Here is a 55,651-nt window from a genome sequence, read left to right on the forward strand (position 1 = left end):
CCCGACCTCCCGGGCCTTCGCCACCGCGTCCGCCCGGCGCGGATGGCGCAGATAGGCGCCGACGGCGATATTCTCGGCGACGGTGAGCCCGGCGAAGGGCTGGACGATCTGGAAGGTGCGGGCGATGCCGCGGCGCGCCCGCAGGTGCGGCGCCTCCTCCGTCACGTCCTCGCCCTCGAACAGCACCCGGCCCTCGCTGGGGGCGAGGAAGCCGGAAATCATCCCGAACAGGGTGGTCTTGCCGGCGCCGTTGGGCCCGATGAGCCCGGTGATCGAGCCTGCCGGCACGGTGAGCGACGCGTGGTCGACCGCGACGAGGCCCTGGAAGCGCTTGGTGAGGGAATCGACGGCGAGCATCGGATCAGGCTCCCACCGGGACGGCGCGCGCCTTGCGCTTGCGGCGGCGCAGGCCGAGCAGCCCTTGCGGCGCGAAGGCGATGACGGCGATCAGGCAGGCGCCGAACACCACCAGATCGACCCCCGGAATGCCGCCGGCGAGGTGCTTGGTGAGTTCGCCGAGGCCTTGCAGCGCGAGAGCGCCCACGAGCGGCCCGAAGGCGGTGCCGATGCCGCCGACGATCGGCGCCAGCAGCGCCTCGACGGAGATCCAGGTGCCGTAGGCCACCCCGGCATCGAGGTAGAGGAAGTATTGCACGTAGAGCCCGCCGGCCGAAGCGGTGATCGCCGCCGAGAGCGCGATGGCGCGCAGCTTCACCGCGAGGGCATCGACGCCGAGCGCGCGCGCCGCCTCCTCGTTCTCGCGCACGGCGATCAGGTGGGCGCCGAAGCGCGAGCGCTCCAGCCAGCGCGAGGCGAGCAGCGCCAGGCCGACGACGGCGACGACTAGGAGGACGAAGAAGCGCCGATCGGTGAATTGCAGGGTCGCGAGGCCCGGCCGCAGGGGCAGGAGCAGCCCGGCCGCACCCCCGGTGAAGTCGGCGGCATTGGCCAGGATGCGGAACACCTCCGCGAAGGCAAGCGTCACGAGGGCGAAGTAGGAGCCGCGCAGGCCCGCCCGGAAGCTCAAATAGCCGATGGCGAGGCCGGTGAGCGCCCCGAGGCCGATGCCCGCCCCGAGCGCGGCCCAGGCGTTCCAGCCGAGCTTCATCTGGAGGATCGCGGTGGCGTAGGCACCGGTACCGAAGAAGGCGGCGTGGCCGAAGGAATATTGCCCGCCGAAGCCGCCGAGCACGTTCCAGCCCAATCCCGCGAGCGCGATGATGAGCGTGGTGACGAGGAAGTTGAGCAGGCTGCCCGACAGCCCGAGGAAGGGCAGGGCGGCGAGCACCACGAGGACGAGGAGGACGGGCAGGAGGTCGCGGGCGCTCATGCGCGGGCTCCGAACAGGCCGGTCGGGCGCACCAGCAGCACCAGGATGAAGATCAGGAAGATGCCGATCTGACCCAAGCTGTCGCCGAGCAGCAGGCCGGAAAAGCTCTCGACCACCCCGATGATCAGGCCGCCGACGAGCGCTCCGGCGATCGACCCCATGCCGCCGAGCACCACGATGGTGAAGGCGACCAGCACGAAGGCGGCACCCGAGCGCGGGTTGACGTAATAGGTCGGCATCAACAGGCAGGCGGCGACGGCGAGGCACGCGCAGCCGAGGCCGAAGGTGACGGCGTAGACGTGGTCGACCTCGATGCCGACGAGGCGGGCGCCGAGCTTTTCCCGCGCCACCGCCCGGATCGCCCGTCCGGTGTCGGTGCGGTTCAACAGCAGCCAGAGCAGGCCGGTCACCGCGAGCGAGGCGGCGAGTCCGATCACCCGCGGCGTCGAGAGCAGGAGCGGGCCGATCTCGATCACCTGGAGGGCGGCGTCGGAGTCGAGCGCGCGCGTGTCGGAGCGGAACAGGGCGAGCAGCCCGTTCTCCAGCACGATCGACAGGCCGAGCGTGACGAGGAGCACGTTGTTGTCGTTGCCGTGGCTCGCCGGGCCGATGACGAAACGCTGCAGGCCGTAGCCGAGGCCGAACATCAGCGGCACGATCGCGATCATCGCGACGTAGGGATCGACGTGGACCAGCGCGAAGGCGCCCCAGACCGCGAACATCGCGACGGTGAGGAGCGCCCCGTGCGCGAAGTTGATGATGTGCAGGACCCCGTAGACCAGGGTCAGCCCGAGGGCGATGAGGGCGTAGACCGCCCCCGTCATCAGGCCGTTGAGGGCTGCCTCGATCAGGATCTGGGGCGCGTACATCGTCACGCCTTGAAGGGGAAGTTCGCCTTCGCCTCGGCGAAGTCCGGCGGCGCGATGACCTTGACGTCGCCGCCCTGCACCTGCGTGTTGAGCGGGAGCGCCGAGGTGTTCTGGCCGCCCGCGAACTTCGACTGGCCGTAGGGCATCACGCCGCTGCCGAAGCTCTGGGTGGAGAGCGCCTCGATGATCTTGAGCCGGTCGGGCGCGCCGGCCTTCTCGATCGCCTCGGCCATCAGCCGCACGGCGGAATAGTTCATCGGGATGTTGTAGGCGAAGGCGCGGCCCGCGGCTTCCGTGCGCTTGCGCAACTCAGGCGTCAGCGGGTTCTTCGGATCGGGCCAGTGGTTGCAATCCATCACGCCCTCGGCCGCCTGCGGGAACTCCTTGACGAAGCGCAAGGACGAGGCACCGCCGCCGAGGATCGCGTAGATGCCCTTCGGCCGGACCCGCTGCTGGAGCATCGTGCGGGCGAGCAGCACGAACTCCCCATAGTAGTTCGACGGGATGACGAGATCGGGCTGGAGCGAGCGGATGCGCAGGACCACGTTGGCCATGTCGCGGGCCGGGGTCGGGTGCGACACGGTCTCCAGGATCTCGAAGCCGAGCTTCGGCAGCTCCGCCTGGAGGAGCTTGGCGAGGCCGGAGCCGAACAGCCCGTCCTCGTGCACGATCACGACGGTGCGGGCCGGCTTGCCGGCGGCGTCGTTGAGGGCGACGAGGCGTTCCAGGGCGCTCTTCGTCACCATGCCGAAGCTCGGCGAGAACCGGAAGGTGTTCTTCAGGCCGCGCTGGGTCAGCTGGTCGGCGACGCCGACATCGATCAGGTAGGGCAGGTCGTAGCGCGAGGCGGCCTGGCTCGCCGTGGCGCAGAGGCCACTGCCGAAGCCGCCGACGATTGCCGCGACGCCCTCGCCGTTCAGGCGCTCGGTCTCCTGCGCCGCCACTTCGGGGCTCGACCGGCTGTCGGCGAAGACGATCTCGAGCTTGGCTCCGCCGAGCGCTTTCAATCCGCCGGCGGCGTTGATGTCCTGCACCGCGAATTCGGCGCCGAGCTTGCCGAGGTCGCCGTCATTGGCGAGCGCGCCGGTCACCGGCTGGATGATGCCGAGCTTCACGGACGCGCCTTGCGCCCGCAGGATCGCCGGCATCGCCACGAGCGAGGTCGCAGCGAGGCCGGTGCGCAGGACGGCGCGGCGGGACGGAACGAGGATCGAGGTCACGGGGCGGGCCTCCTGGGGTAGGAACGACGGGTCTCGGGCTTGACCGGGCGGGTCGCGGCGGGCGTCCAGCGCCGCTCGCCGGCGTCACCCGTGCGCAGCAGGTCCATCTGGAAGGCGTAGCGGTCGGGCCGGTAGAGCGCGTGCAGGTGCTCGACGCCGCGGCCGGCCGGATCGAACACCACCCGGGTGAGGTCGATGAGTGCCGAGCCGACTTCGAGGTCGAGGGCGGCCGCCACTTCGGGGCCGGCGAGCGTCGCGCCGATCGCCTGCGTCGCCCGGTCGGCGGTGACCCCGGAGCGCTCCATCAGTTCGAGGAGCGGCGTCGCGGCGAGATCCGCCTCCGAATAGGACAGGCCGACCCGCTCGGGGACGTGGGTGGTGAGGAAGGAGAAGGGCTGACCGTCGATCAGGCGGACGCGCACCGAGCGCTGCACCCGCTCTGCCGGCTCCAGCAGCAAAGCCTCGGCGATGGCGGCGGGCGCCGCGACGTACTCGAAGGACAGGAGCCGCACGCCGGTGGCCCGCCCCATGGCGATCAGGCCCGAGAGCAGGTTCGGCAGGTCGCCGACCACCGGCCGGGGACCTGCCGGCCCCTGCACGAAGGTGCCGGAGCCGGGCCTGCGCCGCACCAGCCCCTCGCCGGCGAGCAGGTCGAGGGCGCGCCGCACGGTGACCCGCGCCAGGCCGTGCTCGGCGGCGAGCGCCGGCTCGCCCGGCAGCCGCGCGCCGGGAGGCAGCCGGCCGCTGGTGATCTGGTCGCGCAGCAGCAGGTAGAGCCGGCGCGCCTTGTGCGGTTCGATCGCGGAGGTCACGGGGCCATCCCTGGCTCGCGGCTTGCACCATCGCTGCCTGGAGCCGCCCGCGGTCATCCGCCGACGCTCACCTGTCCGATTATGCAGACAGGTAGCTGTCCGTCAATTGGGACAGGTTGATTGCGCTAACAAGAATTTTCGGCCGCCCGAGAGGAGGAGAGGCGCTGGGCTCCCCCTTCCCCCCTCTGCGGCGGAGGGTGCCCGGCTGCGAGTGCGAAGCATTCGTGCGCCGGGCGGGAGAGGGACAGCGCGACGCCGCTCCAGGGAGCGCCCTTCATCAAGGCCGCGACCTCTCCGGAGCCGGCGTCCGCTCTCCCGGCTCGCTTGCGCTCGCCACCCTCCCCCGCAGAGAGCAGGACTGTCCGGGGAAAGACGAGGCGCTGGAAATCCCCTCTCCCCGTGGGCGGGGAGAGGAGAGAACCAGTGCCATTCTTTTCCCCGGACATCCCTGCGCAGAGGGGAAGGGGGAAACCCCCGTCTTTCCCTTCGCCGAGCAGATTTGCAAGAAAAAACAGACGATAATAATTGCGAATTGATTGATATTCATATATATTATGTTATTTCAATAACGAATAATTGCGGTTTCGAAGAAATATAAACCAATTTCTGCGTCAGTAAAAATCTTCATTGCAACACGATTTTCCGACGAAAATGCTTTACCGCGACGGCACCCATTGCCGCGACAGCGCGTAGAGCCGATGCCCGAACGACCACGTCCGCAGGAAGCGCTTGGCGTAGCGCACCGGGTCGTCGGCGAGGCGGCAATGCCGTCGCAGGATGTCGCGCGCGGCCTCGGGATCGCCGACATCGAGCAGCTGGCGGGCGTATTCCAGCATCAGGAAGTTGCGGTAGCGGCCGGCGGAGCGGACGAGGTGGGCCGGCACCGCGCCGTGGCGCAGGAGGGCGGTGAGCGTCCGGTCGAAGGGCGGCGGCAGCGGGCGACGGCGCAACTGGTGCGCGAGCACGCTGGTCGGGTGACCGTCGCGGTAGACGGCAGTCGGCTCGGAGACGTAGCGGAACGGTCCCTCGAAGGCGAGGCGGCACCAGGTGTCGGTGTCCTCGCCCATCACGGCGCCGACGGGGAAGAGGCCGGCACGGATCAGGGCGGAGCGCGCCACCAGCACGCTGCTGGAATGCACCGCGTAGGGATAGGTCGCGAGCAGGAAGGCGAACGGGTCGTCGACCCGCTGGTCGGGGAGGTCGGCCTTCATCACGGGTGCCGAGCGGCTGGCCAGCAGGTGGTTGGCGAAGACCACGACCGCATCCCCCTTCGAGGCCGCCGCCAGGAGGTTCTCGAGGTGCCGGCCGGCCCAGAGGTCGTCGGCGTCGAGGAAGGCGATCCAGTCGGTCCGCGCCGCGGCGATGCCCCGGTTGCGCGCTGCCGCGCTGCCTGCATTGGCCTGGCGGATCAGGCGGATGCGGGGATCCGTGAAGGCCGCGACGACGTCGCCGCCGCCATCTTTCGAGCCGTCGTCGACGACGATCAGCTCGAACGATTCGAAGGTCTGCCGGAGGACAGCCTCGACGGTCTGCCCGATCACGTCCGCCTTCTGGTAGAGCGGGACGACGATGGAGACGGCGGGGTCACGGGCGAGGAGAGAGGCCATGGCGGGGATCCCGGGCTTCGAGGGCGCCGCTTCGAGACCGCGCCGCGTCCGGTTCCCTGAGTAGCAGGCGCCCTGCCGACGGAGAGCCGCGCCTTCCGGCGACAGGCCACCGGCCGGATGGCGCAAGGGGTACGACGAAGGGTGGTGGTGGGGCGCGCGGCGCGCCCGACCGCGTCACCGTACCGCGTCACCGTTCGGGGGCGGCCCGTCGAGATCGGGCCGCCACGCCGGACTTCAAGGCCGGCGCCGCCGCGTTGGGATTCCGGGACAAGAGATTGGGACGCAGCGGCGTTTCCCGGGTGCTGCTTCCATGTTTGAACTAACGCCGTCGCCCACCTGCACCGGCTTATGGACCATGTCGACGAGACGCTTCTCCCCGATCCCCGCCTGGCTGCGCCGCCGCGGCTTTTCCCCGCGCGTGAAGCTGGCGATCGCCGCCGCCGTCGAGCGCTCGGCCCTCCGCCGCGACGCCCCGGAGCCGGAGAGCCGCTGCCAGATCATTCCGTTTCCCGTCCGCCCGCTGCCGGTCCGCGCGGACGCTCTCGGCAACGCCCGGATCCTCCAGGCCGGCGCCTGAGAGACCAGGCGGCTAGGCTTCGGCACGCGTCAGCGCGCGTCCTGCACCGCGTCCGGGCGCTCGATCGGGGCGACGAAACGGCCGAGCGACAGGCCGAGACCTTTCGTGACGACCGGGCGCACGGCCTGCCAGGCGCGCGGGCCCATCGCCAGCTTGGCGCGCTGGAGCCACCACAGGCGCGTGCGGCGGACCTCCGGGCTGATGCCGGCGGCATGCGCCATCATCGCCCGCGCACCGGCGGAGTCGCCGCGGTCGAAGGGCTGGCTGGCATGGCGCACCGCCGCCATGGCGAGCCCCAGCCGCATCGGCCTCTCCAGGTCGGCGACCGCCGCCGCCTCGGGATAACCGAACACGGTGTCGAACATCAGCTTGCGCTGGTCGATGTCGCGCAGCATCTGCTCGTAATAATACGACGACATGTTGCTGCCGTGCTGGCGCCAGACGCCCTGCGGGCGGTCGATCCGGGCGACGGCGCCGTGCAGGGCCAGCCGCAGCCACATCTCCTGATCACCCGAATGGGTCAGCTCCGCCCGGTAGCCGCCGACCTTGTGCTGAATCGCGGTGCGCACCACCGCGGTCGAGGTGTGGACCGGATTGATGAAACGGTTGAGCGCGAAGAACCGGCTCGTGTCGTAGATCGTGTGCGCAGCGTCGAGGTCGGCCGACGGCATCTCCGGACGGGGCCTTCCCTCCTCGACGCTGAGATAGGGGCCGTAGACAAGGCTCAGCTCCGGCCGCGCCTGCATCAGGTACGCGGCCCGCGCCAGGGCGCCTGGCGTGACGAAATCGTCGGCGGAGAGCAGCAGCAGGCAGTCCGCCCGCGCCCAGGCCAGGCCCTCGTTGTAGGTGGCGATGTGGCCGCGGTTGGTCGCGTGCCGGACGTATTCGACGCGGGAATCGGCCCGGCGCAGGGCCTCGGCCACCTCGGGCGTGTGGTCGGGCGAGGCGTCGTCGAGGATCAGGACGCGGACGTCGCACCCCTCGGTCGCCAGGACGCTGCCGACGCTCTCGGCGAGGAAATCCGCGTAGCGATAGCAGGGAATGATGACGTCGACGCTCGGCATGTCCGCCCCTTTGGCCTGTCCGACCCGGCTGGCGGGCCCCGGTTGCACGTCCCGGCGGCCCGCCATCGCGAAAAGCCAGCCGGCGCGACGCCGGAACCGCGTCTCGCGGCCCTGCACGCAGGACGCGATCAGACCATGGGACGGGGACGGAGCAACCTTGTCGAGTCGACGGTGCCGGGCAGTCTTTCGGCGACGACGGCCTACGCCGATCGGCGCGGTCGCCGGAGGACGGGCGGGGCGCGACGGCCCCGCCCCGCGTCCTCAGCGGCCCGGATGCACGAACAGATCGTCGAACTCGCCCGGCTCGTAATGCCGGCCGGTGATGTCGGTGATGACGATCCACTCGTGACCGTCGGCTGCGAGTTCGTCGGCCTTCTCCAGGGCTGCCTCCGGCGAGGTGCGCTGGTACGAGAGGTGCCCGTCCGGGGTGTGGGCCGTCACGACGAGATGCATGGCTCTCCTTGCTTGCTCAGGGAGCCATTCTACCGGAACATACCTCGCGGGGCGAGTCGGGCAGCAGCGCGCTTTTGGGATCGTTGGCACCGCCGTGGAGGCGGGACGGCCGAGCTTTCTGACCCGTCGTCACGGAGCGGCCTCACTCCGGCGCTAGGACGGCTTTCGTCGCCGCTGCCCTAGGAGGCCCGAAGATGCCCGTCCTGTTCGCCGCAGCCTCGTGCCTCGCCCTCGGGATCGCCCTGGTCGTGTTCCTCGGGATGAGCGCCTAGAGCACGTCACGATCGCGTAGCAATCGCGAAGCTCTCCAGATCCTGATTTTACCGCGTTTTCTACGACGAACCGGCATCCGCTTCGTCGGAAAACGCTCTGGAGCGACGTTCGATCGTGATGCGACCGGATGCTGTTTGCAGCGAACTTGCGTCGACGGGCCTACGCTCCGTCGACGCAACCCGTCCAACAGGCGTCAGTTCTTCGCCTTGTTCGCCTCGCGGAAAAGCTGCCACTCCTCGACCACGCGCCCGTCCGGCAGGTGGCAATAGCCGGCGTCGCCCTTGGCCTCCTTGCGGATCTCCAGGCGCCCGCCGACGGAGGTGCAGTAGGCCGAGGCCGGGTTGCCGAGGGCCCAGGCCTGGGGGATGCCGACGCCCATGACCAGCGCGGCGGCGGCGAGCAGCGATGTCACGACTCTTCTCCGATCCGGTTTCCGGATGCGAGAATAGAAGTGCTCGATGAACCGGCGGTGACGCAAGGGCGCCCCGCCGATCCGATTTCGTCAATGCCCGCCGCCCAGATAGGCCGCTCGCACCTGCGGATCGTTGCGCAGCTGGGCCGCCGGGCCCTGGAAGCGGATGCGGCCGTTCTCCAGCACGTAGGCGTGGTCGGCCACACCCAAAGCCGCCATGGCGAACTGCTCGACCAGCAGCATCGTCACCTGCTCTTCCTTCAGCCGGCGGATGATCCGAAAAACCTCCTCCACCAGCTTCGGGGCGAGGCCCATCGAGGGCTCGTCGAGGAGCAGGATCTCCGGGCGCAGCATCAGGGCCCGGCCCATGGCGAGCATCTGCTGCTCGCCGCCCGACAGGGTGCCGGCGAGCTGAGTGCGGCGCTCGCGCAGCCGCGGGAACAGCGTGTAGGCCCGCTCCCGGTCGGCGTTGACGTCGCCCTTCGGCCGCGAGCCGGTGAGGCGCGGGAAGGCGCCGAGCGTCAGGTTGTCCTCGACCGAGAGGGTCGGGAAGACCCGCCGTCCCTCGGGCGAGTGGGCGAGGCCGGTGCGGGCGACGTCGTGGCTCTCCAGGCCGCCGATCTCGCGGCCGTTGAGCTTGATCGAGCCGGCGCGCGGCTTGATCATGCCCGAGAGCGCCCGCATCGTGGTGGTCTTGCCGGCCCCGTTGGAGCCGATCAGGGTGACGACCTGGCCCTTCGGCACCGTGAAGGTGAGGCCGTGCAGAACCTCGATCTGGCCGTAGCCGGCCGACAGGCCGCTGACATCGAGCATCTCTCTACTCCGCGGCGTCGGCAACCGGGCTGCCGAGATAGGCTTCGATGACCTTCGGGTCGGACTGGACCTCGCGGGCGCCGCCCTCGGCGATCTTGTGGCCGAAATCGAGCACGCTGACGCGGTCGCACAGCCCCATCACCACGTCCATGTGGTGCTCGATCAGGATCACCGTGATGCCGGCGTCGCGGATCTTGCGGATGATGAGGGTCAGCTCCGTGATGTCGGGAGCGGTCAGGCCCGCGGCCGGCTCGTCGAGGAGCAGCAGGACGGGATCGAGTGCGAGCGCCCGGCCGATCTCGAGGAGACGCTGCTTGCCATAAGGAAGGTTGCGGGCCTCGACCTGGGCGAGCGACCCGAGGCCCACGAAGTCGAGGATCGCCATGGCGCGGGCCCGGGCCTCGCGCTCCTCGCGCCGGCGCCGCGGCGTGCCGAGGATCGCGTCGAACAGGGTTCCCTGGAAGCTGTGGTGCAGGCCGACCAACACGTTCTCGAGCGCCGTCATCTCGCGGAAGAGCTGGACGTTCTGGAAGGTGCGGGCGACGCCCGCGAGCGCGATCTCGGACGGCGTGCGGCCGTCGAGACGCTTGACCGCGTCCGTGCCCGTGGCCAGCGACACCCCTCCCGCGGTCGGCTTGTAGATGCCGGTGAGCACGTTCATCATCGTGCTCTTGCCCGAGCCGTTCGGCCCGATCAGGCCGTGGATCGTGCCCGGCCGCACCGCGAGGTCGACCTCGTTGAGGGCCTTGAGGCCGCCGAACTGCATCACCGCCCGCTCGACCCTGAGCAGCGGGTCGGCGCCGGAGCGGCCGCCCTGGCGGATCAGCGCGTCGCCCGAGGCCGCGAGTTCCTGGGTCGCCCCGGTATGGTGCGGGCGCAGGAAGGGCAGCTTCTCCCGCAGGAAGCCGACGATGCCGTCCGGCAGGTAATAGACCACGAACAGGATCATCAGGCCGAAGACGGTGAGGCGGAAGTCGGTGACCGATTCCATCGCCAGCGTCGCCGGGAAGAAGGCGAGGCAGAGCGCGCCCGGGATGAGGAGCGTCATCCGGTCGTCCTTCCGGCGCAGGAAGGCGAGGCCGACCACGACGATCGCGAGGCCTGCGATGATGCCGGCCATGATCCGCACGAGCCCGATATCGGCCAGGATGTTCGGCATCATCACGATGATGGCGGCGCCGATCAGGGGACCGGCGCGCGACTTGCGCCCGCCCATGGTGACGGCGAGCAGGAACAGCACCGTCAGCTCGAAGCCGTAGGAATTCGGCGCGACGTAGCGCTCCGACCAGGCGAAGAGCGCGCCGGCTAGACCCGCGAGCGCCGCCGAGATGACGAAGGCGTAGACCTTGTAGCGGTAGACGCTGACGCCCATGCAGTCGCAGGCGATCGGCGAATCGCGCAGGGCCTCGAAGGCGCGGCCGAACGGCGAGCGCACCACCCGGTTGACCACCACGATGGTGGCGAGCAGGCAGGCGCAGACGAGGTAGTAGAATTCGAGCTTGCGGCCGGCGGCCCCCCAGGGCGCCTGCAGGCCGATCAGCGAGAAGTCGAGGACCCGGGCCGGCGGCAGGGTGATGCCCAGCGGACCGTTGGTGAGATCCGTCATCTCGTTGATGAAGATCTGGATGATGGTGCCGAAGGCCAGCGTCACCATGGCGAGATAGGGCCCGCTGACCCGGAGCGCCGGGATGGCCAGCAGCAGGCCGAACCCCGCCGTGACGCCGATGCCGGCGAGAAGACCCGCCCACAGCCCCAGCTTGAATTTGAGGAACAAGACGGCCGCCGCGTAGGCACCGATGCCGAACAGGCCGGCATGGCCCAGCGAGACCTGGCCAGTATAGCCGACCACGATGTCGAGACCGAGGATCAGGATCGCGTAGATGGCGATCACCACCAGCAGGTGGATGTAGTACTGGCTGGTGACGACGTGCGGGAACGCCGCCAGGAAGACGACGAGGCACACGGCCCCGAGGAGGCCGACGAAGCGGCCGAGCCCGGCTTGAGGGACCGGCGGGGCGGTTTGCCGGGCCAGCGCCGGCGCGGGGGCGGACTGCGCCATGGTGATGAAGGACCCTGGATGAACGGGGGGCATTGAGAACCGCTCCCGCGATCCGGGAGCGGCGCTGAGCGAAAACGATCAGACCTTCTTGATCACGGCCTTGCCGAACAGGCCGACCGGGCGCACCGCCAGCACGGCGAGCAACAGGATCAGGCCGGGCACGTCCTTGTAGCCGGTCGAGATGTAGAAGCCGGTGAGCGTCTCGGCGACGCCGAGGATCAGCCCGCCGACGATCACGCCGAGGCCGGATTCGAGGCCGCCGATGATCGCCACCGCGAAGGCCTTGAGCGCCAGCACCGAGCCCATCGTGGCACCCGTGAGGGTGACCGGGGCGACGAGCACGCCCGCGAAGGCCGCCGTCATCGCGCTGATCGAGTAGGACAGGGTGATGACCTTCTGGGTGTTGATGCCCATGAGCCCCGCGGCGTCGATGTCGTTCGAGGTCGCCACCACCGCCTTGCCCCAGATCGAGCGGCGGTTGAACAATTCGACCGCGAGCATCATCAGGAGCGCGCCGGCGACGATCATCAGTTCCATCGGCAGCACCCGGACGCCGCCGACGGTCAGCGCTTCTTCCGGCAGCGGCGAAGGGAACTTGAGGTCGTCGCGCCCCCAGATGTTCTCGGCGACGTTCTTGAAGATGATGCCCAGCGCGATGGTGGCCATGATCCACCCGTACTCGGACTTGATCTTCACGGCAGGGCGCACGCCGAGCCGCTCGACCACCGCGCCGAGGGCGAAGCCGAAGACCAGGACCAGCGGCAGCATCAGCCAGTAGCCGGTGAACGGCACCAGCGTCAGGCCGAACAGGGCGCCCAGCATCAGCGCCTCGCCCTGGCCGAAATTCAGGGTCTTGGAGGTCGCGAAGGTGAGCTGGTAGCCGAACGCGATCGCGGCGTAGATCATGCCGACGGCGACGCCGCTCGCCACGAGCTGAAGGAAGATATGCATGACGGGAAGGCTCGTCTCGTCGGGCGGCCCCGGGCATCATGCGGCGGGGCGGACCCCGCGCTCATGCGCGGGTACGGGCCCCGCGCCACGGGCGCGGGGCCTTCAGGTGCGGCCTCAGTTCGAGGCCTTCTCCTTGACGCGGACGACGCCCGCGTTCTTGGCGTCCTCGTCCTTGGCGTAGACGATCTTGCCGTCCTGGACCTTGCCGAACACCACCATGTTGCGGCTGATGGCGTTGTGGTCCTTGGCCGTGAACGGCTTGTCGTAGGTGGTGACCACGCCCTCGACCTTGCCGTTCAGGTCCTCGAGCGCGGCGCGGACCTTCGGGCCGTCGGTGGTCCCGGCCTGCTTGATCGCGGCCGCCAGCAGGTAGACCGAATCGTAGCCTTGCGCGCCCGCCACCGGGGTCGGGATCTTGTTGACCTTGAAGGTGGCGTAATAGCCGTCGAGGAAGGACTTGCGCTTCGGCAGCGTCTTATCCTCGATGAAGGTCTGGGGCATGATCACGCCGTTGCCGTTCGCCCCGGCGATATCGATGAAGCTCTGCATCGAGGCCGGCCACGAGGTGATCATCGGCACCTTCCAGCCGAGCTTGGCCATGCCGTTGGCGATCTGGGCCAGTTCCGGGCCGATGCCGTAGGCCAGGATCACGTCGGCGCCCGCCTGTTGCGACTTCAACAGCTGGGGCGTCATGTCGACGTCCTTGATGTTGAATTTTTCCACCACGACCGGCTTGATGCCCTTGGCCTTGAGGTATTTTTCGAGGTCCTCGCGGCCGAGCTGGCCGTAATTGGTCGAATCGGCCAGGATCGCGATCTTCTTGAAGCCCTGGGCGACCGCCTCGTCGGCCATCATGCCGGCTTGCAGCACGTCGTAGGCCGAGGTGCGGAAGACGTAGTTGTTGTCGTAGTCCGGCGGGTTAAACTGGTTGGTGATCACGGTGCCGGTGGCGACGTTGTTGATCACCGGGATCTCGGCTTCCTGGTAGAAGCGCTGGGCGGCGAGAGCCACACCGGTATTGATGAAGCCGAGGGTGGCGACCACCTTCTCCTTGTTGATCAGTTCCTGGGCGACCTGGGCGCCGACCTCGTTCTTGGCCTCGTCGTCGCGCTCGACGAGCTGGATCTGGCGTCCGAGCACGCCGCCGTTCTTGTTGATCTCCTCGGCGGCGAGCCGCACGCCGTCGCGCATCGATACGCCCATCGACGAGGAGCCGCCGGTATAGGGGCCGGTCACCCCGATCTTGATCGGGTCGGCCGCCAGGGCCGGGGCCGCGAAGGCGGTCGCGCAGGCGAGCGCCGCCGCGAGCGCGGTCAGGGATGAGCGCATCTGGATTCCTCCGGGGACCGTTTCTTGCCGTCCCGACCTTGGCGGGCGGGGATCGGGGTGCCGGATAGAACCGGGATTGGCAGCGCTTGTCGAGCGCGTCTTTCGATCTAGAAAGCCGGCTTCGCGGCGAAATCCAGCCGCTGGCTCACTCCGCCGTGTGACTGGGTGAGACCCCGACGAATCTGGAGGAACAAGCTGAAGAAGTGGCTGGGGCGCCAGGATTCGAACCTGGGAATGGCGGTACCAAAAACCGCTGCCTTACCGCTTGGCGACGCCCCAACGCGCGGCTGGCGCTTCCATAGCCGGGTGGGGCGGTGCTGGCAACCGGGGGCGTTGCGGTTCGGTGCACGGGCGGCGGTTGGAGGGGCTTTCGGGCTCGTGTATGCCGATCCTTGCGAACGGCAGGGATAGCCGCAACCATCAACGACAGGGGGAGGAGAGCCGATGAGCATGCAGAAGGTCGCGCTGGTGACCGGGGCCGGCTCGGGGGTGGGGCGCGCGGTGGCGCTCGGGCTGGCCGATGCCGGCTACGACGTGGTGCTGTCGGGGCGCCGGCCCGAGCCGTTGCAGGCGGTCGCCGCCGAGATCGAGGCCAAGGGCCGGCGGGCACTGGCGCAGCCGACCGATATCGGCGACGAGGCCTCGGTGGCCGCGCTGTTTGCCCGCGTCGAGGAGACCTTCGGCCGCCTCGACGTCCTGTTCAACAATGCCGGCATCGGCGCGCCGCCGGTCGAGCTCGACGAACTGCCGGTCGCGACCTGGAAGGCGGTGGTCGACACCAACCTCACCGGTGCCTTCCTGTGCACCCAGGGCGCGTTCCGGCTGATGAAGAAGCAGCAGCCGCGCGGCGGGCGGATCATCAACAACGGCTCGATCTCGGCCCACGTGCCGCGGCCGTTCTCGGCCCCCTACACCGCCACCAAGCACGCCATCACGGGTCTCACCCGCTCGACCTCGCTGGACGGGCGGGCCCACGACATCGCCTGCGGCCAGGTCGATATCGGCAACGCCGCCACCGACATGACCGTGCGCATGCAGGCCGGCGTGCCCCAGCCCGACGGCTCGACCCGCCCCGAGCCGACCATGGACGCCAAGCACGTCGCCGACGCGGTGGTCTACATGGCGAGCCTGCCGCTCGACGCCAACGTGCAGTTCATGACCGTGATGGCCACCAAGATGCCGTTCATCGGCCGCGGCTGACGGGGCGCGGCCTCTGGCCCTCGGGCGCCGGCTTGGGGTAGAGAGACGGCGCGGGCGCCGAGGCGGTGCCCGCGCGTTCCCCGATGGGGACATCCTTACCTCGCCGATGCCGGGCCCCGACGGACCCGAGACAGAAACCCGGGTCCGGGCTACACACCTCCCATGCTGATGCAGACAGACGCCCCGCGCGCCCCCGCCGATCCGGTCGCCCGGCGCCGCACCTTCGCGATCATCTCGCACCCGGATGCCGGCAAGACCACGCTGACCGAGAAACTGCTGCTGTTCGGCGGCGCGATCCAGCTCGCCGGAGAGGTCAAGGCCAAGCGCAACCGCGTCTCGACCCGCTCGGACTGGATGGGCATCGAGAAGGAGCGCGGCATCTCGGTCGTCACCTCGGTGATGACCTTCGAGTACGGCGACTGCGTCTTCAACCTGCTCGACACGCCGGGCCACGAGGACTTCTCGGAGGACACCTACCGGACGCTGACCGCGGTCGATTCCGCCGTGATGGTGATCGATGCGGCCAAGGGCATCGAGGCGCGCACCCGCAAGCTGTTCGAGGTCTGCCGCCTGCGCGACATCCCGATCGTCACCTTCGTCAACAAGCTCGACCGGGAATCCCGAGACACCTTCGACCTCCTCGACGAGATCGAGAAGACCCTTGCCCTCGACGTGGCGCCGGTGACCTGGCCGATCGGCCGCGGCCGCAGCTTCGCCGGCACCTACGACCTGCTGCGGCGGCGCGTCCGCCGGCTCGACGCGGCGGACGATGCCGGCACCGTGCCGGTGTCGGGCCTCGACGACCCGCTCTTCGACACCCTGCTGCCGGAGGCGGGAGACGCCGCGACCTGGCGCGAGGAGGCGGAGCTGGCGGAGGGCGGCTGCAAGCCGTTCGATCTCGACGCCTTCCGCGAGGGCCACCTGACCCCGGTCTTCTTCGGCAGCGCCTTGCGCAATTTCGGCGTGCGCGACCTGATCGACGGGCTCGCCGAGGTGGCGCCGCCGCCGCGGGGCCAGGATGCCGATACCCGCGCGGTCTCGCCGACCGAGCCGAAGATGACCGGCTTCGTGTTCAAGATCCAGGCGAACATGGACCCGAACCACCGGGACCGCATCGCCTTCATGCGGGTCTGCTCCGGCAAGCTCAGCCGCGGCATGAAGGCCAAGCTCGTGCGCACCGGCAAGCCGATCTCGCTCTCGGCGCCGCAATTCTTCTTCGCCCAGGACCGGGCCATCGCGGATGAAGCCTATGCGGGCGACGTCGTCGGCATCCCCAACCACGGGACCCTGCGCATCGGCGACACGCTCACCGAGGGCGAGGAGCTGGTCTTCCGCGGCGTGCCGAGCTTCGCCCCGGAGCTTCTCCGCCGGATCAAGCTCACCGACGCGATGAAGGCCAAGAAGCTGCGCGAGGCCCTGCAGCAGATGGCGGAGGAGGGGGTGGTGCAGCTCTTCCTGCCGCAGGACGGTTCGAGCGCGATCGTCGGCGTGGTGGGAGCGCTGCAGCTCGACGTGCTGAAGGAGCGGCTCCAGGCGGAATACGGCCTGCCGATCGACTACGAGCCGACCCGCTTCACCATCTGCCGCTGGATCGAATCGGAGGACCAGGCCGAGCTCGACAAGTTCGTCGGTTCGCACGGCTCGTCGATGGCGAGCGATCTCGACGGGGCGCCGGTCTTCATGGCGACCACCGGATTCTCGCTGCGCTACGAGGAGGAGCGGGCGCCCGCGATCCGCTTCACCGATGTGAAGGACTATCAGAAGCGCCGGGCGTGAGACGACCAGCCGGCGCCCGCCCCATCAGTGGGGCGGCGCCCGATACTCACATCTTGCCGAGGAGCGGGAAGTCGACGTTGAGGCTCGAGATCGGGCCCACCGGCGTCTCGCGCTTGCGCGGCCGGCCGTTCAGCACCTGCTTCAGCTTCGTCTTCAGGAGCGACAGGTCGAAGGGTTTCAGGATGAAGGCGTCGGCGCCGGCGAGGTGCGCGACGTTGATGTCCTCGAAGCTGAACGAGGTCTCGGTGAGGATGAACGGCATGTTCATCAAGACGTCGTCGGACCGGATCTCGCGCAGGAGCTGGATACCGTCCATCGGCTCCATGTCGAGGTCGGAGATCACCAGGCCGTAGCGCTTGCTGCGCAAAGCCTCGAGCGCCTGCGGCCCGTCGGTCACGCCCTCGACCTCCGGGAAGCCGAGGCGGTTCATCAGCTCGGTGATCAGGCGGACGAGTTTGACCTGGTCGTCGACGATCAGGATCGGGGGTGCTTCGCTCATCGGATCCAGCCAGCGGGGTTAGGTTTGGGAGGGATCGCCGGGGGCTCCCGGCGGGTCCTACACGAAGAGGTGGTCGATGCCCTGCTTGGCCATGGTGTCGGCCTGCAGCGCCTGGGCGAGGGCGTGGATCGTGCTCGCCTTCGGGGTCCCGCGCTGGAGCATCGGCGCCAGGTTGGCCTTCTGGAACAGGGCGTCGTTGGTCGCGGTGCGCAGGACATACGCGAACGACGTCACGAACTCGCGCTTGGCGATCTCGCGCCACTCGACGATGTGGACGTCGCGATGGCGGATATCCCCGCCGATCCGCTGGAACGTCTCCTGCACCGACATCCGCTCCCCTTCGAGAATCTGGATGAAGTAGCCCTGATCGACGATCAAGAGGCTGGTGATGACCGAGAACTCGTTCTTCTTCTGCGCATGACGGGCGATGTCGTTGACTTGGCGCGCCCGCTCCTGCGGCTCGGCGGAGAGCTGAGCACGCGAGAAGTAGATCAGGTGAATGAGGCTGCTTCGCTTGCTCGGGCGCATGTCCCTGGTTCCACCGCGGTCCAGGTGGGCAGCTAAGGCCAAGAGGTTCAACGTCGCGTAAACATGGTCCTGGCGATCCGACGGCAGTTTTTGCCGCAGGGGCCGGGTGGCACCCGGCGGGTTTTGCCGCGCGATGGTTCTGTGTCTCAATAAAATCAATGACTTGGGCTGTGGCACACGGCTTGCGGATCATCCCGCCGAGTGATCCGGACGGGATGTGGAAAAGATGGACCTTTTCGGCGCGTTGCAGACTTCGGTCTCGGGTCTCCAGGCCCAGGCCTTCAGCCTCGGGAACATTTCGGGGAATATCGCGAATTCGCAGACCGTCGGCTACAAGCGGATCGACACCGACTTCGCCGACATGCTGGTCGAGCAGCCGGCCAAGCAGCAGAGCGCCGGCGGGGTCGCGGCGTTCTCGCAGCTGACCAACAGCCTGCAGGGCGGGGTGGCGGCGACCGGCATCCCCACCAACATGGCGCTCAGCGGCGACGGCTTCTTCACCGTGCAGACCGCCGGCGGGACGCCCGGCGGCACGCCGACCTTCTCGGGCACCAGCCTCTACACCCGCCGCGGCGACTTCTCGGTCGACCGCGACGGTTACCTCGTCAACGGCGCCGGCGCCTACCTGACGGGTCAGAGCCTCGACCCGGTGAGCGGCGCCTCGACCGGCACCGGGCCGATCAAGATCTCGGACGCGTCCCTGCCGGCAAAGCCGACGACCAGCATCGCCTACGCGGCGAACCTGCCGAGCACCCCGACCACGACGTCGGGCAACGCGCTCCTCGGCACCCTGCCGGGCGGCGATCCCCGGGTGCTCTCGGGTACCGCCGCGACGGCCCCGACGGTCGCAGCCTCCGATTCGGCCGCCTTCGTCAATTCCAGCATCGCGGGCGGCGAGCTCACGGCCTATTCCGGCACCGGCACCCCGGTGAGCCTGCAGATGCGCTGGGCCAAGGTCGCGAATGCCGACGCGACGGCGGGTACCGGCGATACCTGGAACCTGTACTACGCCAACCAGACCGCCACCGGCACCGCGGCCGGGACCTGGCAGAATGCCGGCCAGGCCTTCACCTTCAACGGCAGCGGGCAGCTCACCTCGCCCACCGGCACCAGCCTCAGCATCCCCAACCTGACGGTGAACGGCACCAATCTCGGGGCGGTCGCGCTGAACTTCGGCACCGGCGGACTGACCCAGTACGGCTCGGCCGGCGGCCAGGTCACCACCACCACCTTGCAGCAGAACGGCTACGCCGCCGGCACGCTCAACTCGCTCGCGGTGACGGGCGACGGCAAGCTCACCGGCACCTATTCCAACGGCAACAGCGTGGCCCTGGCCCAGGTCGGCGTGGTGCGGTTCAACGCGCCCAACTCCCTCAAGGCGGTCTCGGGCGGCAACTACGCCCAGACCGCGGAATCCGGCGAGCCGCTGGCCGGGCTATCCGGCACCACCATCGTCGGCGGCAATGTCGAGCAGTCGAACACCGACACCGCCGGCGAATTTTCCAAGCTCATCGTCACCCAGCAGGCTTATTCGGCCAACACCCGGGTGATGTCGACCGCCCAGCAGATGATGTCCGATCTCATCAACGTCATCCGCTAGGTTTTTAAGGGTTCGTTATCCACTTCATCCGATACTGCAAAAGGCGGATATCTGAAGAAGTGCTCGCCAGTGCCGCGGCAAAAGGCTGCGACGAAGCGACAAGACAGACGGATTGCGTGTCGGCATGCCGATGCGGAGCCGCATCGCGGCGGAGCCTTGCGGGTCCGTCGCCCCCCGGACCCGGTCGGCTGCAAAAGGCGGCCCGATCGTTTCCGGCCCAACCCGCGAGATGCCGGCACGTGACGCGGCCCCAAAAGGGGCGCGGCGGTGCGGCCCGGCTCTCTCCCTCACCCGGGGTCCGACCGATGTCCCTCAACGCCCTCAACACCTCGACCGCCGGCCTGCAGGTGACGCAGGCGGCGATCGGCCTCGTGTCGCAGAACGTCGCCAATGCCGGCACCGCCGGCTACGTCAAGCGCACCCTGACCTCCGTCTCGACGCTCGGCAATTCCGGCGTCGCCACGGGGACGATCAGCCGGACCCTCGACGCGGTGTCGCTCAAGCAGCTGCGCCTCGAGACCGCGGGGGCGGCCTATACCGGGCTGTCGGCCAAGGTGCAGGGCCAGCTCGACGCGCTCTACGGCACCCCGGGCAGCGGCAGCGCCCTCGACGGGGTGATGAACACCTTCACGCAATCGCTCCAGGCGCTGACGACCGATCCGACCTCCGCCGCCTCGCGGGCGACCGCTTTGAGCGCCGCCCGGACCGTCGCCACCACGATCTCGGGCATCGCGCGTGGCGTGCAGGACCTGCGCAGCGGCCTCGAATCGCAGCTCGGCAGCGATGTCGCCTCGGCGAGCACGCTTCTCACGCAGATCGCGGATCTGAACGGCAAGATCGCCGGTGCGCCGAAGAGCGATGCCGGCACCGCCGATCTCCTCGACCGGCGCGACCAGGCGATCAACACCCTGTCGCAATATCTCGACGTGCAGGTGAGCGACCAGCCCGACGGCTCGGTCACCCTGCTCACCGCCTCCGGCGCGACCCTGGTCGATCACGGGGCGGCGGCGAGCCTCGCCTTCGACGGCCGTGGTTCCCTGAGTCCCGAGGCACAATATTCGGCCGACCTGGCCGCCCGCGGCGTCGGCACCGTGACGGCGACGACGCCGGCCGGCGCTAGAATCGACCTCGTCGCTACGGGTGCGATCCGCTCCGGCTCGATCGCCGCCGCGGTGAGCTTGCGCGACGACACCCTGGTCCAGGCCCAGCGCCAGCTCGACGACCTCGCCTCCGGCCTGTCGCGGGCCCTGAGCGACCGCCCGGCGACTGGAACCGCGGCGTCCGCCAACGGGCTGACCGGCTTCGACATCGACCTCACCGGGCTCCAGGCCGGCAACGCCGTGACGCTCGGCGTGCGCAACGCGGCGGGAGTGGGGCGCAACCTGATCCTGATGCCGACGAACGGCGCGGCGCCCGACCCGATCGACCCCAAGCTCACCGACGACCCGACCGCGCTCGTGGTACCAGTCGACATCTCGGGCGGGGATTCGACGATCGCGCAGCAGATCGGCGCGGTGCTCGGCACCGGATTCACCGTGTCGGCGACACCCGGTGGCGCTGCCGGCTCGGTACGGATCCTGTCGGACCCGGCGGCCCTCGCGCTCACCGGCGCCAGCGCCTCCGTCACCGTGCCGACCAACGCCTCCGACACCAAGACCGGCAGCGGCCAGCTCGCCCTGTTCGTCGATGGCGGGACCGGTGGCGTGTTCACCGGCTCGTTCGAGGGCGGCTCGCACCTGACGGGCTACGCCCAGCGCCTCGCCGTCAACCCGGCGGTCGCGGCCGATTCGTCGACCCTGGTCGATTACGCCGGCACCACCGCCTCGGGCGACACGGCGCGGCCGCAAACCCTCACCGATGCGCTGACCAACCGCACGCTGACCTTCTCGGCGGCAAGCGGCATCGGCGGCGTCAGCGCCCCGCGCTTCACCACCGTCACCGGCTTCACCCAGTCGGTCGTCGATGCGCGAGGCGCGGCCAGCGCCGAGGCGCAGCAGCTCGACGAAGGCCAGCAGATCGCCCTGTCCTCGGCCCAGAGCCGCTTCGGCAAGGAATCCGGCGTCAGCGTGGACGAGGAGATGTCCCGGCTGATCCAGCTCCAGACCGCCTACAGCGCCAATGCCCGGGTGCTGACGGCGGCCCGCGACATGCTCGACACCCTGCTCCGTATCTAACAGGACCGCCCGCGATGACGATCGCCCCCTTCGCGGCCGGCACCGCCGCCGCCGACCTCAACACCCAGCGCCTCGTCGCCATGAAGGCGTCGCTCGGCACGATCTCGAACCAGATCGGCAGCGGCCGCACGGCCGACACCTATGGCGGCCTCGGCAGCGGGCGCACCCAGAGCCTCGCGGCGCATGCCCAGATCAGCGCGCTCGACAGCTACATCGCGGCGGCGGGCACCGGCGCGACCCGGGTCTCGCTCGCCTCGGCGAGCGTGCAGCAGATCGCGACCCTGGGCTCGAATACCTGGAGCAGCCTCGTCAGCGCCCGGACCGGCACCGGCACCACCGCCCGCTCGACGATGCAGCAGATCGCGGCGGGCCAGCTCGGCGGCACCCTCGACGCCCTCAACCAGAGCACCGGCGGCCAGTACATCATGGGCGGTCGGGTCACCGACCGGGCCCCGGTGGAGAGCGCCGCCCGGATCCTCGACGGCGACCCCGCCGCCGGCCTCGACGGCGTGCGCACCCTCATCACCGAGCGCCAGGCCGCCGATCTGGGCACCGGTTCGCCGAAGACCGGGCGGCTCGACCTCTCGGGCTCGGGCGCGAGCGTGAGCCTGTCGGAGAGCCAATCCCTCGGCGTGCGGACGAATTTCGGCTTCACCATCGCCGGCGCCGTCAGCTCGAATCCGGCCGGCCTCTCGGTCGCGTTCCAGCCGGGGGCGCCCGCGAGCGCCACCCTGTCCTTCGCCAGCCAGCCGAAGGACGGCGACATCGTGCGGGTGAGCGTCCGCAACACGGACGGCAGCGAGGCCTTCGTCGACCTCACCGCCCGGACGGCGGGTGGAGGCGGGGAGGGTACCTTCGCGATCGGCGCCGACGCGGCGGCGAGCGCGCAGAACCTCACCGCGGCGCTCGCGGGCAGGACCGTCACCGGCGTGCAGAGCGCGAGCCCGCCCGGCGCGACGGCGACCCTGTCGGGCGGCAATCCGGCCTCTGCGACCGTGACGGTGGGAGCCGGGCTCCAGGCCGGCGACAGCGTGCAGATCACGGTGGGTCTTCGCGACGGCACCAGCAAGACGCTGAGCCTGAAGGCCGCGGCCGACAACAAGGCCGCCGGCACCTTCGCGATCGGCGCGAGCCCGGCCGACACCGCCGCCAACCTCCAGGCGGCGCTGGCGACGGCGCTCGACACCACCGCCGGGACCGACCTCGCGGCGAGTTCCGCGACGCGGGCGGCGAGCGACTTCTTCGCCGGCTCGTCCTCCCCGGGCCTGAGCCCGCGCCGGGTCGCGCTGGACGCGGCCGGCAACGCCACGGCCTACGTCGCCGATCCGAGCGGGCGCACCCTGATCTGGTACAAGGGCGACGACACCTCCGCCGACCCGCGCGGGACCGCGACCGTGCCGGTTTCCCGCGACCAGTCCGTGGCGATCGGCGTCCAGGCCAACGAGGCGCCGTTCCGCGCGACGCTGAGCGGGCTCGCCGTCCTCGCCACCACGTCCTTCGACGACACCGACGCCGACGGCCGCCGCTTCGACGCCTATTCGGGCCGGCTCCAGACCCTGTTCAAGCCCGGCGACGGACAGCCCTCGGTCGAGGGCATCGGCTCGGAGCTGAGCCTCGCCTCGGCCCAGATCGCCACCCAGAAGAGCCAGAACACCGCCACCAAGGCGGTGCTGCAGAAGACGGTCGACGGCGTCGAATCGGTCACGACCGAGGAGGCGGCGGCCAAGCTCCTCACCCTGCAGACGCAGTTGCAGGCGAGCTACCAGGCGACCTCGATGCTCTCGAAGCTGACGCTGACGAGCTACCTGTAAGGGAGGCGCCACGGACGCGGCCGCGGACCGGTGCTGCCGCATCGTCCGTCAAGGAAGGCTTGGGGGCAACGATGGTTTCCCGGTGCGGGGCACGGCCACCGCGCCGAGGGGCTTGCCGACGCCGCCCCCGCCGGATACCTACGAATCCGGTCTCCCGTCACTGGCGGACGGGAGCCGGGGCCTGTAGCTCAATGGTTAGAGCCGACCGCTCATAACGGTCTGGTTGTAGGTTCGAGTCCTACCGGGCCCACCAACGCCATCACTCACTCAAGCGCCGGAAGAACGGTCTGGCTGCGGGTTCGCTGGACCTCGGCGACGTGATCGTGCCGATCGCCCGACGACATTCCGGGGAAGCCGGACGCGATCCGGCGGTGCGGCCCCGGAATGCGTGATCGGTCCCTTACGGCATCAGCCGGAGCGCGTCGGCGAAGAAGTCCGGCCCGCCGAAATTGCCCGACTTGAGCGCGAGCCACATGTCCCGGTCGGTGGTGCGCAGGACCGGCACGCCGGCGGCGATCTCGGGACCGACGCGGAAGGCCGGCAGCCCGAGGCGGTCGACCACGGCGCCGGAGGTCTCGCCGCCCGCCACCACCAGGCGGCGAACCCCCTGGGCCACCAGCCCTTCGGCGATCCGCGCCATCGCGGCCTCGATGGCATGGCCGGCGGCGTCGCGGCCGTAGCGGGCCTGGACCGCGGCCACGTCCTCCGGGCCGGCGCTGCTGGCGATCAGCACCGGACCGTCGCCGATCCGTTCCATCGCCCAGGCCAGGGCAGCGCCGGCTTCGTCCTCGCCGGCGAGCAGCCGCGCCGGATCGAGGCGGCGTACCGGCATCGCGGCCTCGGCCCGGGCGATCTGCCCGAGGGTGGCCTGCGAGCAGCTGCCGGCAAGGCAGGCCGCCGGGCCGCCGATCGGGCCGCCGAGGTCGGTGTCCGCGGCCGCGGGAGCGACCCGGCCCGCCGCCACGAGCGCGCGGGCGAGGCCGAGGCCGAGGCCCGAGGCGCCGGTCGAGATCGTGCGGGTCAGCGCCCCGGCGCCCAGCACCGCGAGATCGCGGTCGAGCACCGCATCGGCGATGGCCGCGCCCTTGCCCTCGCGGGCCAGCGCATCGAGGCGCGCGCCCACGGCCTGCGCTCCCTGCGCCACCGTGGCGAGGTCGATCAGCCCGACCCCCGCCCGGCTCTGGCGCGCCAGCACCCGCACGAGGTTCGAATCCCGCATCGGGTTGAGGGGATGGTCCTTGAGCGGGCTTTCGGCGAGCGGCACGGCGCCGACGAAGAGGTGACCGAGATAGACCGTGCGCGCCGTCTCCGGGAAGGCCGGGGTGACCAGCGCGATCGCCTCGCCGGCATCCGCACGCAGCGCATCGGTGACCGGACCGATATTGCCGGCATCGGTCGAATCGAAGGTCGAGCAGACCTTGAACATCAGGTGGCCGGCGCCCCTTGCGTTCAGCCACGCGGCGGCCTCGCGCGAGCGCGCCACCGCCTCGTCGGCGGGGATCGACCGGCTCTTGAGCGAGACCACCACGGCATCGACCTCGGGCAGCGCGAGATCCTCCGCCGGCACCCCGATGGTCTGGACCGTGCGCAGGCCCGCCTTGGTCAGGGTGTTGGCGAGGTCGGAGGCGCCGGTATAGTCGTCGGCGATGCAGCCCAGCGCCAGGGTCATGATGCGCGTGCTCCCTTGTACGGCGCGAACCAGCTCAAGCCCTCGCGCGTGCCGGCCCGCGGGTTGTACTCGCAGCCGATGAAACCGTCATAGCCGAGCCGGTCGAGCTCGGCGAACAGGGCGGCGTCGTTGATCTCGCCGCTGCCGGGCTCGTGCCGCTCCGGCACGCTCGCGGTCTGGACGTGGCCGATCATCGGCATCAGCTCCCGCAGCCGCGTCGTCACGTCGCCGTGCAGGATCTGGCAGTGGTAGAGGTCGAATTGCAGCTTCAGGTTCGGCAGGCCCAAGTCGCGGATCAGGTCGGCGGCGTAATCGAAATCGTTGAGGAAGTAGCCCGGCATGTTGCGGGCGTTGATCGGCTCGAGGACGAGGTCGAGGCCTTCCGCCTCCAGGCGCTCCGCCGTCCAGATGACGGCCCGGCGGTAGGAGGCTTGCGCCTCGGGGTCGGTCCGGTCGGCCATGCCGGCCATCAGATGCAGGCGCTTCACCCTCGTCGCGCGGGCGTAACTCAGCGCCGTCTCGACGCCGCTCTTCAGCTCCTCGAACCGCTCAGGCAGCGCCGCGAGACCGCGCTCACCGGCCGCCCAGTCACCCGGGGGCAGGTTGAACAGAGCCTGGGTCAGGCCGTGCGCCCGCAACCGCTCGCCGATCGCCTCGGGCGGGTGGTCGTAGGGAAACAGGAACTCGACCGCCTCGAACCCGGCCGCCGCGGCTTCGGAGAACCGGTCGAGGAAGGGGACTTCGGTGAACATCAGGGTCAGGTTCGCGGCAAAGCGCGGCATGAAGGTCCTCCCTTGAGCGGGCTGGGGGCGTCGGTGCCTCGGCCCGAGTTGCGGCACGTCGATCGGTCGCGCCCGGTTGCTTGACCCTCCGTGTCATCCCGGAGCCGCGAAGCGGATCCCGGGACCCAGAACCGCCGGACGTGCAGGATGAGGCGGAACGCCAGCAGGCTCGTCCTGAAACATTGGCGTTTCCGGATTCCGGGCTCCGCTGCCGCGGCCCCGGAATGACCAGGAGGGTGTCGGTTCGGTCGATCGAAATCGGCTCGCGTCAGCCCGCCCCACCGGGCAACGCCGTTCCGGTCACCTGGGCGTAGATCCGCGCCACCGAGGCGTCGTCGTCGCGGCCCATGCCGGCGCCGGCGGCCATCAGGAACATCTGGAGGGCGGCCGCCGCCACCGGGACCGGGAATTTCTGGGCCCGCGCCATGTCCTGCACGATGCCCAAGTCCTTGACGAAGATGTCGACGGCGCTGCGCGGCGCGTAATCGCCGTCGAGCACGTGCGGCATCCGGTTCTCGAACATCCAGGAATTGCCGGCCGACGCCGTGATGACCTCGTAGACGCGCCTGAGGTCGAGGCCCTGACGGGCGGCAAACGCCATCGCCTCGCTCGCCGCGGCGATGTGCACGCCGGCCAAGAGCTGGTTGATCATCTTGAAGGCCGCGCCCTGACCGGCGGCGTCGCCGAGCGCATAGAGCTTGGCCGCCATGGCGTCGAGGGCGGGCCTGGCCCGCGCGAAGGCGGCCTGGCTGCCCGAAGCCAGGATCGTCAGCTCGCCTTGCGCGGCGCGCTGGGCGCCGCCGCTGATCGGCGCGTCGAGATAGTGGCGGCCGGTGGCCTCGAGCTTCGCCGCGAGGCGGCGGGCGATCTCCGGGTCCATGGTGGCGCAGGAAACGAACACCGCGCCCTCCGGCATCGCCGCGGCGACGCCGTCCGGCCCGAACAGCACCGCCTCGGTCTGGGCCGCGTTGACGACGACGCAAACCACGATTCCCGCCTCGGCCGCGGCCTCCGCCGGGCTCGTCGCGCCGCGGCCGCCCTCGGCGACGAAGCGCGCCACGTTGTCGGGCATCACGTCGCTGCCGGCGACGTCGAGGCCGGCCCGGCGCAGGGCCTGCGCCATGCCGTAGCCCATCGAGCCGAGGCCGATCACCGCGACGCGGGCGGGTGTGTCGCTCATGCGTATCCTCCCTGCGGGCCGTGACCGGCCCGAACCTCGCGCGATCTGCTGCCGCGCCGTCGTCCCCGCCCTAGCATCGAATTGGCAGCGCTGCCAATCGGGATCATGGATCCATTGAGCCGGCCGGGGAACCATGACATCGTGGCGCTCCCGAGCGTCCGTGACAAGGTGCCGGGTGGGGATGGGAGGGCGGATGGACGAGGGGGGCAACGAGGCCTTCGCGGCCGGGGACGAGGATCTGCACGACGGTGCCCGGCGCCCGATCACGCTCGCGGACGTCGCCCGCGAGGCGCGGGTCGGCGAGAGCACGGTGTCGCGCGTTCTGCGCAGCCACGGCTCGTTCTCGGAGAAGACCCGGGCCCGGGTCGAGGAGGCGGTGGCGCGCCTCGGCTACGTGCCGAACCGCATCGCCGGCACGCTGGCTTCCACCGGCTCGCGGCTGATCGGCATCGTCATCCCGTCGCTCACCAACATCGTCTTCCCCGACCTTCTGCGCGGCGCGACCGCGGCCCTCGACCAGGAGGGCTTCCAGTCGGTCATCGCCGTCACCGATTACGACCAGGACCGGGAGGAGGCGGTGGTCGGCTCGCTGCTCAGCTGGCGCCCGGCCGGGCTGATCGTCACCGGGCTCGAGCACAATCCGGGCACGCGGCGCCGCCTCGTCGCCAGCGGCGTGCGGGTGGCCGAGCTCCTCGACATCGACGGGCCGGGGCTCGACATCGTGGTCGGCTATTCCAACCGCGCCGCTGGCGCGGCGAGCGCCCGCCATCTCGCCGGCCGCGGCTACCGCCGCATCGGCTATATCGGCCACGACCTCACCAAGGACAGGCGCGCCGCCAAGCGCTACGCGGGGTTCCGCGAGGGCCTTACGGAGGTCGGGCTGGTGCTCGCCGGCGAGGAGCGGGTGGCAAGCCCATCCTCGGTCGAGGCCGGGCGGCACGGGCTGGAAGCCCTGCTCGCCCGGGTGCCGGACCTCGACGCGGCGTATTTCTCGAACGACGACATGGCGCTCGGCGGCTATTTCCACTGCCTCGCCCGCGGCCTCGCGGTGCCGGAGCGGCTGGCCCTGTTCGGCTATAACGGCCTCGATGTCGGCCGGTTGATGCCGCAGCCGCTCGCCACCATCCGCACTCCGCGGGTCGAGGCCGGCGCCACGGCGGCGCGGCTCCTCTGCGCGGGGGGGCCGTCGACGGTGGTGGATCTCGGCTTCGAGCTGATCGAGGGAGCGACGGCGTGACGGATGTATCGAGTGCGAGCGAATCGGCCTTGCGCGAGGCGATCTGCCGCTTCGGCCGCTCGCTGTTCGAGCGCGGCCTGACGCCGGGCTCGTCGGGCAACATCTCGCTGCGGCTCGACGACGGCGGCTGGCTGGTGACGCCGACCAATGCCTCGCTGGGCTTCCTCGACCCGGCCCGGATCTCCCGTCTCGATCGTGACGGGCGGCTCCTGTCGGGCGACACACCGACCAAGGAGATCCCGCTCCACGGCGCCCTCTACGACAGCCGGGCCTCGGCGCGGGCGATCGTGCATCTGCACTCCACCCACGCCGTCGCGGTCTCGATGCTGCCGGAGATCGACCCCCGTGCCGTGCTGCCGCCGCTCACCCCCTACAGCCTGATGCGGGCCGGCGCGGTGGCGCTCGTGCCGTATTTCCGTCCCGGCGACCCGGCGGTGGCGGATGCGATCCGGGGGCTCGCCGGGCAGTATTCCTCGGTGCTGCTCGCCAATCACGGTCCGGTGGTGGCCGGCGACAATCTGGAAGCCGCGGTCTTCGCCACCGAGGAACTGGAGGAGACCGCCAAGCTCTACCTGCTCCTGCGCAACCTCAACCCGCGCCACCTGACCCCGGCGCAGGTGCAGGACCTGGTGAGCCATTTCGGGCTGACGCTGCCGGAGCACGGGCACGGGCATTGACGTCTTGTCGAGCTGACTGACGCAATCCAAAGCCTCCGCGTCATCCCGGGGCCGCGTAGCGGAACCCGGGATCGATAAACGCCGACGGTACAGGACGCGGCGGAACGCCTATCGCTCTTTATGGTCACCTCGGCGGTTATGGATCCCGGGTTCTCGTCTTCGACGAGCCCTGGGATGACATGGTGAGATGTCCGCGTGTGCGCAGATCGATTGGCGCAGTTGCTCAAACAGGCTGCGAGCTTCCGAATCTATCCGAGGCGACGGAGTCGCAACAGGCATGGACGACGATCGCGCGTGGTACCCCACCGACAAGGCGCTCTTCGCGACCCTCCCGGGTGGACAGGCGGTGATCGACTGGTTCGGGTTCTGCCCGAGCTTTCACGACGCCACGCTGGACGGCGTCGCCATCGCCGCCGGCAACGCATCGCTCACGCTCAGGGCGTTCCGGATGACGGACCAGACCGAAGAGGGGGGCTATTTCATCCTCGACCGGCACGCGCAGGTGGTGATCCATCTGCGTCGCGTCACCGGTCTGAGGCTGACGGGCGACGCGGGGTCCATCATCTCGGAGCTGACGATCCGGCGCCTGCCCGTCACTCCGAGCCGATCCGAATGGCTAACCTGTAACGGTCCCGTTCAGGGCGACATCGAGGTCGCCTTCGGCACCTCGATCGGCCTTTACGGATCATGCTACGCGAAGGAAGCAGAGTTCGAGCTTCTGCCGGCCAATCAATCAGCGTAGCGCCAGATATCTCGAAGAAATCTCCGGCCCTGGCGCTCCCAAGGGGACTCGAACCCCTGTTTTCGCCGTGAGAGGGCGACGTCCTAGACCGCTAGACGATGGGAGCTTGCCGGGCGGGATGGCGGCTGTATAGCCACGGGCCTGGACGGGCACAAGCCCGAAATCGTATTCCGGCTCGGTTTTCGCACGAGGCGAAAGAGACGGGACGGCAGGAGAGACGGTTTGAGCGAGGCGGAGCTGCGGGAGGGCGTGATCCCGTCGGGCGAGGGGAGCGAGCGGCTGGACCGGGCGCTGGCGCGGCTGTGGCCGGATCTGTCGCGCAGCCGCCTGCAGGCGCTGATCCGCGAAGGCCAGGTGACCCTGGAGGACGCGCCCATCGGCGATCCCTCCGCCAAGGTCGCGCCCGGCCGGCGCGTCGCCGTGACGGTGCCGCCGCCGCGCCCGGCCGAGCCGGAGCCGGAGGCCCGCGACCTCGCGGTGGTCTACGAGGACGACGACCTGATCGTGATCGACAAGCCGGCGGGGCTCGTGGTGCATCCGGGGGCGGGCAACGACAGCGGCACGCTCGTCAACGCGCTGCTGGCCCATTGCGGGGCGAGCCTGTCGGGCATCGGCGGGGTCGCGCGGCCCGGCATCGTGCATCGCCTCGACAAGGACACGACCGGCCTGATGGTGGTGGCCAAGACCGACCTCGCCCACCAGGACCTCTCGGCGCAATTCGCCGATCACGGCCGCACCGGGCCTCTCGAGCGGGCCTATCTGGCGCTGGTCTGGGGCTACCCCGACCCCGCCTCCGGCACGATCGATGCGGCGCTCGCCCGCTCGGAGCGCAATCGCGAGAAGATCGCGGTGGTGCGCGAGGGACGCGGCCGCCACGCGATCACCCATTACCGCATCGAAGCCATGCTCGGGATGCAGGAGCCGGTCGGCCTGGTGCGCTGCCGGCTCGAGACCGGGCGCACCCACCAGATCCGCGTGCATCTCGCGCATCGCGGCCACCCCCTGCTCGGGGACACGGTCTACGGCGCGGCCTTTCGCACCAAGGCGAACCGCCTCGACCCCGAGGCGCGCCAGGCCCTCGACGCCCTCGGCCGGCAGGCCCTGCACGCCGCGCTCCTCGGCTTTCGCCATCCCCGCACCGGAGAGTCGCTGCGGTTCGAGAGCCAGCCACCGCCCGACATGGCCCGGCTGATCGCAGCGCTGACGCCCTAAACGGGCCCCGCGCCGGGATGACGGCGCCCACCCCGCACGTCTCATTGACGAGGGGGCCGAGGTCGGCTCACTCTAGGGCAGTGCGGCACCGCACGCGGCGAACCGCCACGGCAGCACAAAACGTCCCTTCACGCGTTGGTGGCGACACCCGTCGCTACCGGGCCGGACCGCTCTCTGCTATGATGGCAGATCGAACGACCGGCCAACGGGAGGTCGTTCGCGCTCGCCCATGTCTTCGCGGGGAGCTTTCAGGAGGTTGGAATGGCTGCTGCACTTCCCGTGCTCGCCAACGAAGGGGGCCTGTCGCGCTACCTCGACGAGATCCGTCGGTTTCCGATGCTGGAGCCGACGCAGGAATACATGCTGGCCAAGAGCTGGCGCGAACACGGCGATCGTGACGCCGCCCACAAGCTCGTGACCTCCCACCTGCGGCTCGTGGCCAAGATCGCCATGGGCTATCGCGGCTATGGCCTGCCGATCGGCGAGGTGGTGTCCGAGGGCAATGTCGGCCTGATGCAGGCCGTCAAGCGCTTCGACCCCGACAAGGGCTTCCGCCTCGCCACCTACGCGATGTGGTGGATTAAGGCGGCGATTCAAGAATACATCCTGCGCTCGTGGTCGCTCGTGAAGATGGGCACGACCGCGAACCAGAAGAAGCTGTTCTTCAACCTGCGCAAGGCCAAGGGTCGCATCTCCGCCCTCGACGAGGGCGACCTGCGCCCCGACCAAGTCAAGCAGATCGCCACCCGCCTCGGCGTGCCCGAGCAGGACGTGATCGACATGAACCGCCGTCTCGGCGGCGATGCGTCGCTCAACTCGCCCTTGCGCGAGGAAGGCGAGGGCGAATGGCAGGACTGGCTCGTCGACGACAGCCCGACCCAGGAGACCGTGCTCGCCCGCGAGCAGGAGGGGCAGAACCGCCTCGCCGCCCTGAAGGACGCGCTCGGCGTGCTCAACCCGCGCGAGCGCCGCATCTTCGAGGCAAGGCGGCTGGCCGACGACCCGATCACGCTGGAAGATCTGTCCAGCGAGTTCGGCGTTTCCCGCGAGCGGGTGCGGCAGATCGAGGTGCGGGCTTTCGAGAAGGTGCAGGATGCGGTCAAGCGCAACCTTGCCACCCGCGAGGCGCCGCGGGCGGGGGTGCCGGCCTAAAAGGCCGGCACGACCCCGACTGCCGAGAGACCGATCAGCACCAGCGGCATCGCAACCAGCGCCAGCACGGTCTGCACTGCCGTGATGCCGGCCATCAGCGGCGCGTCGCCGCCGAGCTGGCGCGCCAGGATGTAGGCCGAGGAGGCGGTGGGCAGGACCTGGAACAGCAGGGCCGTGGTGAGCGCCGGCCCGTGCAGTCCGAGGCCCGTCGCCACCAGCACGGTCGCGGCCGGCATCGCGAGGAATTTCATCGCTGAGGCGGCGGCCACCGGACCGAGCCAGGTCCGCGCACCCGAGAAATCGAGCGCCGCCCCGACGCAGAGCAGGCCGATCGGCAGCGAGGCGGCGCCGAGGGTGCGCATCGCCGGCTCGAGGCCGACGGGAATGCCCCAGCCGAGGAGCTGAAACGCCATCCCGCCGAGGGACGACACGATCAGCGGGTTGGTCGCGAGCTGCCGGGCGATGCCCCGCGGCGTCAGCCGCGCCGCGCCATGCCGGGCGAAGACCAGCACGCACAGGATGTTGACCGTCGGCACGATCGCCGCGTTGCAGATCGCTGCGAGCGCGATCCCCTGCGTCCCGAACAGCCCGGCGGCGAGCGTCACGCCGACATAGTTGTTGAAGCGCACGCTGCCCTGGAACACCGAGGTGAAGGCCGGCCCGTCGACGCGGAGCAGCGGCCGCAGGGCGAGGAGGAGGCCTGCCACGATCACGGTCGAGAGGATCAGCGTCAGGGCGAGCGCGCCGACCGGCACCGCCTCGACACGCGCGGTGGCGAGGCTGTGGAAGAACAGGCTCGGCAGCAGCACGAAGTAGCCGAGCCGCTCGGCCTGCGGCCAGAAGCTCTCGGCCAGGAATTGGCGGCGGCGCAAGGTGAGGCCGAGGGCGGTGAGGAGGACGACCGGCAAGAGGGCCAGCAGGATGGCGCCGGTCATGGCGAGAGGGTCATGGGGCGAGGGTCATGGGGGTGCGGGTCAGGGCGGGGACCGCCATCGGTGGGGCGGGCGATCACACGAATCGGCGTCGCCGGCCAGCGTGAGAGTCCGGGTCGGCGCTCCAGCTTAGTATGCCGAACCGTGCTCACCCACCCGTCCCGGAAGCAGGTGGCCATGCATGCGCATCGCGGATTTTGCGATCGGCGGCAAGCTCATCGACTCTGATCAGGACATCTAGAGCGTGTTATGAACCTATGACGTGGCGTGAGCGTTGAGGGGCATGAGTGCTGATCGCCCCGCCTATCCGTCCGACGTGTCCGATGAAGAATGGGCGCTGGTTGCCCCCTATCTGGCGCTGCTGCGCGAGGACTCGGGTCAACGCGACCACGAGTTGCGCGAGGTGTTCAACGGGCTGCGCTACATCGTGAAGACCGGTGCGCCGTGGCGGTTCATGCCCCACGACCTGCCGCCGTGGGCGGCGGTCTACCAGCAGACCCAACGCTGGCTTTCCGCCGATTGCTTTGGCGCGGTGGCGGGCGACCTGCGTGCTGTGTTGCGGGAAGCGGCGGGGCGCGAGCCGGAGCCGTCTGCGGTGATCCTGGACAGCCGGACCCAACGCTCCTCGCCCGAGAGCGGTGAGCGGGCGGGCTACGACGGGGCCAAGCGCAAGCGCGGCTCGAAGGTGCACCTGGCGGTGGACACGCCCGGGCATGTGGTGGCGCTGCACGTCACGCCGGCGAACGTGGACGACCGCAGCCAGGTTGGGGCGCTGACGTGTGCGGTGCAAGCGGAGACGGACGGGAGCGTGGAGACGGCGTTCGTCGATCAAGGCTACACGGGCGAGAAGCCGGCGAAGGCCGCCGACGCGAACGGCATCGCGTTGGAGGTAGTCAAGGCGCCCGAGGCCAAGCGCGGCTTCGTGCTGCTGCCACGCCGGTGGGTGGTGGAGCGCTCGCTGGCCTGGGCGACGCGCTGCCGCCGGCTGGTCAAGGACTACGAGCGCTATGCCACCACGTTGGCAGGCATCTACATGATCGCCTTCGTCTGCGACATGCTCAGCAAGCTTGGACGCATCGTAAACAGTTCATAACACGCTCTAGCACCGGGAAGAGGCCGATGACGACGAGAGGCCAGAGGATTGGCGCCACGGCGAGTGTGTCGACCGGCACCGCCTTGACCGCGCAGCGGCGATGCCGCGGAAGCGCACACTCGGTAGCAGCAGGACATCGTCAAGTCGATCGGCATGCCGCAGGGCTGCCGGCGAAGAAGCAGAGACGGCGCAAGTCAAGGCTGGGGGGGTGAGGAGACCGACTGTCAGGAGGGTCTGAAGAGCGGCGTAGTCATGGATCGCAGCGAATGCGGGCTGCCTCAGGTAAGATTGTCCGGGTAAAACGGGTTGCCGTGAAATTGGACCCGTAAGTAAGCGTGTCATGCCGCGCTGTGCACTTTCAGCCAAACCGGAACGAAAATTCTGTCTGCGGGGTTCTGACGCTGGGTAAGATTGCCATGACGGATTTGGCGAATTCGAACCTCGATGTCCTGAAGGTCGCAATCATAGTGATATTGGTCTATTATATCTATGGTTAGTTTATATTTTTTTTGAATATAATGTAACTCACGGCAATTTATGAAGCCATTATGCGGATGTAGAGGGGGGGGGTTGTTTGAAAATTCATGCGTCCGTTATTGGGTGCGAGTTTTCAGCCGAAATGTCGTCTGGACGCTGGTCATATCGCTTTTTCTGCACCATCTACTCGGATGCGTCGATTCTGCCGCATCAACTCTGGGGCATTCCATGGACGTGATTACGTTTCTAAAGGGACTTCCCGCTGTGCTGGGTGTGGCGGGATTATTTGCCTATTTATGGGCTGGTCAGTATCGCATCGGTGGAGATATAATAAAGTCAATTATTGAAAAGCTGCGTGCGGCCCCGAACGTGGACGTCAAGGATTATGCGTCGCTGACCCCGGCGCGCATTGAAAAATTACTACGTGAGGATGCCGATGCGCGGAAGGCAGTCAACGAGCAAGATATCAAAGTCATACGGCACATAGTATATCTTCAATATGCGACAACGTTTGCTGTTCTTGTTGTTTGTGCATTGTTGATAGGATGCGGCATTTATTTCGCCAGTAGACCTGAGCCGTTGAGTGTCAATCCACGACCGCCGGGCGCAGTATCATCTAATGGCCCCGATTCGAGTGGCATTCTCGTAGACTTGGATCCATTAAAAGTCGAATGGGATACTGCGGGACAGGTGGAAACAATAGCGATATTTATCGAGAACGCTGACGGGGGCGGCCGAACTGTAAAAAAGAATGTTCTCTCTGACGTTCGCAGTGTCGTATTCAGTCCGGATGAACTGCGCGGCGTGCTTGCAAACAGAAATTATCATGGCCACAATCGTGTAAGAACTGTTGTAGAATGGTCAGGACATGCCAAGCGCTCCAGTCCCGTCGACCTCTTCGTTGGAATTCAGGTCAAGCTTATGATCGGTGGAACGTTGATCGGGAAGGGAAAATCTCGAACTATACATACACTTCTGGCTGTTATCGATGACAGCACAGCGACAATGCCAAAAAATTATTGTTTTAATGTCGATTTTGCAGGCTGGAACAATAGCGGCCCGTTGGTAGCGCCGTTGAGGTCTTGCAACGCAGACTCCGAAGTCAAATTGAGCTTTGTTGATGACATCAATTGGTCACGTCGTCCGGGACTGGTTTTCAACCAACCCATTGAAGATAGAAAATTTGTCAGGGCTTGCCTCAACGCGCCCGAAATCAGGGATGATAAATGCTAAGTTGAATTTCATCCTCTGAATTTGCCTCGAATTCAGGTAGGTGCGCCTGACGAAACCAAAACATTTCGTCAGGTGTTACTCCTTCGCAGCGATACGATTTTCGACTGGTCGCTTCGCGATGCGGAAATCGGCTTCACTCAGACGCCGCACGGGCTTGTGATATGACGTCCGTAAGCGATCCTCCGGAAGTCGTATGATGCCCCGAAATTCCTTATGCGAGAGAGGTATCGAGGCAAAATCAGACAAAAAAATTCTACTGCTGCCACTGCTCAAACGCCTCCCGCAACACCTTCTCGCCGGCATTGCCCTTCTCGAAGGTCAGGATCGCGCGGTTGCCGTTGGCGTAGCGGATCGGCAGGTCGATCCAGTTTCGCTTGAGGAGCAGGTCGGTGTTGCGCTCGATATCGGCCTTCAGGTTCGAAAGGCCGATCAGGAACAGGTTGTCGCGCACCGGTACCGGCAGGCCGGAGACCGGGGAGCCGCGTCCGGATTCGTCGTCCTTGAATTGGATCAGGCCGACATCGCGCACGGTGCGGTTCGGGTCGGTCGAGGTGAAGGTCAGTTCGAGGATGTGCGACGCCGGCAGGGTCGCGTCGGTGTTGCGGCGCAGGACCATCGCCAGGCTCAGGCCCGCATCGGGCACGTCGACCGTGCCCCGCACCACGGTCTGGAGCGGCTGGCCCTGGCCGGCATTGACGGCGTCGAGGCGCCAGACCACCCGGGCCTGGATCGCCTTCGGGGCGGCGCCCTGGCCGCCATTCTCCTCGTAGAGCGTGCCGCGCTGCGCCACCGCGATGTCGGGCGTCGGCGAGGGGCGGGGAGCGCTGCCTTGCGGCGCGGCGGCCGCCGGGGCCGGCGCGGGCGACGAGGCGGCCAGGGGCACCCGCTCGCCGCCGACCCGGTCGGCGAATTTCGAATCCTGGTTCTCGGCCGGACGGTTGGGGCCGTTCTCGGCAAAGCCCGTCGGCAGGGCGGCGGGGTTGTCGCGCAAGGACCAGGCGGTGACCGCGATGGCGCCGACGACCGTCGCCAGAACCGCCGCGACGATGCCGTTGCGCACCAGCCGCGATCGGTCGCGCTTGGGCGCCACCACGTCGAGGCGCGGGCGCTGCGGGGCGGCAGGGCCCGTCTCCGTGGTCCCCGGCTCCTCGACCGGCTCCGGATTCCGCGGCCGCGTCGGCGGCAGCTTCAGCTCCACCGGCGGGCCGGCCTCCGGCAGGGCGTCGGCGTGGTGCGGGGCCGGCGGCTCGGGAGGGGCAGCGCGGGACGGGTCCGAGAGCGTGGCGGTCTCCGGAGCCGTATGGGCGTCCGGCGGCATCACCCCCGGCGGCGTTGTGGCCTCGGGCAGTTGGGGGGCTTCCCGCGGCGGCGGCTCCGGGGCCGCGGGCTCCGGAGGACCGCCGTGCTCGATCTCGAGCCGGGCGATCGCCCGGTCGAGGGAGACGCGCTCCGCCTCGATGTCGGCCTCCGACAGGGGCGGATCGAGGGAGCGGAGCTGACCGATCAGCGCCGCGCGGGCGCGCTCATAGACCGTGTGCCGCAGATCGGGCGAACGGTCGGGCAGGGCCTCGAGGGCGCGGGCGAGCAGGGGATAGTAATCGGCCATGGTCGCCGCATGCCTTGTCGTGCGGGGCGGCGGGCGTCAAGCTTCGCCCGCCTGACGTCGCGCCGAATTCCCCTCAATCCTCGAAGGGGTTGTGGACCAGGATGGTGTCGTCCCGCTCCGGCGAGGTCGAGAGCAGGGCCACCGGCGCGCCAATCAGCTCCTCGATCCGCCGCACGTACTTGATCGCCTGGGCCGGCAGGTCGGCCCAGGAGCGGCCGCCCGCGGTGGTCTCGCTCCAGCCCTCGAAGGCCTCGTAGATCGGCTCGACCCGGGCCTGGTCGGCCTGGCTCGCCGGCAAGTGGTCGATCTCGCGGCCGTCGAGGCGGTAGCCGGTGCAGATCTGGATCGTCTCGAAGCCGTCGAGGATGTCGAGCTTGGTCAGCGCGATGCCGTCGATCCCTGAGGTCCGCACGGTCTGGCGCACCAGGGCGGCGTCGAACCAGCCGCAGCGGCGCTTGCGCCCGGTCACGACGCCGAATTCGCGGCCGCGCTCGCCGATCCGCTCGCCGATCGCGTCGGTGAGCTCGGTCGGGAACGGACCCTCGCCGACCCGGGTGGTGTAGGCCTTGACGATGCCGAGCACGTAGCCGATCGCCCCCGGGCCGAGGCCCGAGCCGGTCGCGGCCTGCGCCGCCACGATGTTGGAGGACGTCACGTAGGGATAGGTGCCGTGATCGACGTCGAGGAGCGCGCCTTGCGCGCCCTCGAACAGGATGCGCTTGCCGGAGCGGCGGGCATCGTCGAGGAGCGCCCACACCGTATCGGCGAAGGGCAGGATCTTGGGCGCGATGGCCAAAAGCTCGGCCTTCAGCGCCGCACCGTCGATCTCGTCGATGCCGAGGCCCCGGCGCAGGGCGTTGTGGTGGGCAAGCAGGCGCGAGATCTTGGCGTCGAGCATCTCGGCATCGGCGAGGTCGACGACGCGGATCGCCCGGCGGCCGACCTTGTCCTCGTAGGCCGGGCCGATGCCGCGCTTGGTGGTGCCGATCTTCAGGACCGCGTTCGAGGTCTCGCGGAAATGGTCGAGCTCGCGGTGCAGCGGCAGGATCAGCGTCGCGTTGTCGGCGATGCGCAGGTTCTCCGGCGTGATCGCCACACCCTGCTGGCCGATCTTGGCGATCTCCTCGATGAGGTGCCAGGGATCGACCACCACCCCGTTGCCGATGACCGACAGCGTGCCGCCGCGCACCACGCCGGACGGCAGGAGCGATAGCTTGTAGGTCACGCCGTCGATGACGAGGGTGTGGCCGGCATTGTGCCCGCCCTGGAAGCGCACCACGACGTCGGCCTGCTCCGAGAGCCAGTCGACGATCTTGCCCTTGCCCTCGTCGCCCCACTGGGCGCCCACGACGACGACGTTCGCCATATCACAAATACCCGTCCCTGCCCGCCGCGCGAAAAGCCCCGGCGCGTGTGAAGCGCGGGGCTGATCGGCTTGCGGATGGTGTCACGCGTATGCGCTCTTCGGCGATCCCGGCCGGGAAATCAAGCGACGGCCGGAACAACCGCCCTGCACAACGTTATTTGGCCTCGGTATTCGGGCCCTGCCCCGGCAGTTCGCCCGGCTTGATCACCGGGGTCGAGTTCGGGGTCGGCTCCGGCGGCTTCACCGCCATGTCCGGCGTGCCCGTGGCCGGCGGCTTGATCACGCCGTCCGAGCGCTGGAGCTTGTCGCTCAGGGTCGAGCCGGTGGTGTCCGACTTGTCGGCGTTCGAGGTCGCGTCGCCCGGCCGCACCTTCTCGGGGATGGTCTGGTTGAGGGGCGGCAGGTTCGGGTCGCGGTCGCGCCCCTTCAGGGGCACCTCGGGCGACTGGGCGAGGGCGGCGGTCGCGCCTGCGACGATCGCCAGCATCGCCAGCCCGCCGCGCATCAGCTTGGTCATGGGGGTTCTCCTGAGGATGGAGTCTCCTCAGGGAAACCGGGCCGGCACCCGTGGGTTCCGGCTCCGCTTGGCTTTGCAACCGGACCCTCAATTGATTCGCTGCCGCCTTTCGGCTCCCAGCGGTAGCGCCTCACGCCGCCTCTCGTTCCAGCGGGCGGATGTCATCGATGTCCGCACCGATCGCGTTGCGGGCCGTCAGAAGATCGAAGCGGCTCTGAAGATTCACCCACACCTGCGGGTCCATGCCGAAGTAGCGCCCGAGCCGCAGGGCCGTATCGGCGGTGATGCCGATCTCCTCACGGGCGATGCGCTCGATCCGGGTGCGCGGCACGCGGCACGCCTTCGCGATCGCATACGCCGTCAGGTTCAGCGGAACCATGAACTCCTCCCGCAGCACCTCGCCGGGGTGCATCGGCGGAAGGATGGTATCGGTTTCGTACTCGGTGCTCATGCCACCTTGTCTCCAGAGGAGCGGGGCGCAGCCCCAACAGTGGTAGTCAGTGATTGTCCACGATCTCTACATCTTCCGGACCAGTCTCGGTCCAGCGAAAGCACAAGCGGAACTGGTCGTTGATCCAAATGGCGTGCTGCCCGGCGCGCTCGTCGAGCAATGGATGCAACTTGTTGCCTGACGGAACCTTCAACGCATCGAGGGAGGTCGCTGCGTCGAGATAGTTGAGCTTGCGCCGTGCCGTCTTGAGAATGTGCGCGGGGATACCTTTCGGCTGCCGCCCCTCGAACACGTCTCGGGTCCGACCATTGGCAAAGCTGCGGATCACGCTGCGGCCCCTTATCGGCGATTGGTATCGCACAACGATACGCGCCGTCAAGCGGAAGGTATCGGCGAACGATACCGACGTGACCGCGATCCGCTCTCACGCGGATGGCCGAATAGGGAGATGCCCAGGTTTATCCCGAGCATTCCGAGGTCGGCTCGATCCCCGATCCAACGACCGCTTCAGGGATCCGCGGCCGGCCGGATGGATGCTCAGCCCGCCTTCGCCATGTCGAGGTACAGCTCCCGCAACTTCCGCGTCATCGGGCCGGGCTGGCCGCCGCCGACGCGCTGGCCGTCGATCTCGACCACCGGCATCACGAAGGCGGAGGCCGAGGTGAAGAACGCCTCGGAGGCCTGAAGCGCCTCGTCGATCGAGAAGGCGCGCTCCTCCACCGTCAGGCCGTTCTCCTCGGCGAGCCGCATCACCGCCCGGCGGGTGATGCCGGGCAGGAGCGCCGTCGAGAGCGGGCGGGTGACGATGCGGCCGTCCTCGGTGATGATGAAGGCGGTGGACGACCCGCCCTCGGTGACGAGGCCGTCCTCGTGCATCCAGGCTTCGGCGACGCCGGCGGCGGCGGCCTGCTGCTTGGCCAGCACCTGGGCGAGCAGCGCCACCGACTTGATGTCCCGGCGCTTCCAGCGCAGATCCTCGACCGAGATGACCTTGGCGCCGCGCTCGGCGAGCGGGTTCGACGAGACGATCTTGGCCTGCGTGAACATCACCACGGTCGGCGGCGTGCCCTCGGGCGGAAAGGCGAAGTCGCGCTCGGCCACGCCGCGGGTGACCTCCATGTAGACGAGGCCTTCGCTGAGCCCGTTGCGGGTGACCAGCTCTTCCTCGAGCCGCGTCCACTCGGCGATGGTGTGGGGATTGCGGATGCCGATCTCGGAGAGCGAGCGGTCGAGGCGGGCGAGGTGGGCCTCGTTGTCGACGAGGCGACCGTTCAGCACCGCGCTCACCTCGTAGATCCCGTCGGCGAACAGGAACCCGCGGTCCATGATCGGGATCGTCGCCTCCTCGAAGGGGACGAAGCGGCCGTTGACGTAGACGATGCGGGACATGCGGGTCTTCCTCTCGCGGGGCCGACGGCGCGGCCGGTCACGAACAAGCCGTCCTTGAAGCACCGCGCGGCGCCCGGCGGCAAGCGCGATTCCGGAGACCCGGCCTTGCATGATTCGTGCGGGCGGCGAGCGCGCGCGGCGGTTGCGCGGGGCCGCAGCCACGACCTATCGTCCGGCGAACACGAGAGGAAACGACATGCGGCTCACCCCCGACGCGAAGGGCGTCTTCCCCATCGCCCCGACCCCGTTCCACCCGGACGGCCGCATCGACGAGGCCTCGATCGACAAGATGACCGATTTCTACGGCGAGATCGGCGCCACCGGCCTCACCGTGCTCGGCATCATGGGCGAGGCGCCCAAGCTCGACGGCGCGGAGGCCGTGGCTGTGGCCTCGCGGGTGATCCGGCGCACCAAGCTCCCGGTCGTCATCGGCGTCTCGGCTCCGGGCTTCGCCGCGATGGGGTCGCTGACCCGGGCGGTGATGGAGGCGGGCGCCGCCGCCGTGATGATCGCGCCGCCCTCGTCCCTGCGCACCGACGACCAGATCGTCGGCTACTACGCCCAGGCCGCCGAGGTGATCGGGCCGGACGTGCCGTTCGTGATTCAAGACTATCCGCTGACCTTGAGCGTGGTGATGACGCCGGGCGTCATCCGCCGCATCGTCACCGACAACCCGAACTGCGTCATGCTCAAGCACGAGGACTGGCCGGGGCTGGAAAAAATCTCGGCGCTGCGGGCCTTCCAGCGCGACGGCTCGCTGCGGCCGCTCTCGATCCTGTGCGGCAACGGCGGCCTGTTCCTCGATTTCGAGTGCGAGCGCGGCGCCGACGGCGCCAATACCGGCTACGCCTTCCCGGAGATGCTGGTGGATGTCGTACGGCTCTCCGCGGCCGGCGAGCGCGAGCGCGCCCACGACATCTTCGACGCCCACCTGCCGCTGCTACGCTACGAGCAGCAGCCGGGCCTCGGGCTGGCCGTGCGCAAATACGTGCTGATGCGCCGCGGCATCCTGGCCTCCGACGCCCAGCGCAAGCCCGGCGGCGGCCTCTCGGCGACGGCGAAGGCCGAGGTGGATTTCCTGCTCGATCGCCTCGCCCGGCACGATCCGCGGGCGCGGCTCTGACGGCATCCCGTCCGCGGCCTCGCCAGGGGCCGCGGACGGGAGGGTGATCAGAACGCGATCGCGTCCACCACCTTGCGGAAGCGCGGCAGGATCGCCTCACGGTCCTGGGCGCGGACCACGCCGACGGCACGGAAATAGCCGTCGGGCTGGAAGCGGATGGTCTGGGACACCACCACGGGCGTGCCCGACGGCACGTCGACGGCCCGGGCCACGATCTCGTGCCAGTCGGCGCCGTTCTGGCGGAAGCTCTGCGAGCGCTCGATCGCGAAGTCCTTCATGGTCTGGTTCGAGTAGAGCGCGGCCTTCGCGAAGGCGTCGCGCTGCTCGGCGCCTGGCGCCGGCTGCACCGCCTCGGCGAGCACCAGGATCGGCTGCTCCAGGTTCATCATCTGGTCCTTCGGCCCCTCGGTATAGAGCACCGAGTTGCCGCCGAGCACCCGCACCGGGCGGAAGCCCGCGGTGTCGACGACCCGGAAGGGCAGGGCCGCGACCTGCTGGTCGAGGGTGAGGGCCGGGCGCACCCGCACGCTGGTCAGCATCGCGCGCATCGCATCGTCGGTTTCGGCCGTCGGCAGGGTCTGGCCGATGACGATGCCGGTGACCGTCGGGTCCGAGACCAGGAACACCCATTTGTGCAGGGCCGGTGCCCCGGCGGGCTGCTCGATCGGCTGCTCGCCGGTGACCAGCAGGCCCTCGCGCCCGTCGGCGAGCTTCAGGGTCTCGCGGGTCTTCACCACCAGGCCCTGGCTCTTCAGGTTCTCGTCGGTGAAGTTGGTGGTGAGGTCCTTGTAGGCCTGGGCCGGCAGCTCGACCACCGAGACCGTGGCGCCGCCGCCCTCCCGCTCGAAACCGGTGAAGCGGCGCGACACCACCATCTCCTTGGCCGGCTCGAAGCCGAAGCGCGAGCCCGGCGGATAGACCGGATCGGCCGCCCACGCCCCGGCCGGCAGGCCGGCAAGGCAGGACAGAAGGGCCACAACGCGCAGCGGCAGGGGACTCGTCGCCATCAGACTCGTCTCGGTTCGTAAGAGACGCCGCCCGGGATCGGGCGGCAGGACCGTCGCCGGATGCGTCGGCCGTGCGCGCCGCTCTGTCAAGCGCGGCCGCAAGCGCGACGGATCTCCGTGACGCGCCGCAAGGTCAGGTTGAGGCGCCCGCCCGGCGCCACGGCCTCGGGCAGGACCGGTCCCGAGGCGGATGCCAGCAGGTCGGCCGGCAGGAGACGGTCGACGCCGTGGAAGACCAGGCGCGAGGGCCCGCCGATCACCAGGGCGTCGCCGGAGGCGAGCCGCACCGAGCGGGTCGGGTCGGAGCGCTGGAGCCCCCCGTAGCGGAACAGGGCGGTGGCCCCCAGCGACAGGGAGAGCACGGGAGCCGAAAACTCCGCCTCGTCCCGGTCCTGGTGCAGTCCCATCCGGGTACCGGGCGCGTAGAGGTTGACGAGGCAGGCCTCCGGCTCGGCCGGGCAGCCGGCGAGTTCGGACCAGGCCCGCAGGACCGCCGCCGGCATCGAAGGCCAGGGCCGGCCGGTTTCCGGATGCGCCGCCTGGTAGCGGTAGCCGGCCCGGTCGGAGACCCAGCCGAGGGGGCCGCAATTCGACATCCGCACCGAGAACGGCTTGCCCGTGCGCGGCATCGTCGGGGTGAAGGGCGGTGCCTCGCGCAAGATCGCCGCGAGGTCGGCCGCGAGCGCACCCTGCGCCGCGGCGTCGAGATAGCCCGGGTGGTGGATCAGGCCGGGGGCGAGTTCGATCACGGGCGCGCTCCTCTGGCGGACGGCGCCCCTCCTATCCGATTTCCGGGTGAGCCGGCAGAGCCGGCCGTGGTAGGGCGACATGCATGACGATCCGCTCCGCCACCCTGATCGGCTCCGGCGCCATCCTGCTCTGGTCGCTGCTCGCCCTGTTCACCGCGGCCTCCGGCGCGGTGCCGCCGTTCCAGCTCGCCGCCATGACCTTCCTGGTCGGCGGGCTGCTGGGCTGCGCCAGCTGGATCGCGCGGCCCTCCGGCCTCGCCGCCTTGCGCCAGCCGCTCCCGGTCTGGGCGCTCGGAATCGTCGGGCTGTTCGGCTACCACGCGCTGTACTTCGCGGCCCTGCGCCTCGCGCCGCCGGCGGAGGCCGGGCTCATCAGCTATCTCTGGCCGCTGCTGATCGTGCTGTTCTCCGCCCTGCTGCCGGGCGAGGGGGGCTTGCGCGCGGCGCATCTCGCCGGAGCGCTGCTCGGGCTTGCCGGGGTGGTCACGCTGTTCCTCGGCCGCGGGTCGCTCAGCTTCGAGGCCGCCGCGCTGCCGGGCTACGCGGCGGCCCTCGCCTGCGCCTTCCTGTGGTCGGGCTACTCGGTCCTGTCGCGCCGGGTCGGGGCGGTGCCGACCGATGCGGTGGCGGGCTTCTGCCTCGCCACCGCGGCGTTGAGCCTCGTCTGCCACCTCGCCTTCGAGCGCACGGTGTGGCCGCGAGATCCGGCGCAATGGGCGGCGGTGGCGGCCCTCGGCCTCGGCCCGGTCGGGGCGGCGTTCTACCTCTGGGACATCGGCGTGAAGCGCGGCGACATCCGCCTCCTCGGCGTCGGCTCCTACGCCGCCCCGGTTCTCTCCACGCTGATCCTCGTCGCCGCCGGCTACGCCCCGGCGACCTGGTCGCTGGCGCTGGCCTGCGGGCTCATCGTGGCGGGGGCCCTGGTGGCGACGCGGGCGGGGAGCGCGCGGGAGGCGGCGCAGGGCGGGAGATAGAGGGAGCAAGCCCGATCGGACGGCGAGAGCGTTTCCCGACGACGCCGGAACCGGTTCGTCGACGAGAACGATTCGAAGTCAGGGATTTCGATCCCCGGCCGCCCGAACGACCCCGGTACACGACAGTGGCCTGAGGCCTACCGGCTTTGGGGCTCTCCCACCCGCGACCTCATCCTGAGGTCGCGGGTGGGAGAGGGAATCGCTGCGGTTTTCGCGCCACTGTCGTGTACCGTGCCCAACGACCAAAACCCCCGGATGCAGCGACTGCGTCCGGGGGCCGACCTCGCGGGCCAGTTGATCGGGGCTGGGGATCCGTAAGGTCGATCAGAAACTCATGTCAGATCGCGCTGCCCTCCTGTTGGTCCCGGTCCGCCGATGCGTCGAGCGGGCGCCCATCGAGCGAGGAACAGCGCCCGATCACGGTGATCGGGCGCCGATCCGTCGTCATCGACCCTGCCGCATGTCCTGGGACGAACCGAGGTCCGGTTCGTCGGACGATGCGCGAGCCGGGTCTCATATGATTTCCGATTGATCGCTTCGCGATGCGGAAATCGGCTTCGCTCACGCGCCGCGCGGGCTGGTGATACGCAATCCTGAAGCGATCTTCCGGATTGCGTATCAGTACGAGCCGAACTTGTAGTTCAGGCCGGCGCGGACGACGGCGAACTCGGTGTTGGCGGCGGCACCGCGCAGGTACACGGCGTTGGTGCCGAGATCGTAGAAGCCGCGGAAGGCGTCCTTCTTGCTGTCGAGGTTCACGTAGAGGCCTTCGACCTTCAGCGTGACGGCGTTCGAGCGGAAGAAGTTCAGGAACGAGTCGGTGGGCAGCGCGTACTCGATGCCGCCGCCGGCCGCGTAGCCGGTGCGGAAGCTGTCGCGGAAGCGGCCGCCGGCGAAGTTCTGGTCCTCGCTGCCCGAGCCGTAGGCGAAGCCGCCGGTGCCGTAGACGAGCGTGCGGTCGAAGGCGTAGCCGAGGCGGCCGCGGACGGTGCCGAAATAGTCGAGGCCGTTGCCGCTGGTGAAGACGGTGGCCGCGGGCGGCGCGAAGGCCAGGCCGGTATTGCCGGCAAAGCCGTAGTTCAGCGTGCCCCGGGTGCGACGGGCGAAGTCGACATACTGGGCGTCGGCCTCGAGGCCGACCACGAAGCCCGAGCCCGGCGTGAACTGGTAGTTGTAGCCGATCTGCGCGCCGCCGGTGAAGCCGGAATTATCGGTCCGGTTCGTGTTGAGGCTGACGACGCCGTTGGTGGTCTCCGAGCCGATCACCGATCCGGCCGGAAGGTTGTACCGGGACGTGCTGCGGCTGTTGGCGTCGAAGCCGTAGCCGGCATTCACGCCGAGGTAGAACCCGGTCCAGGTGAAGACCGGCACCGGGGTGAAGACCGGCGGCGGGGCGGCGCGGCGCGGCAGGTCGGCCGCGGCGGCTGCCGAGGTGAGGGCGGTGAACGCGGCCAGGCCGGCCAGGAACTTGTTCATTGGTACAACCGATAGTGGAGTGTCACGATCGGCAATATGCCCGATGTCGCAGAGGCACGATATGATTTTTCTGCAACACTCATCGGTTTTGTCAAACGCCGGACTTGGACTCTACAAGATGGAAACGTTTACGATTTGGAAATAGGTGATTTTGTCCAAGGCACAGACTGTATGTATTGGGAATAAGCGATACCGTACCCGGCGTCTTATTCTCCGCACCATCCGTCTCACGGCCCGTCTCCCGGCAGGCTCTCGTGGCGCCGGATCGCGTCCGCGTCGCTCGCCCTTAAGCGGGACGGCTTTCGAAAACGGGAGCGGCCGGGAGCCTTGCAGGCTCCCGGTCCGGCCTTCAGCGCGGCATCGGCCGCCAGTCCGGCGGCGCCATCTCGAAACCCTCGAAGCGGAAGCCCGGCGCCACGGTACAGCTCACCAGGGTCCAGGCGCCGAGGCTGGTGGCGGTCTGCCAGTGATGGGCCGGCACCACGATCTGCGGCCGCTGCCCCCGGGCGAGGTCGGGACCGAGATGACGCGCCTCGGCATCGTGGCCGTTGGGGCTGGTGGTGATGACCATCGGCGCCCCGGCATGCCAGAGCCAGACCTCCGTCGCATCGACCCGGTGCCATTCCGAGGTCTCGCCGATATCGAGCAGGTAGTAGATCGCCGTCGAGGCGGGACGCCCGTCGATCTCGCGGGAATCGCGGAACGTCTCGCGGTAATGCCCTCCCTCCGGATGGGGCTTGAGGTCGAGCAGGCGCACGACCTCCAGGGCGGTGAGATTCCGGGCGGTGAGGTTTTGCATCGTCGTCAGAACCGGTTCTTCCATTCGCGAAGGGCCGTGAATACCGCCGCCGGGTCGGCGCCGGGCTCCATCCCGACGGCACGCGCGAGCGCCGGCTCGGTGGCGCGCAGGAACGGGTTGGTGGCCTTCTCCTCGCCAAGGGTAGTGGGCACCAGGAAGCGCCCTTCCGCCCTGGCCTTCTCGGCCAGGGCCGCCCGGTCGGCGAGGTTGCGGTTTCCCGGCTCGGCGGCCAGCGCGAAGCGGGCATTCGACAGCACGTAGTCGTGGCCGGAATAGATCACGGTCTCGTCGGGCAGGGGCAGGAAGCGCGACAGCGAGCGCCACAGCACCTGGGGCGGGCCTTCGAGCACCCGGCCGCAGCCGAGGGTGAACAGGGTGTCGCCGGCGAATGCGAGGCCCGCCGCCTCGAACCAGTAGGTGACGTGGTCGTCGCAATGGCCGGGCGTTTCCCACACGGCGGCGGCGAGCGAGCCCACCGTCACCACGTCGCCCTCGCGCACGGTCGCATCCACTTGCGGTACCGCGTTGCCGGCCCGCGCCGGGGCCGTCACCCGGGCCCCGGTCCGCGCCTTCACCTCGGGGATGCCCTCGACGTGGTCGCCGTGACGGTGGGTGACCAGGATGTCGGTGAGGCGCCAGCCGGTCTCGTCGAGGGCGCGCAGCACGGCCGCCGCCTCCGGCACGTCGATCGCCGCGCAGGCGCCGGTCTCGGGGTCGCGCATCAGCACGCCGATATTGTCGCTTCGGCACGGGAAGGTGCGGATCTCGGGGCGGATCTCGGGCATGGCGGCGCCTCCTCGAAGGATTCACGGGACAGGATTCTTCGCCGGGCTCCCGGCGGGAATCTCCTGCAGCGAGATAGGGCGAATCCACGCCCGCGCGACCGGGCCGGGGCGAAGAGCGGGGCGTGGACGGGGTCGCCGTCGGGGGGCAAGCCTCGGGGTTGACGCCTTGGGGTTGACGCCTTGCCGCGCTTCGCGCCACTCCCCATTCATGGTTTCCACGGCATGAGCGCGCTCACGCCCGCCGCCCCTCGACCCCGAGACCCGATGAGCCTCGACGTCACCGACCTGCGCGCCTTCTACGCCAGCCCCCTCGGGGCGGTGGCGCAGCGTCTCGTCGGCCGCACGGTCCACCGCATGCTCGGCTCGGTCTCAGGACTCCGGGTGATGGGCCTCGGCTACGCGGTGCCCTATCTCGGCCCGGTGCGGCACGCCGCCGAGCGGACCATGGCCTTCATGCCGGCGACGCAGGGCGTGACGAACTGGCCGGGTTCCGGCCGCTCGGCCTCCTGCCTCGTCGATCCCACCATGATGCCGCTGCCCGACTCGGCCCTCGACCGGGTGCTCTTGATCCACGCCATCGAGGCGGTGGAGAGCCCGGCCGAGCTGATGCAGGAGGTCTGGCGCGTGCTCACCCCCGGCGGCCGGCTGATCGTCGCGGTTCCCAACCGCCGCGGCCTGTGGGCGCGGCGGGACGCCACGCCCTTCGGCCACGGCCAGCCCTACAGCCGCTCGCAGCTCGGACGCCTGATGCGCGAGACGCTCTTCTCCCCCGAGGACTGGGCCGAGACCCTCTACGTGCCGCCCGTGGAGGGCTGGCTCACCGTTAAGACCGCGAGCGCCTGGGAGCGGGTCGGCACCGGCCTGTCGCTGCCCTTCGCCGGCCTGCACGTGGTCGAGGCGACAAAGCAGCTCCACCGCCCGGTCGCGATCCAGGCCCGCAAGGCAGCGCGCCTGCGCGCCCGGGTGCTGCCGGTGCCGGTGCCGGTGCCCGCCCCGGTGCCGGGTGGCGCGTGATGCCGTTTCCGGGCGCGGAGGCCGCAGCTCAGAGCTTCCTCTTGGCCTTCTCGGCCCTGTTCTCGATCGTCAACCCGCCCGGGGCGGCGCTGATCTTCGCGCAGGTGACGGCCGGCCGCAGTCACGACGAGCGCACGTGGCTGTCGCGCCGCATCGGCGTCTACGCGGCGGCCGTGATGCTGGTCTCGCTCTGGGCCGGGGCGTCGGTGCTCAGCTTCTTCGGCATCTCGCTCGCGGCGTTGCGCATCGCCGGCGGCCTCGTGGTGGCGGCGCAGGCCTGGAGCCTTCTGGCCGCGCCCGAACAGCGCGAGGCGCGCAAGACCGCGCAGGCCGAGCCGGTCCAGGGCAGCGAGGACGGTCCCGAGCCGACCGCCCTCGCCGAGATCGCGTTCTTCCCCCTGACCCTGCCCTTCACCACCGGGCCCGGCACCATCGCGGTGGCGATCGCGCTCGGCGCCGGGCGGCCGGATGGCGGCGCCGACCGGATCGGCTACCTCGCCGGGGCGTCGGCGGCCTCGCTCGTCATCGCCCTGATGGTGCTGCTGGCCTACGCCTCGGCCGATCGGCTGGTGGAGCGGCTCGGCCATGCCAGGGCCCGGGTGCTCGGGCGCCTCGCCGCCTTCCTGCTCCTCTGCGTCGGCACCCAGATCACGCTGACCGGGGTCACCGACGTGCTGGGACCCCTCATCGCGACTGCCAGGACAACCGCCGTCCCGTGAGCGCCATCTGCGCCTCGACCGCCTGCAGGATCCGGGCCTTGGCCGAATAGTGGATCATGTGGCCCTGGCCCGGCAGCAGGGTCAGGGTGCTGCCCGCCACCTCGGCGTTCAGGCGGCAGGATTGCTCGCCCGGCTCCACGACCGCGTCGGCATCCCCCGACAGGATCGCCACCGGCAGCCGCAACCCCGCATAGCGCGGCTGGAGCAGGGCGGCGGCGGCGTTCATGCTGGCGGTGTCCTCGGCGCTCGCCCGGCTTTGCGTGGCCGAGAGCGAGAGCGCGACGGGGAAGCGCGCGGTGAACCGGGCCGGCACGGCTTGCGGCTTGAAGACGTGGCGGAAGACCTGCGGCGCCATCGCCCGTCCGACCGCCCCCGGCGTCAGGGCGCGGGCCGCGTCGCCGAGGCCGGGCACGGCGAGGGCCGAGATCAGCGCCACGTCGGCCCGCCGGCCCGGATAGTAATAGCCGGAGAGCAGCACCAGCCCGCGCAGGTCGAGGCCTTCGTGGATGGCTAAGCCCAGCGCCACGAGGGTGCCCCAGGAATGGCCGACCACCACCGGCCGCTCGACGTTGAGGGCGGCGAGCACGTGCCCGACGAGCCGCGCCTGCGCGGCGGCGGTCCAGACCCAGTGCCGCGGCCGCTCGGTATGGCCGAAGCCGGGCCGGTCGATCGCGATGACGCGGTAATTCTTGGCCAGTTGCTCCACCAGCCCGCAGATGACGAAATCCTCCGCCATCGTGCCGTTGCCGTGGATCAGCACCACCGGTCTTCCCTTGCCGCGGACGATCGCGTGCACCCGCACCCCGTCGACCTCGATGAAGCGCCCCGGCGGCCTGTGCGCCGGCTCGTCCTTCTTCAGCGCCTCGGCGCCGCGCTGCATCAGGGCGCCGGTGCGGCGCGCCGCGGCGGCATTCGCCTTGGCGGTGGCGCGCAGGACCTGCACCGCGCCGCTGGCGGCGCGGCGGGTCGTGCGTCCGGGAACGAACCGAAAGGCCATGGGATCTCCGGCGCGATTGCTGCACTGCGGGATAAGATGGGGCCATCGCGGTCCGGCGCATATCCCCGGGAGCGTCTTTCTCGGCTCTCGGTCTTTCGGCCGGGTTGCGCTTTCTTCCGGGCTCGCCTTGGCAGCACCCACCGACCCCTGTACGAGGCCCGGACGAGCGGCCGTGAGCCGCCCATACGAGGCGAGTGCGGCCGGAGGCCGCCAAGACAAGGATCGTGACCCATGCGTCTCGTCGTCGTCGGCGCCTCCGGGCGCATGGGGCGGATGCTGATCCAGGCCGTGGCCGAGACCGAGGGCTGCACGCTCTCCGGGGCGATCGAGCGCGAGGGTTCGCCGGCTTTGGGCCAGGATGCCGGCGTGCTCGCCGGGCTGCCGCCGCTCGGCGTCGCCGTCACCGACGATCCGCTTCCCGCCTTCGCCGAGGCCGACGGCGTCCTCGACTTCACGGCACCGGCCGCGACGGTGTTCTACGCCGAACTCGCCGCCCAGGCCCGCATCGTCCACGTGGTCGGCACCACCGGCCTGTCGCCGGACGATCTCGCCAAGCTCAAGGCGGCGGCGTTCCACGCCCGGATCGTGCAGTCGGGCAACATGTCGCTCGGCGTCAACCTGCTGGCCGGCCTGGTTCGCAAGGTCGCGGCGACTTTGGGCGACGAGTTCGACATCGAGATCCTGGAGATGCACCACCGCCACAAGGTGGACGCGCCCTCCGGCACGGCGCTGCTGCTCGGCGAGGCGGCGGCGGAAGGCCGGGGCGTGGCGCTCAGCCAGCGCAAGGTGGCGGTGCGCGACGGCCATACCGGCCCGCGCGAGCCCGGGACGATCGGCTTCGCGACGCTCCGCGGCGGCAGCGTGGTCGGCGAGCACAGCGTGATCTTCGCCGGTGCCGGCGAGCGCATCGAACTCACCCATCTGGCGAGCGACCGCGGCCTCTTCGCCGCCGGTGCCGTCAAGGCCGCCCTCTGGGCGCAATCCCGCGAGCCCGGCTTCTACGGCATGGACGACGTGCTGGGCCTCTGAAACCCTGTTTCCTCGAGATCACGGAGCGATACGCATCATGGAGCGTCTTCTCGTCCTCGCGCGCCACGGCCAGAGCGAGTGGAACCTGAAGAACCTGTTCACCGGCTGGAAGGATCCCGGGCTCACCGAGCTCGGCGTCGAGGAGGCGCGGGCGGCCGGGCGGCGGCTGAAGGCGAAGGGCGTGCAGTTCGACGTCGCCTTCACCTCGGACCTTACCCGGGCCCAGCGCACCTGCGCGCTGATCCTGGAGGAGCTCGGCCAGTCCGGCCTACCGACCCACGCCGACGCCGCCCTCAACGAGCGCGATTACGGCGACCTCTCGGGCCTCAACAAGGACGACGCCCGCGCCAAGTGGGGCGAGGAGCAGGTGCATGTCTGGCGCCGCTCCTACGACGTGCCCCCGCCCGGCGGCGAGAGCCTGAAGGACACCGTGGCCCGGGTGCTGCCCTACACGATGCGGGAGATCCTGCCTCGGGTGATGCGCGGCGAGCGCGTGCTGGTCGCGGCCCACGGCAACTCGCTCCGCGCCCTGGTGATGGTGCTCGACGGCCTCACCACCGAGACGATTCCCGGCCTCGAGCTCCATACCGGCGTGCCGCTGGTCTACCACCTGAAGGACGACACCACCGTCGCCTCGAAGGAAGTTCTGGACCGCGATTGAGCGACGGAGTTGCCCGAGGGTCATGCCGACGGCCCAAGACGTCGACGCGTTGATGTCGATCTCGGGCACGACCTGTTTTCCCATCCACGACCTCATCCTGAGGTGCTGCGTAGCAGCCTCGAAGGAGGGCTCCAGGAAGCTCGCAGATGTCTGGAGCCCTCCTTCGAGGTCAGTCGATCTTCGATCCACTAACACCTCAGGATGAGGTCGTGGGTGGGACAGGCAGCTGCGACGGTGCCAGTTTTGTCGTGTATCGCGACCGCGGCCAGCGGCCGTTGTCTTGCGATCGTTGGGATCACACCCCGATCGCCGCCTTCACCATCTCCGGTCGCATCGGCAATTCGCGCAGGCGCACCCCCGCCGCCCGCCGGATCGCATTGCCGAGCGCCGCCGCCGTCGGCCCCTGCGCGACCTCGCCGGCACCGAGGAAAGGCTGGCCGGGACGGTCGATCAGGTGGACGTCGAGGCGCTCGGGAATGTCGGGGAAGCGGGCGATCGGGTAGGTGCTCCAGTCGCGGCTCGTCGGCCCCTCCGCATCGTGCGCCACCGCCTCGAACAGGCTCCAGCTCATCGCCTGGATGATCCCGCCCTCGATCTGGTCGCGGATGCCGTGGGGGTTGACGACCTGGCCGGCATCGACCGCAGCTTGCGCCCGCACCAGCCGGACCCGGCCGCTCTCGCGCGTCACCTCCACCTCGACGGCGAGCGCGCAATAGGCCGCGAGGTTCTTGTAGCGCGCGAAGGCGAAGCCGGCGCCGCGGCCCTTCGGGAGCGCCTGCCCCCAGCCGAAGCGGGAGGCGGCGGCCTCGATCACGGCGCGGGCCCGCGGATCGTCGAGATGCTTCAAGCGGAACGCGACCGGATCGGCGCCCGCCGCATCGGCGAGTTCGTCGCAAAAACTCTCGATCGAGAACACGTTCATGTAGGCGCCGAGGCTGCGCAGGGCCGAGACCCTGAGCGGCATGTCGGAGACGAAGTCGTGCGCCACCCGGGCCCGGGGCAGACGATAGAGCGGGATGGCGTTGCGGTCGCCGCCGCCCTCGGGCTGCGGCAGCGCCTTCGGGGGTGGGGCGGCAAAAGGCGTCTCCAGCATCCGGGCCGAGAGCAACTGGCCCGCACCCGGCGGGCGGGTGAGGTGGGTCGGGCTGCGCACCGCGTAATCCCAGTCGGCGATCCGCCCGTCCGGCCCCAGCACGGCGGAGACCTCGGTCATCATCGCGCCGCCATAGGGCTCCCACAGATGCTCCTGTTCGCGGGTATACTGCACCCGCACCGGCCGGCCGGGGAGGGCGCGGGCGAGCAACGCCGCGTCGCCCGCGGCGTCGTCGGCGCCGTTATGGCCGTAGCAGCCCGACCCCTCGACGTGGATGCAGCGAACCTGCTCCTCGGGCAGGGACAGCATCTCGGCAAGCGCCTTGCGCAGGGGGAACATCCCTTGCGCATGCGACCACACGGTGAGGCGGCTGCCGTCGAATTCGGCCACCGCGCAGGACGGGCCGATCGAGCCGTGCATCTGGTAGCGTCGGCGGTACTGCGCGGCGATCCGGCGTCCCGGCGGCACCGGCGCATCGAGGCCGGCCGCGTGGATGAGCGTCCGCTTCGCCGGCATCCCGGCGAGGTCGGAGAAGAGCGCGTCCGGCTCCGGCACCGGCGTGCCGCCCTGCCAGACCGCTCCCTTGGCGAGCGCCCGCATCGCCGTCACGGCGGCGTATTCGCGCTCGGCTAGCACCGCCAGGAAACTGCCGTCGCGATGCACCCGGATCACCCCGGGGCGGGAGGCGACCGCGTCCGCGTCGACGTTCACGAGACGGGCGCCGGGGCGAGGCGGGCGCACGATCCGCGCATGGACCATGCCCGGCGCGCGGATATCCTGGACATAGGCTGCGCTGCCCGCGACCTTGGCGGGGATGTCGACCCGCGGCAGCGGCTGGCCGACGAGGGTGTAAGTCGCCGGATCGCGAAGGGAGACCCTCTCGGGCACCGGTGCGTCGAGTTCGATCTCCGGGGCGACCTCGGCGAGCGGGAGGCGCCGCCCGTCCGGCGCGGCCACCGCGCCGCCGTCGATTCGCAAGCCGTCCGGCGGCAGGCCGAGACGGCGCCCGGCGGTGTCGAGGAGCAGGGCCCGCGCGGCCGCGGCGGCGTGCCGGATCGCGGTGGCTGAATCCTGCATCGAGTGGCTGCCGGCGGTATAGCCTTCGTCCGGGGTCAGCTCGGTATCGGCGGTGACGAGGCGTATCGAGGCGGGCTCCAGCCCCAGCTCCTCCGCGGCGACCTGGATAAAAGCCGTCTTGAGGCCCTGGCCGAGTTCCGCCTTGCCGGTCATCACCGTAACGGCTCCGTCCTCGCCGATCCGGATCCAGGCATCGATCCGCGGCGCTTGCGCTAGGCTGCCGGGCAGCGCCGCCCGGGCCTGACGCGGCAGCCCGATCCCGACGAGGAGCGCGCCGCCGACGAGGAGCGTGCGCCGGGTGAGCGCGGTCACGGCGTCGCTCCCGTGGAGGCGGGCGGATGCCCGGCGTCCCGGCCGGAGGCGCGGCGCACGGCGGCGAGGATCCGCATATGGGTTCCGCAGCGGCACAGGTTGAGCCGCAAACCGTCGCGGATCTCGACGTCGCTCGGATGCGGATTCGAGCGCAGCAGGGCATGGGCCCGCATCACCATGCCGGCGATGCAGTAGCCGCATTGCGCCGCGTTCTCGGCGATGAAGGCGGCCTGGAGCGGGCCCGGATTCTCCGGCGATCCCAGCCCCTCGACGGTGGTGACGGGCCGCCCCTCCAGCACGCCGATCGGGGTGAGGCAGGACAGGACCGCGCGTCCCTCGACCTCCACCGTGCAGGCGCCGCACTGGCCGAGCCCGCAGCCGAACTTGGCCCCGATGAGCCCCAGTTCGTCGCGCAGAACGTAGAGGAGCGGGGTCTCGGGCTCGGCCGCGACCTTCTGCGTGCGTCCGTTCACCGTCAGGATCGGCATCGGCGTCTCCTCGTCAAGGCGCTGACTCGGCCCGGGCGCCGGGGCGGGGGGCTTGGCGCATCAGGTCCCGCACCGTCTCGCCGAGGCGGGGCCACGGTCCGTCGGGGCTGAAACGGGCCCGCAAATAGGCGGCGAGATCGGTCGTCTGGTCCGGCGTCAGCGTCGTCCCATAGGCCGGCATGATCGGCCCCGGCGCGTGCTCCCGCGGGGCGATGCCGTCGCGAAGGACCAGGATCAGGTTGCGGGGATCGGGTGCCCGCAAGGTGGTGCGGTGGC

The 55,651-nt window shown here is 69.7% G+C and carries 53 protein-coding genes and 3 tRNA genes (2 of these 56 cut by a window edge); 20 read left to right on the forward strand and 36 right to left on the reverse strand.

The window, feature by feature from the left end:
- The 6 genes from AC3AOF_RS08095 to AC3AOF_RS08120 form a co-directional block, all read right to left on the reverse strand.
- On the reverse strand, positions 1-357 hold the 5' end (the start) of the coding sequence (locus AC3AOF_RS08095) for an ABC transporter ATP-binding protein (RefSeq protein ID WP_236991251.1). The gene continues 405 nt to the left of window position 1, outside the view; only the first 357 of its 762 coding nucleotides appear in the window; the start codon lies at positions 355-357; the stop codon falls past the left edge of the window.
- A gap of 4 nt (positions 358-361) precedes the next feature.
- Complete coding sequence (locus AC3AOF_RS08100) at positions 362-1,330, reverse strand: branched-chain amino acid ABC transporter permease (RefSeq protein ID WP_488348181.1); 969 nt, start codon at positions 1,328-1,330, stop codon at positions 362-364.
- Positions 1,327-2,199, reverse strand: coding sequence for a branched-chain amino acid ABC transporter permease (locus AC3AOF_RS08105; RefSeq protein WP_236991249.1), 873 nt, complete (start codon positions 2,197-2,199; stop codon positions 1,327-1,329). The genes AC3AOF_RS08100 and AC3AOF_RS08105 overlap by 4 nt, the downstream gene beginning before the upstream one ends.
- A gap of 2 nt (positions 2,200-2,201) precedes the next feature.
- Positions 2,202-3,419 carry an ABC transporter substrate-binding protein gene (locus AC3AOF_RS08110; RefSeq protein WP_488348182.1) on the reverse strand — a complete coding sequence of 406 codons (1,218 nt, stop codon included), beginning with the start codon at positions 3,417-3,419 and terminating at the stop codon, positions 2,202-2,204.
- Positions 3,416-4,231, reverse strand: a complete 816-nt coding sequence (locus AC3AOF_RS08115) for a GntR family transcriptional regulator (RefSeq protein WP_488348183.1) — start codon at positions 4,229-4,231, stop codon at positions 3,416-3,418. The genes AC3AOF_RS08110 and AC3AOF_RS08115 overlap by 4 nt, the downstream gene beginning before the upstream one ends.
- Before the next feature lie 656 nt (positions 4,232-4,887).
- On the reverse strand, positions 4,888-5,838 hold the full coding sequence (locus AC3AOF_RS08120) for a glycosyltransferase family 2 protein (protein WP_488348184.1): 951 nt from the start codon (positions 5,836-5,838) through the stop codon (positions 4,888-4,890).
- A gap of 355 nt (positions 5,839-6,193) precedes the next feature.
- Here AC3AOF_RS08120 and AC3AOF_RS08125 point away from each other — a divergent pair, with 355 nt between their 5' ends.
- Positions 6,194-6,415: a hypothetical protein gene (locus AC3AOF_RS08125; RefSeq protein WP_488348185.1), complete on the forward strand. Its 222-nt coding sequence runs from the start codon at positions 6,194-6,196 to the stop codon at positions 6,413-6,415.
- A gap of 29 nt (positions 6,416-6,444) precedes the next feature.
- Here AC3AOF_RS08125 and AC3AOF_RS08130 read toward each other — a convergent pair whose 3' ends face one another.
- The 8 genes from AC3AOF_RS08130 to AC3AOF_RS08165 all read right to left on the reverse strand — a co-directional run bounded on the left by AC3AOF_RS08130 (position 6,445) and on the right by AC3AOF_RS08165 (position 14,048).
- Positions 6,445-7,479, reverse strand: coding sequence for a glycosyltransferase family 2 protein (locus AC3AOF_RS08130; RefSeq protein WP_236991245.1), 1,035 nt, complete (start codon positions 7,477-7,479; stop codon positions 6,445-6,447).
- 261 nt (positions 7,480-7,740) lie between these two features.
- Positions 7,741-7,932, reverse strand: coding sequence for a hypothetical protein (locus AC3AOF_RS08135; protein WP_203157014.1), 192 nt, complete (start codon positions 7,930-7,932; stop codon positions 7,741-7,743).
- A gap of 466 nt (positions 7,933-8,398) precedes the next feature.
- Positions 8,399-8,617: a DUF333 domain-containing protein gene (locus AC3AOF_RS08140; RefSeq protein WP_488348186.1), complete on the reverse strand. Its 219-nt coding sequence runs from the start codon at positions 8,615-8,617 to the stop codon at positions 8,399-8,401.
- 90 nt (positions 8,618-8,707) lie between these two features.
- Positions 8,708-9,430: an ABC transporter ATP-binding protein gene (locus AC3AOF_RS08145; RefSeq protein ID WP_139034876.1), complete on the reverse strand. Its 723-nt coding sequence runs from the start codon at positions 9,428-9,430 to the stop codon at positions 8,708-8,710.
- A 4-nt stretch (positions 9,431-9,434) separates the two neighbouring features.
- Positions 9,435-11,489 (reverse strand): branched-chain amino acid ABC transporter ATP-binding protein/permease, encoded by a 2,055-nt coding sequence (locus AC3AOF_RS08150; protein ID WP_488348970.1) that lies wholly within the window; start codon positions 11,487-11,489, stop codon positions 9,435-9,437.
- A gap of 78 nt (positions 11,490-11,567) precedes the next feature.
- Positions 11,568-12,440, reverse strand: coding sequence for a branched-chain amino acid ABC transporter permease (locus AC3AOF_RS08155; RefSeq protein WP_236991242.1), 873 nt, complete (start codon positions 12,438-12,440; stop codon positions 11,568-11,570).
- Between the two features lie 114 nt (positions 12,441-12,554).
- Positions 12,555-13,769, reverse strand: coding sequence for an ABC transporter substrate-binding protein (locus AC3AOF_RS08160; protein ID WP_236991241.1), 1,215 nt, complete (start codon positions 13,767-13,769; stop codon positions 12,555-12,557).
- 204 nt (positions 13,770-13,973) lie between these two features.
- Positions 13,974-14,048 (reverse strand) — tRNA-Gln (locus tag AC3AOF_RS08165).
- A gap of 165 nt (positions 14,049-14,213) precedes the next feature.
- Here AC3AOF_RS08165 and AC3AOF_RS08170 point away from each other — a divergent pair.
- Positions 14,214-14,969, forward strand: coding sequence for an SDR family oxidoreductase (locus AC3AOF_RS08170; protein ID WP_236991240.1), 756 nt, complete (start codon positions 14,214-14,216; stop codon positions 14,967-14,969).
- Positions 14,970-15,131: 162 nt separating this feature from the next.
- A complete protein-coding gene (locus tag AC3AOF_RS08175) occupies positions 15,132-16,745 on the forward strand; it encodes a peptide chain release factor 3 (protein WP_488348187.1) in 1,614 nt (537 codons plus the stop codon).
- Between the two features lie 46 nt (positions 16,746-16,791).
- On the opposite strand, the gene AC3AOF_RS08180 is transcribed toward AC3AOF_RS08175, so the two are convergent.
- The gene (locus AC3AOF_RS08180; RefSeq protein ID WP_236991238.1) at positions 16,792-17,244 is read right to left on the reverse strand and encodes a response regulator; all 453 of its coding nucleotides are present in this window, start codon (positions 17,242-17,244) and stop codon (positions 16,792-16,794) included.
- Between the two features lie 57 nt (positions 17,245-17,301).
- Positions 17,302-17,772, reverse strand: coding sequence for a BLUF domain-containing protein (locus AC3AOF_RS08185; RefSeq protein WP_236991237.1), 471 nt, complete (start codon positions 17,770-17,772; stop codon positions 17,302-17,304).
- 226 nt (positions 17,773-17,998) lie between these two features.
- Here AC3AOF_RS08185 and AC3AOF_RS08190 point away from each other — a divergent pair, with 226 nt between their 5' ends.
- The 4 genes from AC3AOF_RS08190 to AC3AOF_RS08205 all read left to right on the forward strand — a co-directional run bounded on the left by AC3AOF_RS08190 (position 17,999) and on the right by AC3AOF_RS08205 (position 23,610).
- A complete protein-coding gene (locus AC3AOF_RS08190) occupies positions 17,999-19,372 on the forward strand; it encodes a flagellar hook protein FlgE (RefSeq protein ID WP_488348188.1) in 1,374 nt (457 codons plus the stop codon).
- 305 nt (positions 19,373-19,677) lie between these two features.
- The gene (gene flgK / locus AC3AOF_RS08195) at positions 19,678-21,546 is read left to right on the forward strand and encodes a flagellar hook-associated protein FlgK (RefSeq protein WP_488348189.1); all 1,869 of its coding nucleotides are present in this window, start codon (positions 19,678-19,680) and stop codon (positions 21,544-21,546) included.
- 14 nt (positions 21,547-21,560) lie between these two features.
- Positions 21,561-23,357, forward strand: coding sequence for a flagellin family protein (locus AC3AOF_RS08200; protein ID WP_488348190.1), 1,797 nt, complete (start codon positions 21,561-21,563; stop codon positions 23,355-23,357).
- Positions 23,358-23,534: 177 nt separating this feature from the next.
- Positions 23,535-23,610: transfer RNA gene (locus tag AC3AOF_RS08205), tRNA-Ile, on the forward strand.
- Between the two features lie 147 nt (positions 23,611-23,757).
- On the opposite strand, the gene otnK is transcribed toward AC3AOF_RS08205, so the two are convergent.
- The 3 genes from otnK to ltnD form a co-directional block, all read right to left on the reverse strand.
- Positions 23,758-25,026 (reverse strand): 3-oxo-tetronate kinase, encoded by a 1,269-nt coding sequence (gene otnK, locus AC3AOF_RS08210; protein WP_488348191.1) that lies wholly within the window; start codon positions 25,024-25,026, stop codon positions 23,758-23,760.
- Positions 25,023-25,808: a 2-oxo-tetronate isomerase gene (otnI, locus tag AC3AOF_RS08215; protein WP_488348192.1), complete on the reverse strand. Its 786-nt coding sequence runs from the start codon at positions 25,806-25,808 to the stop codon at positions 25,023-25,025. Before otnI ends, otnK begins: the two co-directional genes overlap by 4 nt.
- A gap of 268 nt (positions 25,809-26,076) precedes the next feature.
- Positions 26,077-26,988, reverse strand: coding sequence for an L-threonate dehydrogenase (gene ltnD / locus AC3AOF_RS08220; protein ID WP_488348193.1), 912 nt, complete (start codon positions 26,986-26,988; stop codon positions 26,077-26,079).
- A gap of 193 nt (positions 26,989-27,181) precedes the next feature.
- Between ltnD and AC3AOF_RS08225 the strand changes: the two genes are divergently transcribed.
- The 3 genes from AC3AOF_RS08225 (at position 27,182) to AC3AOF_RS08235 (ending at position 29,644) form a co-directional block, all read left to right on the forward strand.
- Positions 27,182-28,225 (forward strand): LacI family DNA-binding transcriptional regulator, encoded by a 1,044-nt coding sequence (locus tag AC3AOF_RS08225; protein WP_236991184.1) that lies wholly within the window; start codon positions 27,182-27,184, stop codon positions 28,223-28,225.
- Positions 28,222-28,902, forward strand: coding sequence for a 3-oxo-tetronate 4-phosphate decarboxylase (gene otnC / locus AC3AOF_RS08230; RefSeq protein ID WP_236991183.1), 681 nt, complete (start codon positions 28,222-28,224; stop codon positions 28,900-28,902). Before AC3AOF_RS08225 ends, otnC begins: the two co-directional genes overlap by 4 nt.
- A gap of 277 nt (positions 28,903-29,179) precedes the next feature.
- Positions 29,180-29,644, forward strand: coding sequence for a hypothetical protein (locus AC3AOF_RS08235; RefSeq protein WP_488348194.1), 465 nt, complete (start codon positions 29,180-29,182; stop codon positions 29,642-29,644).
- 30 nt (positions 29,645-29,674) lie between these two features.
- Here AC3AOF_RS08235 and AC3AOF_RS08240 read toward each other — a convergent pair.
- Positions 29,675-29,750, reverse strand: a tRNA-Glu gene (locus AC3AOF_RS08240).
- A 116-nt stretch (positions 29,751-29,866) separates the two neighbouring features.
- Between AC3AOF_RS08240 and AC3AOF_RS08245 the strand changes: the two genes are divergently transcribed.
- Both AC3AOF_RS08245 and rpoH read left to right on the forward strand, forming a co-directional pair.
- A complete protein-coding gene (locus AC3AOF_RS08245; RefSeq protein WP_488348195.1) occupies positions 29,867-30,856 on the forward strand; it encodes an RluA family pseudouridine synthase in 990 nt (329 codons plus the stop codon).
- A 261-nt stretch (positions 30,857-31,117) separates the two neighbouring features.
- Complete coding sequence (rpoH, locus tag AC3AOF_RS08250; protein ID WP_236991180.1) at positions 31,118-32,008, forward strand: RNA polymerase sigma factor RpoH; 891 nt, start codon at positions 31,118-31,120, stop codon at positions 32,006-32,008.
- On the opposite strand, the gene AC3AOF_RS08255 is transcribed toward rpoH, so the two are convergent.
- Complete coding sequence (locus tag AC3AOF_RS08255; protein ID WP_236991179.1) at positions 32,005-32,943, reverse strand: AEC family transporter; 939 nt, start codon at positions 32,941-32,943, stop codon at positions 32,005-32,007. The genes rpoH and AC3AOF_RS08255 overlap by 4 nt on opposite strands.
- 280 nt (positions 32,944-33,223) lie before the next feature.
- Here AC3AOF_RS08255 and AC3AOF_RS08260 point away from each other — a divergent pair, with 280 nt between their 5' ends.
- Both AC3AOF_RS08260 and AC3AOF_RS08265 read left to right on the forward strand, forming a co-directional pair.
- On the forward strand, positions 33,224-34,033 hold the full coding sequence (locus AC3AOF_RS08260; RefSeq protein WP_488348196.1) for an IS5 family transposase: 810 nt from the start codon (positions 33,224-33,226) through the stop codon (positions 34,031-34,033).
- Between the two features lie 705 nt (positions 34,034-34,738).
- Positions 34,739-35,743: a hypothetical protein gene (locus AC3AOF_RS08265; protein WP_488348197.1), complete on the forward strand. Its 1,005-nt coding sequence runs from the start codon at positions 34,739-34,741 to the stop codon at positions 35,741-35,743.
- A gap of 253 nt (positions 35,744-35,996) precedes the next feature.
- Here AC3AOF_RS08265 and AC3AOF_RS08270 read toward each other — a convergent pair whose 3' ends face one another.
- The 6 genes from AC3AOF_RS08270 to AC3AOF_RS08295 all read right to left on the reverse strand — a co-directional run bounded on the left by AC3AOF_RS08270 (position 35,997) and on the right by AC3AOF_RS08295 (position 41,072).
- Complete coding sequence (locus AC3AOF_RS08270) at positions 35,997-37,349, reverse strand: histidine kinase (protein ID WP_488348198.1); 1,353 nt, start codon at positions 37,347-37,349, stop codon at positions 35,997-35,999.
- A gap of 73 nt (positions 37,350-37,422) precedes the next feature.
- Positions 37,423-38,715, reverse strand: a complete 1,293-nt coding sequence (locus AC3AOF_RS08275; RefSeq protein WP_236991176.1) for an adenylosuccinate synthase — start codon at positions 38,713-38,715, stop codon at positions 37,423-37,425.
- Positions 38,716-38,869: 154 nt separating this feature from the next.
- Positions 38,870-39,232, reverse strand: a complete 363-nt coding sequence (locus AC3AOF_RS08280; RefSeq protein WP_236991175.1) for a hypothetical protein — start codon at positions 39,230-39,232, stop codon at positions 38,870-38,872.
- A 130-nt stretch (positions 39,233-39,362) separates the two neighbouring features.
- On the reverse strand, positions 39,363-39,683 hold the full coding sequence (locus AC3AOF_RS08285; RefSeq protein WP_203156743.1) for a HigA family addiction module antitoxin: 321 nt from the start codon (positions 39,681-39,683) through the stop codon (positions 39,363-39,365).
- A gap of 46 nt (positions 39,684-39,729) precedes the next feature.
- Positions 39,730-40,011 carry a type II toxin-antitoxin system RelE/ParE family toxin gene (locus AC3AOF_RS08290; protein WP_488348199.1) on the reverse strand — a complete coding sequence of 94 codons (282 nt, stop codon included), beginning with the start codon at positions 40,009-40,011 and terminating at the stop codon, positions 39,730-39,732.
- 209 nt (positions 40,012-40,220) lie between these two features.
- Positions 40,221-41,072 (reverse strand): D-amino-acid transaminase, encoded by an 852-nt coding sequence (locus tag AC3AOF_RS08295; RefSeq protein ID WP_488348200.1) that lies wholly within the window; start codon positions 41,070-41,072, stop codon positions 40,221-40,223.
- 196 nt (positions 41,073-41,268) lie between these two features.
- Between AC3AOF_RS08295 and AC3AOF_RS08300 the strand changes: the two genes are divergently transcribed.
- Positions 41,269-42,195 (forward strand): dihydrodipicolinate synthase family protein, encoded by a 927-nt coding sequence (locus AC3AOF_RS08300; RefSeq protein WP_236991173.1) that lies wholly within the window; start codon positions 41,269-41,271, stop codon positions 42,193-42,195.
- 47 nt (positions 42,196-42,242) lie between these two features.
- On the opposite strand, the gene AC3AOF_RS08305 is transcribed toward AC3AOF_RS08300, so the two are convergent.
- Both AC3AOF_RS08305 and AC3AOF_RS08310 read right to left on the reverse strand, forming a co-directional pair.
- Positions 42,243-43,202, reverse strand: coding sequence for a hypothetical protein (locus tag AC3AOF_RS08305; protein WP_488348201.1), 960 nt, complete (start codon positions 43,200-43,202; stop codon positions 42,243-42,245).
- A gap of 86 nt (positions 43,203-43,288) precedes the next feature.
- Positions 43,289-43,951: an alpha-ketoglutarate-dependent dioxygenase AlkB gene (locus AC3AOF_RS08310; RefSeq protein WP_488348202.1), complete on the reverse strand. Its 663-nt coding sequence runs from the start codon at positions 43,949-43,951 to the stop codon at positions 43,289-43,291.
- 83 nt (positions 43,952-44,034) lie between these two features.
- Here AC3AOF_RS08310 and yddG point away from each other — a divergent pair, with 83 nt between their 5' ends.
- A complete protein-coding gene (gene yddG, locus AC3AOF_RS08315) occupies positions 44,035-44,925 on the forward strand; it encodes an aromatic amino acid exporter YddG (protein ID WP_488348203.1) in 891 nt (296 codons plus the stop codon).
- 618 nt (positions 44,926-45,543) lie between these two features.
- On the opposite strand, the gene AC3AOF_RS08320 is transcribed toward yddG, so the two are convergent.
- The 3 genes from AC3AOF_RS08320 to gloB all read right to left on the reverse strand — a co-directional run bounded on the left by AC3AOF_RS08320 (position 45,544) and on the right by gloB (position 47,985).
- Positions 45,544-46,401, reverse strand: coding sequence for an outer membrane protein (locus AC3AOF_RS08320; protein ID WP_236991169.1), 858 nt, complete (start codon positions 46,399-46,401; stop codon positions 45,544-45,546).
- 349 nt (positions 46,402-46,750) lie between these two features.
- A complete protein-coding gene (locus AC3AOF_RS08325) occupies positions 46,751-47,200 on the reverse strand; it encodes a cupin domain-containing protein (RefSeq protein ID WP_236991168.1) in 450 nt (149 codons plus the stop codon).
- Positions 47,201-47,205: 5 nt separating this feature from the next.
- Positions 47,206-47,985, reverse strand: a complete 780-nt coding sequence (gloB, locus tag AC3AOF_RS08330) for a hydroxyacylglutathione hydrolase (RefSeq protein WP_488348204.1) — start codon at positions 47,983-47,985, stop codon at positions 47,206-47,208.
- A 264-nt stretch (positions 47,986-48,249) separates the two neighbouring features.
- Between gloB and AC3AOF_RS08335 the strand changes: the two genes are divergently transcribed.
- Positions 48,250-48,999 carry a methyltransferase domain-containing protein gene (locus tag AC3AOF_RS08335; RefSeq protein WP_488348205.1) on the forward strand — a complete coding sequence of 250 codons (750 nt, stop codon included), beginning with the start codon at positions 48,250-48,252 and terminating at the stop codon, positions 48,997-48,999.
- Positions 48,996-49,718, forward strand: a complete 723-nt coding sequence (locus AC3AOF_RS08340) for a MarC family protein (protein ID WP_488348206.1) — start codon at positions 48,996-48,998, stop codon at positions 49,716-49,718. Before AC3AOF_RS08335 ends, AC3AOF_RS08340 begins: the two co-directional genes overlap by 4 nt.
- Here the strand turns inward: AC3AOF_RS08340 and AC3AOF_RS08345 are convergent.
- Positions 49,684-50,715: an alpha/beta fold hydrolase gene (locus AC3AOF_RS08345; RefSeq protein WP_488348207.1), complete on the reverse strand. Its 1,032-nt coding sequence runs from the start codon at positions 50,713-50,715 to the stop codon at positions 49,684-49,686. The genes AC3AOF_RS08340 and AC3AOF_RS08345 overlap by 35 nt on opposite strands.
- Positions 50,716-50,946: 231 nt before the next feature.
- Between AC3AOF_RS08345 and dapB the strand changes: the two genes are divergently transcribed.
- Both dapB and AC3AOF_RS08355 read left to right on the forward strand, forming a co-directional pair.
- Positions 50,947-51,744 carry a 4-hydroxy-tetrahydrodipicolinate reductase gene (gene dapB / locus AC3AOF_RS08350; protein ID WP_488348208.1) on the forward strand — a complete coding sequence of 266 codons (798 nt, stop codon included), beginning with the start codon at positions 50,947-50,949 and terminating at the stop codon, positions 51,742-51,744.
- Positions 51,745-51,781: 37 nt separating this feature from the next.
- The gene (locus AC3AOF_RS08355; protein ID WP_236991162.1) at positions 51,782-52,405 is read left to right on the forward strand and encodes a 2,3-bisphosphoglycerate-dependent phosphoglycerate mutase; all 624 of its coding nucleotides are present in this window, start codon (positions 51,782-51,784) and stop codon (positions 52,403-52,405) included.
- Between the two features lie 295 nt (positions 52,406-52,700).
- Here AC3AOF_RS08355 and AC3AOF_RS08360 read toward each other — a convergent pair whose 3' ends face one another.
- The 3 genes in view from AC3AOF_RS08360 to AC3AOF_RS08370 are tightly spaced (at most 13 nt apart) and all read right to left on the reverse strand, a layout consistent with a single transcriptional unit that may run on beyond the window.
- Complete coding sequence (locus AC3AOF_RS08360) at positions 52,701-54,887, reverse strand: xanthine dehydrogenase family protein molybdopterin-binding subunit (RefSeq protein WP_488348209.1); 2,187 nt, start codon at positions 54,885-54,887, stop codon at positions 52,701-52,703.
- Positions 54,884-55,375, reverse strand: a complete 492-nt coding sequence (locus AC3AOF_RS08365) for a (2Fe-2S)-binding protein (protein WP_488348210.1) — start codon at positions 55,373-55,375, stop codon at positions 54,884-54,886. The genes AC3AOF_RS08360 and AC3AOF_RS08365 overlap by 4 nt, the downstream gene beginning before the upstream one ends.
- Positions 55,376-55,388: 13 nt before the next feature.
- A protein-coding gene (locus AC3AOF_RS08370; RefSeq protein ID WP_488348211.1) for a c-type cytochrome crosses the window boundary here: on the reverse strand, positions 55,389-55,651 show its 3' end. It continues 1,048 nt past the right edge of the window; the window shows 263 of its 1,311 coding nt (coding positions 1,049-1,311); the start codon falls outside the window, past its right edge; the stop codon is at positions 55,389-55,391.

The organism is Methylobacterium sp. 142-1Y, from assembly GCF_057747795.1.

Coding starts and splice junctions, on each gene's coding strand:
- AC3AOF_RS08100 (WP_488348181.1), bottom strand. CDS start 1,330: ATGAGCGCCCGCGACCTCCTGCCCGTCCTCCTCGTCCTCGTGGTGCTC.
- AC3AOF_RS08105 (WP_236991249.1), bottom strand. CDS start 2,199: ATGTACGCGCCCCAGATCCTGATCGAGGCAGCCCTCAACGGCCTGATG.
- AC3AOF_RS08120 (WP_488348184.1), bottom strand. CDS start 5,838: ATGGCCTCTCTCCTCGCCCGTGACCCCGCCGTCTCCATCGTCGTCCCG.
- AC3AOF_RS08125 (WP_488348185.1), top strand. CDS start 6,194: ATGTCGACGAGACGCTTCTCCCCGATCCCCGCCTGGCTGCGCCGCCGC.
- AC3AOF_RS08130 (WP_236991245.1), bottom strand. CDS start 7,479: ATGCCGAGCGTCGACGTCATCATTCCCTGCTATCGCTACGCGGATTTC.
- AC3AOF_RS08135 (WP_203157014.1), bottom strand. CDS start 7,932: ATGCATCTCGTCGTGACGGCCCACACCCCGGACGGGCACCTCTCGTAC.
- AC3AOF_RS08145 (WP_139034876.1), bottom strand. CDS start 9,430: ATGCTCGATGTCAGCGGCCTGTCGGCCGGCTACGGCCAGATCGAGGTT.
- AC3AOF_RS08150 (WP_488348970.1), bottom strand. CDS start 11,489: ATGGCGCAGTCCGCCCCCGCGCCGGCGCTGGCCCGGCAAACCGCCCCG.
- AC3AOF_RS08155 (WP_236991242.1), bottom strand. CDS start 12,440: ATGCATATCTTCCTTCAGCTCGTGGCGAGCGGCGTCGCCGTCGGCATG.
- AC3AOF_RS08160 (WP_236991241.1), bottom strand. CDS start 13,769: ATGCGCTCATCCCTGACCGCGCTCGCGGCGGCGCTCGCCTGCGCGACC.
- AC3AOF_RS08170 (WP_236991240.1), top strand. CDS start 14,214: ATGAGCATGCAGAAGGTCGCGCTGGTGACCGGGGCCGGCTCGGGGGTG.
- AC3AOF_RS08175 (WP_488348187.1), top strand. CDS start 15,132: ATGCTGATGCAGACAGACGCCCCGCGCGCCCCCGCCGATCCGGTCGCC.
- AC3AOF_RS08180 (WP_236991238.1), bottom strand. CDS start 17,244: ATGAGCGAAGCACCCCCGATCCTGATCGTCGACGACCAGGTCAAACTC.
- AC3AOF_RS08185 (WP_236991237.1), bottom strand. CDS start 17,772: ATGCGCCCGAGCAAGCGAAGCAGCCTCATTCACCTGATCTACTTCTCG.
- AC3AOF_RS08190 (WP_488348188.1), top strand. CDS start 17,999: ATGGACCTTTTCGGCGCGTTGCAGACTTCGGTCTCGGGTCTCCAGGCC.
- flgK (WP_488348189.1), top strand. CDS start 19,678: ATGTCCCTCAACGCCCTCAACACCTCGACCGCCGGCCTGCAGGTGACG.
- AC3AOF_RS08200 (WP_488348190.1), top strand. CDS start 21,561: ATGACGATCGCCCCCTTCGCGGCCGGCACCGCCGCCGCCGACCTCAAC.
- otnK (WP_488348191.1), bottom strand. CDS start 25,026: ATGACCCTGGCGCTGGGCTGCATCGCCGACGACTATACCGGCGCCTCC.
- otnI (WP_488348192.1), bottom strand. CDS start 25,808: ATGCCGCGCTTTGCCGCGAACCTGACCCTGATGTTCACCGAAGTCCCC.
- ltnD (WP_488348193.1), bottom strand. CDS start 26,988: ATGAGCGACACACCCGCCCGCGTCGCGGTGATCGGCCTCGGCTCGATG.
- AC3AOF_RS08225 (WP_236991184.1), top strand. CDS start 27,182: ATGGACGAGGGGGGCAACGAGGCCTTCGCGGCCGGGGACGAGGATCTG.
- AC3AOF_RS08235 (WP_488348194.1), top strand. CDS start 29,180: ATGGACGACGATCGCGCGTGGTACCCCACCGACAAGGCGCTCTTCGCG.
- rpoH (WP_236991180.1), top strand. CDS start 31,118: ATGGCTGCTGCACTTCCCGTGCTCGCCAACGAAGGGGGCCTGTCGCGC.
- AC3AOF_RS08255 (WP_236991179.1), bottom strand. CDS start 32,943: ATGACCGGCGCCATCCTGCTGGCCCTCTTGCCGGTCGTCCTCCTCACC.
- AC3AOF_RS08260 (WP_488348196.1), top strand. CDS start 33,224: ATGAGTGCTGATCGCCCCGCCTATCCGTCCGACGTGTCCGATGAAGAA.
- AC3AOF_RS08265 (WP_488348197.1), top strand. CDS start 34,739: ATGGACGTGATTACGTTTCTAAAGGGACTTCCCGCTGTGCTGGGTGTG.
- AC3AOF_RS08270 (WP_488348198.1), bottom strand. CDS start 37,349: ATGGCCGATTACTATCCCCTGCTCGCCCGCGCCCTCGAGGCCCTGCCC.
- AC3AOF_RS08275 (WP_236991176.1), bottom strand. CDS start 38,715: ATGGCGAACGTCGTCGTCGTGGGCGCCCAGTGGGGCGACGAGGGCAAG.
- AC3AOF_RS08280 (WP_236991175.1), bottom strand. CDS start 39,232: ATGACCAAGCTGATGCGCGGCGGGCTGGCGATGCTGGCGATCGTCGCA.
- AC3AOF_RS08285 (WP_203156743.1), bottom strand. CDS start 39,683: ATGAGCACCGAGTACGAAACCGATACCATCCTTCCGCCGATGCACCCC.
- AC3AOF_RS08295 (WP_488348200.1), bottom strand. CDS start 41,072: ATGTCCCGCATCGTCTACGTCAACGGCCGCTTCGTCCCCTTCGAGGAG.
- AC3AOF_RS08300 (WP_236991173.1), top strand. CDS start 41,269: ATGCGGCTCACCCCCGACGCGAAGGGCGTCTTCCCCATCGCCCCGACC.
- AC3AOF_RS08305 (WP_488348201.1), bottom strand. CDS start 43,202: ATGGCGACGAGTCCCCTGCCGCTGCGCGTTGTGGCCCTTCTGTCCTGC.
- yddG (WP_488348203.1), top strand. CDS start 44,035: ATGACGATCCGCTCCGCCACCCTGATCGGCTCCGGCGCCATCCTGCTC.
- AC3AOF_RS08320 (WP_236991169.1), bottom strand. CDS start 46,401: ATGAACAAGTTCCTGGCCGGCCTGGCCGCGTTCACCGCCCTCACCTCG.
- AC3AOF_RS08325 (WP_236991168.1), bottom strand. CDS start 47,200: ATGCAAAACCTCACCGCCCGGAATCTCACCGCCCTGGAGGTCGTGCGC.
- gloB (WP_488348204.1), bottom strand. CDS start 47,985: ATGCCCGAGATCCGCCCCGAGATCCGCACCTTCCCGTGCCGAAGCGAC.
- AC3AOF_RS08335 (WP_488348205.1), top strand. CDS start 48,250: ATGAGCCTCGACGTCACCGACCTGCGCGCCTTCTACGCCAGCCCCCTC.
- AC3AOF_RS08345 (WP_488348207.1), bottom strand. CDS start 50,715: ATGGCCTTTCGGTTCGTTCCCGGACGCACGACCCGCCGCGCCGCCAGC.
- dapB (WP_488348208.1), top strand. CDS start 50,947: ATGCGTCTCGTCGTCGTCGGCGCCTCCGGGCGCATGGGGCGGATGCTG.
- AC3AOF_RS08355 (WP_236991162.1), top strand. CDS start 51,782: ATGGAGCGTCTTCTCGTCCTCGCGCGCCACGGCCAGAGCGAGTGGAAC.
- AC3AOF_RS08365 (WP_488348210.1), bottom strand. CDS start 55,375: ATGCCGATCCTGACGGTGAACGGACGCACGCAGAAGGTCGCGGCCGAG.